41 protein-coding genes and 1 pseudogene are annotated in these 46,618 nt (G+C 71.3%); 22 read left to right on the top strand and 20 right to left on the bottom strand.

What is annotated here, in order from left to right:
• Positions 1-102: 102 nt before the first annotated feature.
• On the bottom strand, positions 103-573 hold the full coding sequence (locus tag B0E53_RS05845; protein ID WP_107075038.1) for a hypothetical protein: 471 nt from the start codon (positions 571-573) through the stop codon (positions 103-105).
• Between the two features lie 535 nt (positions 574-1,108).
• Here B0E53_RS05845 and B0E53_RS05840 point away from each other — a divergent pair.
• Complete coding sequence (locus B0E53_RS05840) at positions 1,109-1,546, top strand: ATP-binding protein (RefSeq protein WP_168215236.1); 438 nt, start codon at positions 1,109-1,111, stop codon at positions 1,544-1,546.
• A 19-nt stretch (positions 1,547-1,565) separates the two neighbouring features.
• On the opposite strand, the gene B0E53_RS05835 is transcribed toward B0E53_RS05840, so the two are convergent.
• The 5 genes from B0E53_RS05835 to iolC all read right to left on the bottom strand — a co-directional run bounded on the left by B0E53_RS05835 (position 1,566) and on the right by iolC (position 6,559).
• A complete protein-coding gene (locus B0E53_RS05835) occupies positions 1,566-1,877 on the bottom strand; it encodes an NIPSNAP family protein (RefSeq protein WP_107075036.1) in 312 nt (103 codons plus the stop codon).
• Positions 1,878-1,954: 77 nt separating this feature from the next.
• Positions 1,955-3,799, bottom strand: coding sequence for a 3D-(3,5/4)-trihydroxycyclohexane-1,2-dione acylhydrolase (decyclizing) (gene iolD / locus B0E53_RS05830; RefSeq protein ID WP_107075035.1), 1,845 nt, complete (start codon positions 3,797-3,799; stop codon positions 1,955-1,957).
• Positions 3,787-4,695: a 5-deoxy-glucuronate isomerase gene (iolB, locus tag B0E53_RS05825; RefSeq protein ID WP_107075034.1), complete on the bottom strand. Its 909-nt coding sequence runs from the start codon at positions 4,693-4,695 to the stop codon at positions 3,787-3,789. Before iolB ends, iolD begins: the two co-directional genes overlap by 13 nt.
• On the bottom strand, positions 4,692-5,579 hold the full coding sequence (locus B0E53_RS05820) for a deoxyribose-phosphate aldolase (protein WP_107075033.1): 888 nt from the start codon (positions 5,577-5,579) through the stop codon (positions 4,692-4,694). The genes iolB and B0E53_RS05820 overlap by 4 nt, the downstream gene beginning before the upstream one ends.
• Entirely contained in the window at positions 5,576-6,559 is a 984-nt protein-coding gene (iolC, locus tag B0E53_RS05815; RefSeq protein ID WP_107075032.1) for a 5-dehydro-2-deoxygluconokinase, read from the bottom strand. The genes B0E53_RS05820 and iolC overlap by 4 nt, the downstream gene beginning before the upstream one ends.
• A gap of 190 nt (positions 6,560-6,749) precedes the next feature.
• Between iolC and B0E53_RS05810 the strand changes: the two genes are divergently transcribed.
• The 9 genes from B0E53_RS05810 to B0E53_RS05770 all read left to right on the top strand — a co-directional run bounded on the left by B0E53_RS05810 (position 6,750) and on the right by B0E53_RS05770 (position 18,004).
• A complete protein-coding gene (locus tag B0E53_RS05810) occupies positions 6,750-7,487 on the top strand; it encodes a GntR family transcriptional regulator (protein ID WP_107075031.1) in 738 nt (245 codons plus the stop codon).
• A 154-nt stretch (positions 7,488-7,641) separates the two neighbouring features.
• The gene (locus tag B0E53_RS05805) at positions 7,642-9,039 is read left to right on the top strand and encodes an extracellular solute-binding protein (protein ID WP_107075030.1); all 1,398 of its coding nucleotides are present in this window, start codon (positions 7,642-7,644) and stop codon (positions 9,037-9,039) included.
• Complete coding sequence (locus B0E53_RS05800) at positions 9,014-9,961, top strand: sugar ABC transporter permease (protein ID WP_210405944.1); 948 nt, start codon at positions 9,014-9,016, stop codon at positions 9,959-9,961. Before B0E53_RS05805 ends, B0E53_RS05800 begins: the two co-directional genes overlap by 26 nt.
• Positions 9,958-10,827, top strand: a complete 870-nt coding sequence (locus B0E53_RS05795; protein WP_210405943.1) for a carbohydrate ABC transporter permease — start codon at positions 9,958-9,960, stop codon at positions 10,825-10,827. The genes B0E53_RS05800 and B0E53_RS05795 overlap by 4 nt, the downstream gene beginning before the upstream one ends.
• Complete coding sequence (locus B0E53_RS05790) at positions 10,827-12,002, top strand: ABC transporter ATP-binding protein (RefSeq protein WP_107075029.1); 1,176 nt, start codon at positions 10,827-10,829, stop codon at positions 12,000-12,002. The genes B0E53_RS05795 and B0E53_RS05790 overlap by 1 nt, the downstream gene beginning before the upstream one ends.
• A 2-nt stretch (positions 12,003-12,004) precedes the next feature.
• Complete coding sequence (locus B0E53_RS05785; protein WP_107075028.1) at positions 12,005-13,213, top strand: CehA/McbA family metallohydrolase; 1,209 nt, start codon at positions 12,005-12,007, stop codon at positions 13,211-13,213.
• Positions 13,204-14,115, top strand: coding sequence for a sugar phosphate isomerase/epimerase (locus tag B0E53_RS05780; protein WP_210405942.1), 912 nt, complete (start codon positions 13,204-13,206; stop codon positions 14,113-14,115). The genes B0E53_RS05785 and B0E53_RS05780 overlap by 10 nt, the downstream gene beginning before the upstream one ends.
• Positions 14,112-15,257, top strand: coding sequence for a Gfo/Idh/MocA family oxidoreductase (locus B0E53_RS05775; RefSeq protein ID WP_107075027.1), 1,146 nt, complete (start codon positions 14,112-14,114; stop codon positions 15,255-15,257). Before B0E53_RS05780 ends, B0E53_RS05775 begins: the two co-directional genes overlap by 4 nt.
• Positions 15,257-18,004, top strand: a complete 2,748-nt coding sequence (locus B0E53_RS05770; protein WP_107075026.1) for a glycoside hydrolase family 38 C-terminal domain-containing protein — start codon at positions 15,257-15,259, stop codon at positions 18,002-18,004. Before B0E53_RS05775 ends, B0E53_RS05770 begins: the two co-directional genes overlap by 1 nt.
• A gap of 129 nt (positions 18,005-18,133) precedes the next feature.
• Here the strand turns inward: B0E53_RS05770 and B0E53_RS05765 are convergent, their stop codons facing one another.
• Positions 18,134-19,045, bottom strand: a complete 912-nt coding sequence (locus B0E53_RS05765) for a hypothetical protein (RefSeq protein WP_246835259.1) — start codon at positions 19,043-19,045, stop codon at positions 18,134-18,136.
• A gap of 211 nt (positions 19,046-19,256) precedes the next feature.
• Between B0E53_RS05765 and B0E53_RS05760 the strand changes: the two genes are divergently transcribed.
• On the top strand, positions 19,257-20,222 hold the full coding sequence (locus tag B0E53_RS05760; RefSeq protein WP_107075025.1) for a zinc metalloprotease: 966 nt from the start codon (positions 19,257-19,259) through the stop codon (positions 20,220-20,222).
• 342 nt (positions 20,223-20,564) lie between these two features.
• Here the strand turns inward: B0E53_RS05760 and B0E53_RS05755 are convergent, their stop codons facing one another.
• Both B0E53_RS05755 and B0E53_RS05750 read right to left on the bottom strand, forming a co-directional pair.
• On the bottom strand, positions 20,565-21,560 hold the full coding sequence (locus tag B0E53_RS05755) for a glycoside hydrolase family 11 protein (RefSeq protein ID WP_107075024.1): 996 nt from the start codon (positions 21,558-21,560) through the stop codon (positions 20,565-20,567).
• A gap of 274 nt (positions 21,561-21,834) precedes the next feature.
• Positions 21,835-22,764 (bottom strand): acetylxylan esterase, encoded by a 930-nt coding sequence (locus B0E53_RS05750; RefSeq protein WP_246835258.1) that lies wholly within the window; start codon positions 22,762-22,764, stop codon positions 21,835-21,837.
• On the opposite strand from B0E53_RS05750, the pseudogene B0E53_RS40355 reads away from it, so the two are divergent.
• Positions 22,651-23,349: pseudogene (locus B0E53_RS40355) on the top strand (alpha-glucuronidase); the annotation flags it as partial. The gene B0E53_RS05750 and the pseudogene B0E53_RS40355 overlap by 114 nt on opposite strands.
• Before the next feature lie 593 nt (positions 23,350-23,942).
• Positions 23,943-24,104: a hypothetical protein gene (locus B0E53_RS40350; RefSeq protein ID WP_348639646.1), complete on the top strand. Its 162-nt coding sequence runs from the start codon at positions 23,943-23,945 to the stop codon at positions 24,102-24,104.
• Between the two features lie 16 nt (positions 24,105-24,120).
• Here B0E53_RS40350 and B0E53_RS05740 read toward each other — a convergent pair whose 3' ends face one another.
• From B0E53_RS05740 to B0E53_RS05720, 5 genes are all read right to left on the bottom strand, one after another.
• Complete coding sequence (locus B0E53_RS05740; RefSeq protein WP_107075023.1) at positions 24,121-25,143, bottom strand: LacI family DNA-binding transcriptional regulator; 1,023 nt, start codon at positions 25,141-25,143, stop codon at positions 24,121-24,123.
• A 177-nt stretch (positions 25,144-25,320) separates the two neighbouring features.
• Positions 25,321-26,337 (bottom strand): LacI family DNA-binding transcriptional regulator, encoded by a 1,017-nt coding sequence (locus tag B0E53_RS05735; RefSeq protein ID WP_107075022.1) that lies wholly within the window; start codon positions 26,335-26,337, stop codon positions 25,321-25,323.
• 39 nt (positions 26,338-26,376) lie between these two features.
• Positions 26,377-27,216: a carbohydrate ABC transporter permease gene (locus tag B0E53_RS05730; RefSeq protein WP_107075021.1), complete on the bottom strand. Its 840-nt coding sequence runs from the start codon at positions 27,214-27,216 to the stop codon at positions 26,377-26,379.
• The gene (locus B0E53_RS05725) at positions 27,213-28,211 is read right to left on the bottom strand and encodes a sugar ABC transporter permease (RefSeq protein ID WP_107075020.1); all 999 of its coding nucleotides are present in this window, start codon (positions 28,209-28,211) and stop codon (positions 27,213-27,215) included. Before B0E53_RS05725 ends, B0E53_RS05730 begins: the two co-directional genes overlap by 4 nt.
• A gap of 52 nt (positions 28,212-28,263) precedes the next feature.
• Entirely contained in the window at positions 28,264-29,556 is a 1,293-nt protein-coding gene (locus B0E53_RS05720; protein WP_107075019.1) for an extracellular solute-binding protein, read from the bottom strand.
• Between the two features lie 252 nt (positions 29,557-29,808).
• Here B0E53_RS05720 and B0E53_RS05715 point away from each other — a divergent pair, with 252 nt between their 5' ends.
• From B0E53_RS05715 to B0E53_RS05705, 3 genes are all read left to right on the top strand, one after another.
• Positions 29,809-31,434, top strand: coding sequence for a glycoside hydrolase family 43 protein (locus B0E53_RS05715; RefSeq protein ID WP_107075018.1), 1,626 nt, complete (start codon positions 29,809-29,811; stop codon positions 31,432-31,434).
• Between the two features lie 250 nt (positions 31,435-31,684).
• On the top strand, positions 31,685-32,878 hold the full coding sequence (locus B0E53_RS05710; protein WP_107075017.1) for an endo-1,4-beta-xylanase: 1,194 nt from the start codon (positions 31,685-31,687) through the stop codon (positions 32,876-32,878).
• A gap of 278 nt (positions 32,879-33,156) precedes the next feature.
• Positions 33,157-34,566: an endo-1,4-beta-xylanase gene (locus B0E53_RS05705; RefSeq protein WP_107075016.1), complete on the top strand. Its 1,410-nt coding sequence runs from the start codon at positions 33,157-33,159 to the stop codon at positions 34,564-34,566.
• Positions 34,567-34,676: 110 nt separating this feature from the next.
• On the opposite strand, the gene B0E53_RS05700 is transcribed toward B0E53_RS05705, so the two are convergent.
• From B0E53_RS05700 to B0E53_RS05690, 3 genes are all read right to left on the bottom strand, one after another.
• On the bottom strand, positions 34,677-35,561 hold the full coding sequence (locus B0E53_RS05700) for an aminoglycoside phosphotransferase family protein (RefSeq protein ID WP_107075015.1): 885 nt from the start codon (positions 35,559-35,561) through the stop codon (positions 34,677-34,679).
• Between the two features lie 254 nt (positions 35,562-35,815).
• A complete protein-coding gene (locus B0E53_RS05695; protein WP_210405940.1) occupies positions 35,816-36,904 on the bottom strand; it encodes a winged helix DNA-binding domain-containing protein in 1,089 nt (362 codons plus the stop codon).
• A gap of 214 nt (positions 36,905-37,118) precedes the next feature.
• Positions 37,119-37,643: a GNAT family N-acetyltransferase gene (locus tag B0E53_RS05690; protein WP_107075014.1), complete on the bottom strand. Its 525-nt coding sequence runs from the start codon at positions 37,641-37,643 to the stop codon at positions 37,119-37,121.
• A gap of 279 nt (positions 37,644-37,922) precedes the next feature.
• Here B0E53_RS05690 and B0E53_RS05685 point away from each other — a divergent pair, with 279 nt between their 5' ends.
• The 3 genes from B0E53_RS05685 to B0E53_RS05675 all read left to right on the top strand — a co-directional run bounded on the left by B0E53_RS05685 (position 37,923) and on the right by B0E53_RS05675 (position 41,343).
• On the top strand, positions 37,923-39,104 hold the full coding sequence (locus tag B0E53_RS05685) for a low temperature requirement protein A (RefSeq protein WP_107075013.1): 1,182 nt from the start codon (positions 37,923-37,925) through the stop codon (positions 39,102-39,104).
• A gap of 579 nt (positions 39,105-39,683) precedes the next feature.
• Positions 39,684-40,928 (top strand): IS256 family transposase, encoded by a 1,245-nt coding sequence (locus B0E53_RS05680; protein ID WP_107075040.1) that lies wholly within the window; start codon positions 39,684-39,686, stop codon positions 40,926-40,928.
• 19 nt (positions 40,929-40,947) lie between these two features.
• Positions 40,948-41,343, top strand: coding sequence for a hypothetical protein (locus tag B0E53_RS05675; protein ID WP_107075012.1), 396 nt, complete (start codon positions 40,948-40,950; stop codon positions 41,341-41,343).
• Positions 41,344-41,368: 25 nt separating this feature from the next.
• On the opposite strand, the gene B0E53_RS05670 is transcribed toward B0E53_RS05675, so the two are convergent.
• Complete coding sequence (locus tag B0E53_RS05670) at positions 41,369-41,710, bottom strand: hypothetical protein (RefSeq protein ID WP_146167597.1); 342 nt, start codon at positions 41,708-41,710, stop codon at positions 41,369-41,371.
• Between the two features lie 433 nt (positions 41,711-42,143).
• Between B0E53_RS05670 and B0E53_RS05665 the strand changes: the two genes are divergently transcribed.
• Positions 42,144-42,395: a tyrosine-type recombinase/integrase gene (locus B0E53_RS05665; protein ID WP_107075010.1), complete on the top strand. Its 252-nt coding sequence runs from the start codon at positions 42,144-42,146 to the stop codon at positions 42,393-42,395.
• A 215-nt stretch (positions 42,396-42,610) separates the two neighbouring features.
• On the opposite strand, the gene B0E53_RS37360 is transcribed toward B0E53_RS05665, so the two are convergent.
• Positions 42,611-42,781, bottom strand: coding sequence for a hypothetical protein (locus tag B0E53_RS37360; RefSeq protein ID WP_168215234.1), 171 nt, complete (start codon positions 42,779-42,781; stop codon positions 42,611-42,613).
• A complete protein-coding gene (locus tag B0E53_RS05660; RefSeq protein ID WP_107075009.1) occupies positions 42,778-42,996 on the bottom strand; it encodes a flavin reductase in 219 nt (72 codons plus the stop codon). Before B0E53_RS05660 ends, B0E53_RS37360 begins: the two co-directional genes overlap by 4 nt.
• Positions 42,997-43,401: 405 nt before the next feature.
• Here B0E53_RS05660 and B0E53_RS05655 point away from each other — a divergent pair, with 405 nt between their 5' ends.
• The gene (locus tag B0E53_RS05655; protein WP_107075039.1) at positions 43,402-44,151 is read left to right on the top strand and encodes a transcriptional regulator; all 750 of its coding nucleotides are present in this window, start codon (positions 43,402-43,404) and stop codon (positions 44,149-44,151) included.
• Between the two features lie 1,091 nt (positions 44,152-45,242).
• On the top strand, positions 45,243-45,764 hold the full coding sequence (locus tag B0E53_RS36905; protein WP_146167596.1) for a hypothetical protein: 522 nt from the start codon (positions 45,243-45,245) through the stop codon (positions 45,762-45,764).
• Positions 45,765-46,618: the final 854 nt, after the last annotated feature.

The following is a 46,618-nucleotide window of genomic DNA, read 5'->3' as shown; positions in this document are numbered from 1 at the left end:
CGCCGCGCGGTCACGTACGAGATACCAGTTGCCGCCGCCCACTCCTTCAAATTCACGGCAGCAACTATAGCGCGCTAGATGTCGCTGAAGACCGCCGAGGCGCTAGCAGTTGTTAACCCCACCCCAGTACGGGGCGAAGTCGTTCTGGCGGTCGAGCAGCGTCGGGCTCGACGCGGTGCTCACGCTGAGCGGCAGCCGCGCGGTACGCAGGACGTCCCGCTTCCCCGACGCCAGCGCCTTGCCGGTGACGGTCACCGCGAGCCCGCTGCCGTCGACCTTGGCGGCCACCGAGACCGCACGCGGGTCGGCGGCGAGCCGCTGCGCCTCGGCGACCATCTCGCGCTGGTGGAACCGGGCCGGCTTGAACGTCACCGGCACGGAGAGCTGCCTGGCCAGGTCGCGGACGGACCCGGGGACCCGCCCCTTCCAGTAGACGGTGAGCTTGCGGTCCTCCGGCGCGGCTACCACGCCGGCGAAGCCCGCACCGCAGGCGGCCGTGATCTCGCCGGCGGCCGCGTTGAGCCGATCCTGGACCGAGAACAGTTCACGCCAGCTGGCGAACCCGCCCGGCACGGCCTCGGCCGGCTGGGTCGACGGCGCGATGGGCTCCTGCAGGTGAGAGCCGCCGGGGCAACAGTTTCCTCGGTCGAATTCGAATTCTGCGGCGGTGAATCCCGTTCACCAGACTCCTGCCACCATGCGGACTCAGCCATTTACCGAACGGGTGCCGCCATGCGACCATTGCCGGTCCATCCAATCCGGCTGTGACCAGGGAGAACGCTTAACCGCGAGCGCTTTTCCACAATCCCTGACCGCTATCGGGAAATGGCCCTTAGGTTGACCGGAAGCTCGCCTTTTTCAGCTTGCCGCCAGCGGATTCCGCCGCTCTCCCACAAAGAGAGGCCTGCCGCCCGGCCCGATAGCCGGACGCCTTATGTGCAGGGCCTGGAGGAGACGAGGCGCGGCCTGGGCCTGGACGAGTTGGCGACCGCTGCCGGGCGTCCGGGCCAGCGTCACGCACGGTGACCACCGCGTCACCTCCGTGCCCGGCCGGGCCGCCGCGACACTGCCCGCAGCGGATATTCGGAATGCGGGTAGCCTCTTTTCCATGGGCGGTTCCACACCGCCGGCCGAGATCAACTCGACGGGGGCCGGGCACGCGCGACATGAGTCCTCGCTGCTGTCCCGGCGGTTCACCGCGGCCACCATCACCGAGCTGCGGCATGCCGTCGCCGCCCGCGTCGAGGCGGCCGGACTGACCGGCGAACCGGCCGAGGGCTTCGTCCTCGCCATCCACGAGCTCGCCACCAACGCGGTACGCCACGGCGGCGGGGCGGGCCACCTGCACCTTCGGCGACAGGGCGACGAACTGCGCTGCGACGTCGTCGACCACGGCCCGGGCGCCGACCCGCCGTCGATACAGCGGGCCGGCGGGACCGAGGCCGGCGGCCGGGGCCTCTGGCTGGCGGATCACCTGGCCGACTCACTGATCCTCCGTCGCCGCGCCGACGGCCTGACCGCCACCGTCACCATCGGGCTGCGCTGACCGCGCCGGCAGGGCGCGCTCAGTCGGTCGGCAGGAGCGGGCGCATGAAGGTTCGCTCGTACCGCAGGACACAACCCGACTCGTCACGGATGCGGTCGGCCGCGACGAACTCCGGGTCGTCGCCGAACCGTGCGCGGTAACGCTCGTACGCTGCCAGGCTCTCGAAGCTGAACAACGCCTCGGCCCGGTCGCTGGCCCCCTCCGCCGGCAGGAAATAGCCGTGGTGCACACCGCCGTGCTCGGCCACCAGCCGCATCCACTCGCGGGCGAAGCGTTCGAACGCCTCGATCTGCGCGGGGTCGATGGTGTAGTGCACGACACAGGTGATCATGGCACCACCTTACGGGCCGGTCGCCGCGGATCACGGCCAGGCGGCGCACTCCCGCCCGACGCCCGGCGGGACACCGGTCAGGCGGGACGCAGGTGGGTGTGCCGGCTCTTGCGCCCCGCCTCGTACGCGGCACGGGCGGCCCGCCCCGCAGCGGTGCTGGCGACCTCGGCGACCGGTACGTCCCACCAGGCGCCGGCGTCCGGACCGGCCTGGAACCGGTCGGTCCGGACATGCACCACGGTGGTCCGGGTGGCCGCCGTCGCCGTCGCCAGCGCCGCCCGGAGCTGCGCCATGGTCGACACCCGGATCAGGTCGGCGCCGAGGCTAGCCGCGTTGGCGCCGAGGTCGACCGGCAGCGGCGCCCCGGCCCGGTCCGTGTAGGCGGTGCCGAGCCGGTGCGCGCCGACGCTCTCCGACAGCCGGCCGATCGAGGCGAAGCCCGAGTTGTCGACCAGCACCACGACCAGCTTGACGCCCTCGGCGACCGCGGTGGCCAGCTCGCTCGGCAGCATCAGGTAGGACCCGTCGCCGACCAGCACGAAGACCTCGCGCTCGGGCGCGGCCAGCTTCACCCCGATCCCGCCGGCGATCTCGTAGCCCATGCAGGAGTAGCCGTACTCCACGTGGTAGCTCTTCGGGTCGCGGCTGCGCCACAGCCGGTGCAGGTCGCCGGGCATCGACCCGGCCGCGCACACCACCACGCCGCGCGGGCCGGCGGCGTCGTTGACGGCGCCGATCACCGCGGTCTGGGTGGGCGGCGCGTCCGGGTCGGCGTGCCGGGCGGCGTCCGCCACGGCCGTCCACCGCTCGCGCAGCCGGGCCACCGACTCCCGGTACGCCGGCTCGGTGCCCCAGCCGGCGCAGGCCTCGTCGAGGGCGGCGAGGCTCTCCCGCGCGTCGCCGACAACCTGCGTGCCGGACAGTTTCGCCGCGTCGAAGCCGGTGACGTTGAGGTTCACGAAGCGCGCCCCGTCGCCGAAGAGGGTCCCCGAGGCGGTGGTGAAGTCGCTGTAGCGGGTGCCCACCCCGATCACCACGTCCGCGCCGGCCGCGATCTCGTTGGCCGCGGTGGTCCCGGTGACGCCGACCGCGCCGACGGCGAGCGGATGGTCGTGCGGCAGCGCGCCGGTGCCGGCCTGGGATTCGGCCACCGGCACCCCGTGCTCCTCGGCGAACCGCCGCAGCGCCCCGGTGGCCCCGCTGTAGATGACCCCGCCGCCGGCCACCACGAGCGGCCGGCGGGCCGCCCGCACGATCCCGGCCGCCCGGGCCAGCGCCGCCTCGTCGGCGCGGGGGCGCGGCACGTGCCAGACCCGCTCGGCGAACAGCTCGTCGGGCCAGTCGTACGCCTCGGCCTGCACGTCCTGCGGCAGGGCGAGGGTGACCGCGCCGGTCTCGGCCGGGTCGGTGAGCACCCGCATGGCGGCCAGCAGCGCGGCCGGCAGCTGTTCCGGGCGGTTGATCCGGTCCCAGTAGCGGGAGACCGGCCGCAGCGCGTCGGTGACGCTGACGTCGTAGGAGCGGGGGTCCTCCAGTTCCTGGAGCACCGGGTTGGCCACCCGGGTGGCGAAGACGTCGCCGGGCAGCAGCAGCACCGGCAGCCGGTTGATGGTGGCACCGGCGGCGCCGGTGACCAGGTTGGTCGCGCCGGGGCCGATCGAGGTGGTGCAGGCCAGGGTGCTGAGCCGGTCCGTCATCCGGGCGTACGCCGCCGCCGTGTGCACCATGCCCTGCTCGGTGCGGCAGAGGTGGTACGGCAGGTCGGCGCCGGCGCCGGCCAGGGCCTCGCCGATCCCGGCGACGTTGCCGTGGCCGAAGATGCCGAAGCAGGCCGGGATGAGCCGTTGCCGCCGCCCGTCGCGTTCGGAGAACTGCCGGGTCAGGAACGCCACCAGCGCCTGCGCCACCGTCAACCTGGGCATGACGCCTCTTTCGTTCCGGGCCGGGTCAGCGGCAGCCGCGGGTCCACCGGCTGGCCGGCCCAGCTGCCCCGGATCCAGCCGTGCCGGGGATCGTCCACACAGGCCATGGTCCGGGCGGCGCCGGGTCCGGCCAGCACGTTCAGGTAGTACAGGTCGTAGCCCGGGGCGGCCATCGACGGCCCGTGGTAGCCGTACGGGACGAGCACCACGTCACCGGTGCGCACCTCGGCGAGCACATCGACGGGCCGGTCGGCGGTGCCGTAGACCCGCTGGTAGCCCACCGGACCGTCGCCCGGCGCGCCGCCGGCCACCTCGAAGTAGTAGACCTCCTCCAGCGCGGCCTCCACCCGCCCGTCGTCATACGTCCGGTCCTGCTCGTGCTTGTGCGGCGGGTACGACGACCAGTTCCCGCCGGGCGTGAGCACCTCCACGGCGACCAGCCGGTCGCAGTCGAAGGCGTCCGGCGCGCAGAAGTTGTTGACCTGCCGGCTGGCCGGCCCGGCGCCGCGCAGTTCCACCGGCACGTCCCGGGCCGCGCCGTAGCGGGGCGACAGCCGGCGGGCGGCCCGCGCGGACGGCAGCGCGAACCGCCCCGCGCCGCGGATCGTCACGCCGGCGTCCCGGGGCAGGTAGGCGAAGTCGGTGACCGCGCCGAACACCGACTCGCGTCCGGTCAGCGCGAGCCGCAGCCCGTCGCAGTGCACGGTGGCGGCGCCGGCCAGCGGCAGGACCAGCATCTCGTCGTCGCCGGTGGCGAAACTGACCTCGCCGCCGGCGGGCAGGGTGAGCACCCGCAGGCCGGCGTAGGTCCAACCGGCCCGCTCGGGCGTGACCTCCAGCCCCCACGGCGCCCGGGCCGTACCGCCCCAGGGCAGGTGCGCGTCGCCGGTCCTCACGCGTCCTGCCCGGTGGGCAGCAGCGAGCCGGCCAGGTCGACGGCGGCGGCCACGTCGTCGTCGGGCGGGTAGAGCAGCGCCCGGCCGACCACCAGGCCGCGCACGCCGGGTAGCCGCAGCGCCCGCGCCCACCGCGCGTAGACCACGTCGGGCGCCTCCACCGGGTCGCCGCCGAGCAGCAGGACCGGCAGCGTGGTCGCGGCCATGACCTGCTCCATCTCGTCGACGGCCGGCAGCTTCAGCCAGGTGTACGCGCTGGTCGAGCCGAGCGCCTGCCCGACGCTGACGCCCTTGATGACCGCCTCGGGGCGCAGGTCGGCGCTGACCCGGCGGCCGTCCCGGGCCACCCAGAGCGGCTCGACCAGGGCCACGGTGCGGTGCGCGGCGAGGGCGGTGACCGCCTGGGCGCAGGCCTGGAGGGTGGCGGCGGTGCCCGGGTCGTCCGGGTCGATCCGGCAGAGCATCTTGCCGCCGTCGTAGCGCATCGCGGCGATGCTGTCGGCGTCGTAGGCGGTGAACCGGTCGTCGAGTTCGAAGGTGGCGCCGGAGAGGCCGCCGCGGTTCATCGAGCCGATGGCCAGGCGGTTCTCCAGCGCCCCGAGCAGCAGCAGGTCCTCCAGGATGTCCGGGGTGCCGAGCACGCCGTCGACGCCGGGCCGGGACAGCGCCACGCGCAGCCGGTCGAGCAGGTCCACCCGACCGGCCATGGCCATCGGCCGGTCCCGCACCCCGAGGGCGCCGCGGGCCGGGTGGTCGGCGGCGATGACGAACAGCGGCCGGCCGGGTTCGGGCCAGGGTCGACGGGTACGGCGGGCGGCGGCTTCGGCGATCGCCTGCGGCCGGTGCGCGCGGGTGCGGGTCAGCGCCTCGTACTCGGTGCTCACCGGTCTTCTCCTGTCAGGACGGCGGTCGACGACGCCGTACGCGGCACGGCGTCCCCGGCCAGCGCCACGGTCTCGGCGTAGTCGGGCATGGCGGCGGAGCAGGCCAGGCGGGAGGCCACGATCGCCCCGGCGGCGTTGGCGAAGCGCAGGGTGCGCTCCAGCGGCCAGCCGCGCAGCAGCCCCAGGCAGAGCGCGCCGCCGAACGCGTCGCCGGAGCCGAGCCCGTTGACCACGTCGACCGGGACCGGCGGCACCCGTACGCTCTGCTCCGCGGTGCGGGCGAGCACGCCCGCCGGCCCGAGCTTGACCACGGCGAGCCGGGGCCCGCGTTCGAGCAGCAGGTCGGCGGCCCGGTCCGGGTCGCGGGTGCCGACGGCGATCTCCACCTCGTCGAGGTTGCCGACCGCGACGGTGACCCGGGGCAGCGCCTCGGCGACGGCCGCGGTCGCGGCCGCCGGGTCGGGCCAGAACATCGGCCGGTAGTCCAGGTCCAGCACGGTGTGCGGGCGGCCGGCTCGGGCGGCGAGCGCGGCCGTGTGCGCGTCCCGGCTGGGCTGCTGGCACAGGCCGGTGCCGGTGAGCCAGAACACGCGGGCCGAGACGATCGCGTCGAGGTCCAGTTCCTCGGAACGGATCTGCAGGTCCGGGGCGGTGGGGGTGCGATAGAACCAGAGCGGGAAGTGGTCCGGCGGGAAGATTTCGCAGAAGGTGATCGGGGTGGGCAGCCCGTCGACCGGGTGGACGTGGCGGTCGTCCACACCGAACTCGCGAAGCGCCCGGTGCACGTAGTCGGCGAACGCGTCGGCGCCGGTGCGGGTGATCACCCCGGCGCGCAGCCCCTGCCGGCTGGCCGCGACCGCCACGTTGGTGGGGCTGCCGCCGAGGAACCTGCCGAAGGTCTCGACCTCGGCCAGCGGCGTGGCGACCTGCAACGGATAGATGTCCACCCCGACCCGGCCGATGGTGAGCACATCGAGCATGCGGCGCCCTCCGTCCCGGCCGGCGTCGGCGTGCCCGCCAGCTCGATCCCGTCCCTGATTGGTAACAGTGCTCCATGAGTTGTGTCAATGTGTTGTCATGACATCTGCCCTCTGCGCTGGGTGATCGCTTCGGTACAGTGGCGCCCGTCAGCACGCCCCGATCCCGCACAGCCGCAGCGAGGAGGTTTCCGTGACCGGCCCCGAGATCGCGGTCGACCGCAGCAGCCCGGTCCCGCTCTACTTCCAGGTCGCCGAGCAGTTCGCCGCGGCGATCCAGCGCGGTGACCTGGCCCCGGGTGACCGCCTGGACAGCGAGTTGCAACTGGCCGACCGGCTCGGGTTGTCCCGGCCCACCGTGCGGCAGGCGATCCAGCACCTGGTCGACAAGGGACTGATCGTGCGCCGGCGCGGTGTGGGCACCCAGGTGGTCCGGGGTGAGGTACGCCGGGCTGTCGAGTTGACCAGCCTGCACGACGATTTGGTCCGGGCCGGCCAGCGACCGTCCACCTCGGTGCTGGAACTGGCGACGGTGGCCTGCCCGCCGGCGGTCGCCGCGGCGCTCGGCCTGCCGCCCGGCGGTGAGGTGCAGCACCTGCGCCGGCTGCGCTTCTCCGACGGGGAACCCCTCGCGCTCATGGAGAACTGGCTCCCGGTCGACCTGCCGCGGCTCACCATGGCGGCCCTGCAGGCCGACGGCCTCTACGCGATCCTGCGCGCCGGCGGCCGGCGGATCCGCGGCGCCCACCAGCGGATCGGGGCGCGGGCCGCCACCGCCGCCGAGGCGCAGATGCTCGGCGAGCGGCGCGGCGCGCCGCTGCTGACCATGACCCGCACCGCGTACGACGACCAGGGCCGCTACGTCGAGCACGGCGCGCACATCTACCGGGCCAGCCGCTACTCCCTCGAGGTCACCGTCGCCGAGCGGTGACGGTGGATGTTTCGCGCTCATTTCAGTGACAGGTATTTACGTCGTCAGGCTGTCATGACATTGTGGCCGCAAGCACCGCCGGCGGCGGACGTGCGGCCGGCGGGGCGACCCCGCGAGTCTCTTCGAAGTCACTCCTTGCGAAGGGAAACAGCCCATGTCAGCCAAGCCGAGACGCGCAGCGGGCGTGCTCGCCGCGCTCACCGCCGTCGCCCTCGCCGCCACGGCCTGCGGCGGCTCGGACGAGCCCGCCGGCAAAGACGCCAAGAACATCACCCTCACCATTTCCGCGAACTCCATCGTGGGCGGCAAGAACTCCGCCGGCGCGGAGTGGATCGAAAAGTGGGTCATCCCCAAGTTCGTCGAGGCGCAGAAGGCCAAGGGCGTCACCGCCAAGGTGACGTTCGTGCCCAGCGGCGTCGACGACGAGCAGTACAAGACCAAGCTGGCCCTGGACCTGCGCTCCAAGGGCGGCGCCGACGTGATCGCCGTGGACGGCATCTGGGTCGGCGAGTTCGTCCAGGCCGGCTACCTCAAGCCGCTGTCCGAGGTGGCCGGGAACCAGGTCGACTCCTGGGAGGGCTGGTCCCAGATCCCGGAGACCGTGCAGGGCCTCGGCTCGTTCGAGAACAAGCGTTACGGCATCCCGCTGGGCACCGACGGCCGGGTCCTCTACTACAACAAGAAGCTCTTCGCCCGGGCCGGCCTGCCCGCCGACTGGCAGCCGAAGAGCTGGCAGGAGATCCTCGACGCCGGCACGAAGCTCAAGGCGCTGCCCGGGGTGACCCCGATCCAGATCAACGCCGGCACCGCGATGGGCGAGGCCACCTCCATGCAGGGTGCGTTGCCGCTGCTGGCGGGCGCGGGCGGCGAGATCTACAAGGACGGCAAGTGGTCCGGCGCCACCCAGCCGGTCAAGGACATGCTCGAGTTCTACACCAAGGTCTACGGCGGCGGCCTGGGCGACCCGAAGCTCCAGCAGGAAGCCAAGGGGCGCGACAAGTCGTTCGCCGAGTTCGCCGCCGGCAAGATCGGCATCCTCGCCGAGGGTGACTACTTCTGGCGCAGCGTCGTCAACCCGACCACCGGCATCGCCAAGATGGCCGACCGGGACACCACCGTCGGGTACGCGATGATTCCCGCCAAGCAGCCCGGCGCCGGCATCCGCGGTCAGGACTTCGTCAGCATGTCCGGTGGCGGCGTCCGGGTGCTCAACCCCAACTCCAAGTTCCCCTCCCAGGCGTGGGAACTGCTGTCGTTCATGCACTCGGCGGAGGGCGTCAAGGCCGAACTGGCCGGCGACAAGCGGATCACCGCGCGGACCGACGTCAACAAGGAGGTCCTCGCGGGCGACCCGATGCTGAGCTTCATCACCGAGAAGGTGCTGCCGGTGACCGCGTACCGGCCGCCGCTGGCGGTGTACCCGCAGGTGTCGGTGGCGCTGCAGGAGGCGACCGCCGCGGCCGCGGCGGGCAAGAGCGCCGACGAGGCGGCCGCCGCGTACCAGAAGAAGGTCGAAGGGATCGTCGGTGGCCCAGGTAACGTCACCTCCTGATCAGGTGGTGGAGGGGAGGCGCCCGGTCACGGGCGCCTCCCCGGCCCCCGACGCCGCCGGCCTCGGCCGGGCCCGGGCCACCGGGTTCCTCGTCCCGGCCATGGTGCTCATCCTGGTCTTCCTGGTGGTGCCGGCCGCGTGGACGGTCTACCTGGGCGTGACCAACTACCGGCTGACCGGCCTGGCCGCCGCCCACCCCGAGGTCGTCGGCCTGGACAACTACACCCAGGCCCTCGGCGACGAGCGGTTCCGCACCTCGCTGCTGCTCACCCTCCAGTTCGTCCTCGGCTCGGCGGTCATCGGCCAGGCCGGGCTGGGCTTCGCCATCGCGTTCGCGCTGCGCGACCGCCGCGGCCCGCTGCGCCGGGTGGTCGAGGGGTTCGTCCTGCTCTCCTGGATCCTGCCCAGCTCGGTGGTCGCCTTCCTGTGGATCGCCCTGCTCGACCGGGACGCCGGCACGCTCAACGCGCTGCTCGGCATCCCCGGAACGGCCTGGCTGCTGGACCACCCGATGCTGTCGATCATCGTCTTCAACACGTGGCGCGGCACGGCGTTCTCGATGATGCTCTACGCCGCCGCGCTGGAGAACGTCCCCCGGTCGCACCTGGAGACCGCCCGGCTGGCCGGCGCCTCGACCTGGCAGCAACTGCGCGACGTGGTCTTCCCCCGCATCCGCGGGCACGTACTGACCAACCTGTTGCTGATCAGCCTCTGGACGTTCAACGACTTCGCGCCGTTCCTGATCACCGCCGGCGGGCCCGAGCAGCGCTCGGAGATCCTGCCGGTCTACGTCTACAAGGTGGCGCTCTCCGGCGGCGAACTCGGCTTCGGCGCCGCCATCTCGTTCATCATGCTGCTGATCAACCTGGTCATCGCGCTGGTCTACCTGCGCATGCTGGGCCGGCGGAAGGAGCCGGCGTGACCACCGATACGGCACCCGCACCCACCGAGTCGACCCGGCCCACCGTGGCGGTACGCCACCTGCTCGCCCAGGTCGGCCGCTACACGTTCCTCTGCGCCGTACTGGGCTTCTTCGCGCTGCCGCTGCTGTGGCTGGCCACCGCCCCGTTCGACGACACCCCGACCGTCACGGCCTCGCTGCCGCGGTTCACCCTGGACAACTTCCGTGCCCTGTTGGACAACCCGTACGCGCTGAGCTCGCTGCTCAACTCGGTCTACCTGGCCGCCGGCACCGCGGCGCTGGTGGTGACCTTCGCCGCGCTCGCCGCGTACGCGCTGAGCCGGGTCCGGGTGCCCGGCCGCGACGCGCTGCTCTACGGGCTGCTGCTGCTGTCGTCGATCGTCACCGGCACCGCCACCATGGTGCCGCTGTTCGAGCTGGCCTTCCGGCTGAACCTGATCGACTCCCGGCTCGGCGTCATCCTGATCCTCAGCGGCGGGCTGCTGCCGGCGGCCATCTTCATCCTCAAGGACTTCATGGACTCCACCCCGACGTCCTACGAGGAGTCGGCCCGGGTCTTCGGCGCCAGTCCGTTGCAGATCATGCGGCACATCGTGGTGCCGCTGGTCCGCCCCGGCCTGGCCACCGTCGGGGTCTGGGCGGTGGCCAACGTCTGGGGCAACTTCCTGGTGCCGTTCCTGCTGCTGCGCGGGCCCGACAAGGCCCCCGCCGCCGTGATCATGTACACCCTCTACACCGAGGGCGGGCAGGCCGACCTGCGGCTGCTCTCCACCTTCTCGCTGCTCTACTCGCTGCCGGTGGCGCTCATGTTCGTCTTCGTCAGCAGCCGGTACGGGTTCCGCTTCCACGGAGGGATCAAGCGCTGATGTCCGCCATCACCATGCGCGAGCTGACCAAGGTCTACCCCGGCGGGGTACGCGCCCTGGACGCCCTCGACCTGGAGATCGCCGACGGGGAGTTCTTCGCCCTGCTCGGCCCGTCCGGCTGCGGCAAGACCACCCTGCTGCGCACCATCGCCGGGCTGGAGGTCGCCTCCGGCGGCAGCGTGCGGATCGGCGAGCGCGATGTCACCGGCCTGCCGCCGGGCAAGCGGGACGTGGCCATGGTCTTCCAGGACTACGCCCTCTTCCCGCACATGACGGTGCGGGACAACATCGCCTACCCGCTGCGGATCAAGAAGGTCGACCGGCGCAGCCGCGGCAGCAAGGCCGCCGACACCGCCGAGGAACTCGGCCTCTCCGGGCTGCTGGAGCGCCGCCCGGGTCAGCTCTCCGGCGGCCAGCAGCAACGCGTCGCCCTGGCCCGGGCGATGGCCTGCCATCCGCAGGTGTTCCTGCTCGACGAGCCGCTGTCCAACCTGGACGCCCGGCTGCGGCTGGAGGCCCGGACCTTCCTCAAGCGCCTCCAGCGGGAACTCGGCGTCACCACCGTCTTCGTCACCCACGACCAGGCCGAGGCGCTCGCCCTGGCCGACCGGATCGCGGTGATGGAGGGCGGCCGGATCCGCCAGGTCGGCACCCCCACCGAGGTGTTCCGCCGCCCCGCCAACACCTTCGTGGCCGGCTTCATCGGCTCCACCCCGATGAACCTCGTCGACGCGCGGGTGCACGGCGACGAGCTGGCCGTGGGTCCGGCCCGGCTGCCGCTGCCCGACGACTCGCGCGGTCACGTCACCGACGGCGAGCGGTTGGTCTACGGCATCCGCCCCGAATACCTCGACTACTCCCCCACCGCGGTCCCGGGCGCGCTGACCGGCGAGGTCGTCGTCGTGGAGAACCTGGGCAGCGTCTCCCTCGTCTCCTTGGACGTACCGGCCGACGACACCGGTGCGGACGACTCCGGTGCGGGCGACGCTGCCGGCGCGGAGCGGACCAGCGTGCAGGTCGTCGTACCCGAGGGGGGCGAGCCCGAACCGGGCGACAACGGCTGGGTGGTGCCCCGCCCCGGCCGGTCGCTGCTCTACCGCGACGGGTCCCTGGTGACCGTCACCGCCACGGCCGAGGTGCCGGCCCCCCGCGCCGGCGCCGCCGTCCGGAGCTGACCATGGTCGTGCACCGCGGCAGGTGGACCCTGCAGGACCGCGTCGACGACGTGCTGCGCTCCCTGCCGGTCACCGTCGCACCCGGCACCGCGGCGCTCACCGTCCGGCTGGACTACCCCCGCGAGGCCGGGGTGCTCGACCTCGGCTGCGTCGGACCGGGCGGCTTCCGCGGCTGGTCCGGCGGGGCCCGCGACGGCTACACCATCGCCGCCGACTGGGCCACCCCGGGCTACCTGCCCGGCGAGCTGGAGCCCGGCGAATGGCAGGTGCTGCTGCGGTTGCACCGCATCCCACCCGAGGGGCTGGACTACGAGGTCACCGCCACCACCAGCACCACGCCGCAGCCCGCGCCGCCCGCACCGGCGGCGCCACCCCGTCCCGACCGCCCACCGCGCCGCGACCTGCCCGATGCCGACGGCCGGCACTGGCTCGCCGGTGACCTGCACGCGCACACCGTGCACAGCGACGGCGCGCACACCATCGACGAGCTGGCCGCGCTCGCCGCCGCACGTGGTCTGGACTTCCTCGCCGTCACCGACCACAACACCGTCAGCCACCACCCGTGGCTGCCGGCCGCCTCCGCCCGCTACGGCATCGCCCTGCTGCCCGGCCAGGAGGTCACCACCGACCGGGGGCACGCCAACGTGTTCGGCCCGGTGGGCTGGGTCGACTTCCGCCGCCCGCCGGACGAGTGGCTCGCCGCCGCCCGGCGCGACGGCGGGCTGATGTCGGTCAACCACCCCCTCGGCGGCGACTGCGCCTGGCGGCAGTCGCTGACCGAGCGGACCCGGCTGGTCGAGGTGTGGCACTCCGGCTGGTGGGACCGCACCTGGGGCGCCCCGCTGGCGTGGGCGCGCGCGTGGCGGGCCGACGTCGTGGCGGTGGGCGGCAGCGACTTCCACCGTCCCGGCGACGACGCGCTGCCCGGCTCGCCCACCACCTGGGTGCTCGCCGACCGCGACAGCGCACCCGGCGACGCCCTGCTGGACGCGCTGGGCGGTGGCCGTACCGCCGTCTCCGCCGACCCCGACGGGCCGCTCCTGCTGCGCCTCGGTGACGAACTGCTGGCGCTCGACGCCGACGGCGCGCTGCTGGCCTACCCGGACGGGCGGCACCGGCTGGTCCGTGGCGACCGGTGCCTGCTGCCGGCCGGCGACGGACTGCACGTCCTGGAGTCCCACCGCATGGAGGTGATCGCACTGTGCAGCTGACCGGACGCACCCGGGTGGCCGGCGCCCCCGTCAACTACGGCATCTACCGGACCACCGACGCACCCGTCGGCCCCGACGACCTGCTCGCGGCACTGGCCCGCGACGGCTACACCGGGGTGGACTCCGGCCCGATCGGCTATCTCGGCACCGGTGAGACCCTCGCGCGGCGGCTGGGCACGACCGGCATCGGGCTCGCCGGCGGCTGGGTCGACCTGCGTTTCGCCGACCCGGCCGGCTTCGCCGCCGACCTGGTGCAGCTCGACGCCGCGCTCGACGTGTTCACCGCCGCGCCGGCCGGCGACCCCCGGTTCGCGCCCCGACCGACGCTGGCCTGCCCCGGCAACCCGGGCCGGATGGCCCGGCCCGGGACGCCGACCGACCTGGCGTCGGCGCTGCCCGCCGCGGCCTGGCCGGACTTCGCCGCCCGGGTGCAGCAGGCCGCCGACCGGTGCCGCGACCGCGGCCTGGAACCGGTGTTCCACTACCACCTGGGCACCGACGTGGAGACCGAGGCGGAGGCCGACCGGCTGCTCGAACTGACCGACATCGCCATCTGCCTGGACACCGGGCACCTGGCGCTGGCCGGCGGCGACCCGGTGGCCGCGGTACACCGCTGGGCCGGCCGGATCGGCCAGGTGCACCTCAAGGACGCCGACCTCGCCGCCCACGCCCGGGTCCGGGCGGCCGGCGGCGGGCTGATGGACGTGGTCGCCGCCGGCGGCTTCTGCGCGCTGGGCCGCGGCGACGTCGACCTGGCCGGCGTGCTCGCCGGTCTCGACGACGTCGGCTACGCCGGCTGGCTGGTGGTCGAGCAGGACGCCCCGGAGGACGGCCGGGACCTCGACCGGATCCGCGCCGACCAGCACGCCAACCGGCGGTGGCTCGAGGAGGCGCTGCGATGACCGAGCCGGGCAAGCGGATCCGGATCGCGGTGGCCGGGCTGGGCATCATCGCCCGCGCCGTGCACCTGCCGTTGCTGCAACGCCGCGGCGACCTGTTCGAGATCGTCGCGCTGGCCGACCTGTCCCCGTCCCGGGTGACCGAACTGGGCGAGCGGTACGGCGTCGAGCCCGCCCGCCGCTACACCGACGCGACCCGGATGGTGTCCGACGGCGGCTGCGACGGGGTGCTGCTGGCCACCTCCGGCTCGCACGGCGAACTGGCCGCGCTGGCGCTGCGCGCCGGCCTGCCGGTGCTCTGCGAGAAGCCGCTGGCATACACGCTCGCCGAGACGGCCCGGTTGAGTGAGCTGGGCGCCGGCGGCGCGGGGCTGATGGTCGGCTACATGAAGCAGTACGACCCGGCGGTGGCGGAGGCCGCGCGGCTGCTGGCAGAACTCGGCGGCGCGGAACGGGTGCACGCCGTGGAGGTGACCGTGCTGCACGCCGGCGGCGACCGGCAGCTGCGCTTCGCCAACCTGCCCCCGGCCGCCGGCGACGTGCCGGCCGAGGAGGTGGCCCGGCTGTCCGCCGCCGACCGGCGGCTGCTCGACGCCGCCGTCGGCACCGACCCGGGCGCGCGCACCCTCTACCAGATCCTGATCAACAGCATCTCGCACGACCTGTCCCTGCTGCGGTTGTTCACCGGTGCACCGGCCACGGTGGAGCAGGTCGCCACCTGGCCGCTGGCTCCCGACGGCCCGGCCGAGCCGTCGGTGGAGATCAGCGGACGGCTGCCCGGCAGTGCCCGCTACGGCGTCCGGTGGCTCAACCTGCCGGACTATCCCGCCTACCGGGAGACGGTCACCCTGCACCACGCCCGCGGCTCGCTGGAGCTGGTGTTCCCCTCGCCGTACCTGCTCAACGCGCCGACCACGCTGACCGTGGTGGACGAGTACGGCGGCGGCGAGCGGCGGGCCGCGTACCGGTCGGTGACCGAGGCGTTCGAGCAGGAGCTGGTCGCGTTCCACGCGATGGTCACCGCGGGCACCGCCCCGCTGACGGGCATCGCCGAGGGCGCGGCAGACGTACGGACCAGCCAGCAGGTGGTACGCCGCTACGGTGAGCTGACCGGGGCGGCGATCGGCGGAGAGGCGGCGAGCTGATGACGCGACCGACCGAGATCATCGTGGTACCGCACACCCACTGGGACCGGGAGTGGTACGAGCCGTTCCAGCGGTTCCGGCTGCGGCTGGTGGCGCTGCTCGACGAGGTCTTCGACCGGATGGAGCACGACCCGCGGCAGCGGTTCACCCTGGACGGGCAGCTCGCGGCGGTCGACGACTACCTGGAGGTCCGCCCGGAGCGGCGGGAGCAGGTGATCGAGCTGGTCCGCGCCGGCCGCCTGTCGGTGGGCCCCTGGCAGATCCTGCTCGACGAGTTCCTCTGTTCCGGGGAGAACATCGTCCGCAACCTGGAACGAGGGCTGGCCCGCAGCGCCGACCTGGGCGGCGCCATGCCGGTCGGCTACCTGCCCGACATGTTCGGCCACATCGCCCAGATGCCGCAGATCCTGGCCGGCGCCGGGCTGGCCCACGCCTGCGTGTTCCGCGGTGTGCCCGAGCGGGTGCACCACCACGCCTTCGCCTGGCAGGCGCCCGACGGCACCACCGTCCGCACCCAGTACCTGCCCGGCGGCTACGGCAACGCCGCCGGCCTGATGGACGACGCCGCCCAGGTCACCCGCCGGGCCGGCGACCTCGCCGACCGGCTCGCCGGCTGGCGCCCGGCCGGCGACGACAGCCCGGTCCTGGCCATGTACGGCACCGACCACGCCGCTCCGGCGCCGGACGCCCCGGACCTGCTGGCCACCGCCGACCTCGCCGGCACCCGGCTGCGGCTGGGCACTCTCGCCGAGTACTTCGCCACCCAGCCGGCCACGGTCGACGGCCTGCGGGTGGTCCGCGGCGAGCTGCGCTCGCACGCCCGGGCCAACATCCTGCCGGGCGTGATCTCCGTCCGCGCCCACCTCAAGCAGGCGATGAACCGCGCCGAGCGGCGCGTCGAGCGGTACGCCGAACCGCTCGCCGCCCTGACCCACGACGGGTCGGTGCAGCGCTTCCTCGACATGGCCTGGACCCGGCTGATCGACGCGAGCTGCCACGACTCGGTGACCGGCTGCGGCTGCGACGAGACCGCCGAGCAGGTCGCGGCCCGCCTCGCCGAGGCCGACCAGCTGGGCCGGGCGGTCTGCGACCTGGTCGGGGCTCGGCTGGCCGCCACCGTGCCCCGGGACGGCTACCTGCTGTTCAACCCCACTCCGGCGGCCCGTACCGCCCTCGTGCGCCTGGACGTGGCGGTGCCGGCCGACGGCAGCGTGGCGCTCGCCGACGCCGCCGGCCGCAGCGTGGCCGCGCAGGTCCTCGACCGGAGCCGCACGGTGCTCGCCGACGACGTGGTGCCGGCGGCCGACCTGCCGGCCGTGCTCACCCGGGTCCACGGCCGGGAGCTCTACGGCCAGGAGGTCACCGCCTGGTCGGTGTCGCCCGACGACGCCAGCCTCACCTTCGAGGTGGCCCGGCACGGCGACCCGGCCTTCGACGTGGCGGACGTCCAGCTGGCGCTCGCCGCCGCCGGGCCGGCCGACCGGTGGCGGGTACGGATCCTCGCCGCTCCCCGGGCCACCGTCGCCGCGCTGGTCGACGTGCCGCCGCTCGGGCACGCCGCGGTCCGCCCGGTGCCGCTCCCGGCGACCGCGGCGCCCGGATCCGCCCCGGTCACGGTGGCCGGCCGCGGCCTCGACAACGGCCTGCTCCGGGTCGACGTCGCCGAGGACGGCACGCTGGCGCTGTCCACCCCGGACGGGGTGACCGTGGACGGGGTCGGCCGGCTCGTCGACGGCGGCGACGTGGGCGACAGCTACAACTACGCCCCGCCGGCCGCCGACGAACTGGTCGACAAGCCACGGGCGGTGCGGACCGTGGTGCGCCACGACGGGCCGCTGGTGGCCGTCCTGGACGTGGTGCGCGAGTACCGGTGGCCGGTGGCCGCGGACGTCGACGCCGGCTCCCGCGCCGTGGACCGCGAACCGGTCACCGTGACCAGCCGGGTCGAGCTGCGCCGCGGCGAGCGGTTCGTCCGGCTGCGCGTCGAGTTCGACAACCGCTGCGACGACCACCGGGTCCGGCTGCACCTGCCGCTGCCGTCACCGGCCGACGCCTCGTACGCCGAGGGCCAGTTCGCCGTCGTGGCGCGCGGCCTGACGGCGGAGGGCGGTGGCGGTGAGGTGCCGCTGCCCACCTTCCCGGCCAACGGGTTCGTCGCCGCCGGCGGTCCGGACGGGGCGCTCGCCGTGCTGCTGACCCAGCCCACCGAGTACGAGCTGACCGACTCCGGCCGCGAGCTGGCGGTCACCGTGCTGCGGTCGATCGGGATGCTGTCCCGCAACCGGCACGCCCTGCGGGACGAGCCCGCCGGTCCGCAGCTGCCGACGCCGGAGGCGCAGTGCCGCGGCGCCCGCACCGTCGAGCTGGCGGTGCTGCCGTACCGGGGGGCCTGGCACGAGGCCGGGGTGCTGGCGGCGGCCGAGGCGTACCGGCACGAGCTGCTGGCGTTCCCCGGCACCGCCGATCCGGACGCTGCGCTGCCCGCGCCTGCGGTCGGGCTCTCCGTCGACGGTGCCGGCGTCGCGCTGACCAGCGTCCGGGACCGGGCGGGCCGCACCGAGGTGCGGCTGGTGGCGCAGACCCCGGCGGACACCATGGCCGTGCTCGGCGGCGCGACCGTCCGCGGCGCGTGGCGGGCCGACCTGCTCGGCCGGGCCGGCGAGCCGCTCGCGGTCGACGGCGCCGGGCTGGTCCGGCTGCCGCTGCGGGCCTGGGAGATCGCCACGGTGCAACTCGACCTGTCCTGACTCACCGGACCTCGAACCGGCCGCGGGCGCCGCGCTCGGCGTCGACCATGACGTGGCTGACGAACGGTGGCGCGCTGCGGGCCGTGACCTGAGGACCGGCCGGTATCCCGCTCGCCGGAGCGCCGCCACCTACCGCGGGCGCGGTGCGGCGTTGTCGAGGTTGAGCAGTCCGGCGTCGACCACGGCCCGGCTCATCGGCCGGGTGAGCTCGGCGAGGCGGGCGCACCCGTCGGTGCCGAGCGCCGCGTACGCAGGCGTCGCGAGCCGGTCGGTGGCGGCCTCGAGCCACGCGCGCTGCGCCCGCCCACCGGCGGTCAGGGTCGGCTCCTCGCCCTCGATCAACCCGCGCCCGCGCAGCCGCTCGACCGCGTCCGCCCACTGCTCGCCGTTCCAGCCCCGCGTGCGGCGCAGGAAGCGGACCGACACCTCGCCGGACGCGGCGTGCAGCACCAGTGCCTCCAACCCGGTCAGGCCCGCCAGCACCAGGGCGGCGACGTGCCCGTCGCCGCGGAACTCCCGCAGCAGCGTCTGGGCCTGCCAGAGGACCAGGTGCGGCCGTTCCGGCCAGGGCAGCGCGGCGTGGGCGGCGAACAGCGGCCGCCCCTCGGGGTACGCGGTGGCGGACTCGGCGGCGCGGCGGGCCAGCTCGGCGGCCTGGGCCATCTCCGGGCCGTGCACCAGGTCGCCGAGCGCTCGGGTCAGGGCCGCGTCGGCGGCCGCCAGCCGGGCGGCCAGCACGGCGGCCGGCGTCGCCCGCTCCCAGGCGGCGGGCAGCACCCGGGCGACGAGGGCGGGGTTGAAGTTGAAGAAGCTGGCGACCACCGGGCCCGGGCCGACCGGTCCCAGGGCGGCCGCGCGGGAGGCGAAGTAGCCGGCCGGCTCCGCGAGGCCGAGGGCCGCGTACCGTTCGTGCGCCTCCGGCACGAAGTAGATCATCGCGTGCAGGGGTTCGGTCACCCGCCAGGCGCGGCGGACGACGGCCGGGTCGAGTGTCGCCGGCCGCTGCCAGTCGGGGTTCAGCTCGTCCGTCATGTCCGCCATGTCGCTGCCTTCCGCCGGGAACGTTACCGACGGGTAGGTTCCCATAACGGCGGCGGCCGTGTCACCTGCCGGGCAAAGGATGCCCTGTCGGGTCCTGTTGCTCAGGTCTACGGCGTGTTCTCATACCGGGACGACGATGTCACCGACCTGCGCACGGCGACCCCGTCCCAGCCGCTCGGTGACTCCATCCCCCGGCGTGAAAGGTGCAAGGATGCACAGAAGATCGACCTTCCAACTCGCGGTCCTGACCGCTACCGCGGCGACATTCCTGGCGGCCGGCGGAGCGTCGGCCGCGGCGGGTACGGCACCCTCCCTGAGCGCCTCCGCGGGTGCGGCGGCGTGTGAGCCGGGTGCCGCCGGGCACAGCGCGGCGCGGGTGGCCGAGGGCGGCACCGCACAGGAGCCGGAGCTGTACTCCAAGAACGAGGCGAACGCCTACGGCGTGATCAAGGACGCGCCGCGCCTGCCCAACGGCAGCGTCACCATCCCCACGGTCTTCCACATGATCTCCGACCACCCGCTCACCGCGGCGGAGACGACCAGGTGGAACACCCTGATCGCGGCGCAGATGACGGTGCTCAACGACTCGTACGCGGGCCGCACGGCGGCGGACGCCTCCGACACGCCGTTCCGGTTCTCGCTCGTGGACACCACGTGGACGGTGAACAGCGACTGGTACACCGTCGTGCCCGGCAAGAACGAGCGGGACATGAAGCGGGCGTTGTACACCGGCGACGCCCGCACCTTGAACGTGTACGCGGCCAACATCGGCGGCGGACTCCTCGGCTGGGCGTACTTCCCGAAGGGTTACAACAACGGCCGCGACTACATCGACGGCGTCGTGATGCTCGACGAGTCGATGCCGGGCGGGACGGCGGGCAAGTACGCCCTGGGTGACACCCTGACGCACGAGGTCGGGCACTGGCTCATGCTGGAGCACACCTTCGCGCACGGGTGCTCCGCTTCCGGCGACTACGTCGCGGACACTCCGCGCGAGGCGGCGCCGCAGTTCAACTGCCCGGTGGGTGCGGACACCTGCACGGCACCCGGGCTGGACCCGATCCACAACTTCATGGACTACACGCAGGACTCCTGCATGAACATGTTCACCGCCGGACAGGCGGACCGGATGAGTGACGCCTGGGTGGCCTTCCGGGCCGGCGGCGGCAAGCAGTAACCGCTTCCGGACGTACGTGTCGGGGTTGGTGGGCCGCGCCAGCGGCCCGCCAACCCCGACGGCTTTCGCGGCTCCGCGGCGTCAGCCGGTGAAGGACTCCGGGCCGAAGCGGCCGAAGGAGAGACGCTGGTGCCGGTCACCGGAGCGGCACGGACCGCCGTGGCGGGCGCGGCGGGGCGCGTCCCGACCAGCATCAAGGCGTACCTCTCCCGGTGACCCCCCGGCCGGCGGCCCTCACGGTCCGGGAATGCTTCCCACGGCCGGTCGGCGAGGGCGCGGTAGGAGACGGCAGGAGGCGGGTGGGGTGCCGGCCCACCGACGGCACCCCACCCACGCATCAGGTCAGCCGGTCGCGCAGCTCGCGGTGGGTGTGGTGTTGTTGCCGTTCTTGTAGAGCGTGATACCGAAATTGTTGCCGTTGCCGTTGGGGCGGGCCGTGAGCGTGCCGCTGGTGCCGCTGATCGAGGCGTTCCAGCTGTTCTGCAGGGTCTGGCCGCCATTCGTGCGGATGGTGACGACCCAACTGCTGGTGCCGCTGACCGAGAAGCTCACGTTGAACCGGTCGCTCCACTCCTCGGCACGACTGACGCTGACCGTGCAGCCGCCGCCGGGCGGCGGCGTGGTGGGGCCGGGTGCGGTGCCACCCACCGTGATGTCGGAGCTTCCGCTGCTCTGGTAGCCCTCCGTCGCCAGGATCTGGTAGTCGTGGGCGCCCAGGTTCATCCCGTACCGGGCCCACGCGTCGAAGTGGTTGCCGGCGGTGATGGTGCCGCCCACCCGCTTCGACTGCCGGACGCTCCAGTACTGGTAGAAGGTCCGGGTGCCCTCGATGGAGGGTGCGTTCACCCGCTGGGTCCGGTAGATGTCGTACGTGCCGCCGTCGCTGGTGACAGTGCCCATGAACCCCTGCCCGCCCGGCGGCCGGTAGGTGCCCCAGCTGTCGACGATGTAGTACTCGACGAGCGGGTTCCTCGTCCACCCGTAGAGGGTCAGGTACGCGTTGCCGGACGGGTTGAAGCTGCCGGAGTAAGTCACGGTCCGGCGCGCACCGGGATTCCAGCCCTTACCGGCGACGAAGTTGTTGACGTTGCTCCACTGGGTGCTGTACTGGCCACCGCTACCCATGTTCATGGAGACGTTGCCACTGTCCTTCCAGAAGGAATAGAAGTAGCCGTTGTTGGTTCCGGTGGAGTTCGTCGTCACGGTCTCGGCGTGGGCCGGGCTGGACAGGAGGGCCGTGGTGCCGGCCGTGACCAGGGCGACGGCGCAGGCACCGCCGATGAGCATCCTGAGGCGTCCGCGTCTGGGGGTCCTCGAGCGGACGGGGGCGTCGTTCATCTACGTGCTTCCTCCTCGTGCGGGCTGGCGGAGGCCAGCAGCGGTACGAGCCGGCGCGGTTCGTATCGACGAAAGTAGATAGGTTCCGCCAGCGCCAGCATCGGTTGCACCGCGCCGAATTGTCAACAACTTCCGGAAGTCCTGTGGAAGCCCCATCGCCGCGAACGGACCGGTCAGCACACGCACCAGTACTGCTCAAGCAGCATGGTCGGTCGCCAGCGATCAGGGGCTTCTGAGCGGACGCCCCGAAGAGGGAACCAGCCTCCCACCCTGGTTACGGCGGGGATTCCGGAAAATTCCGAGAGGGTACGCCAGCAGCAACAGTCAGCCGTCGAGGGCGGTACGGAGGAAGTCGAGCGCCGCCGCGTCGTCGTCGATACCGCCCGCCTCGTGGCCGTTGTACCGCCACACCGCCAGCTCGACCGGCCCCCCGGTAGGCGTTGACCGCCGCGAAGACGGTGGACGGAGGCACGATCTCGTCCATCAGCGCGACGGAGAGGCGCGCCGGCACGCCCGCCCGACGGGCGAAGGCGACCCCGTCGACGTAGCCGAGGGTGCGCAGGGCCGCCTCCTCCCGGTCCCGGTGCACCGCCAGGTAGTCCCGGATCTCCCGGTACGGGTGTGCGTCGGTGACCGTCACCGCGCGCGGGATGTCGCACAGGAACGGCACGTACGCCACGGCGGCCCGCAGGTCCGGCACCAGGGCGGCGGCGGCCAGCGCGGCCCCGCCGCCCTGGCTGTGCCCGAGCACCGCCACCCGGCCCGGGTCGACGGCGGGCAGCCGGCGGGCCGCGTCGACGGCCCGGACCGCGTCGGTGAGGAACCGCCGGTAGTAGTACCGGCGCGGGTCCTCGATTCCCCGGGTGGCCATGCCGGGCGCCTGCGGACCGGCCCCGGCCAGGTCGGGGGTGTCGCCCCGGCTCCACCCGGAGCCCTGGCCGCGAGTGTCCATCTGCAGGTGCGCGAAGCCGGCGGCGGCCCAGAGCAGGTTCTCCAGCGGATGGCCCCGCCGCGCGGCGGCTCCCCGCGCGGCGACCTGACGCGGGTGCGGGACTACGGGCGGCTGCTGGCGGCGTGCGGCGTCAACGCGGTGTCGGTCAACAACGTCAACGTCCACGCCACGGAGGCCCGGCTGCTGACCGACCGGCTCGGCGACGTCGCGGCGATCGCGGACGTCCTGCGGCCGTACGGAATCCGGGTCCACCTGTCGGTCACCTTCGCCGCGCCCGTCGTGCTCGGTGGCCTGCCGACCGCCGATCCGCTCGACGCGGACGTGCGGGCCTGGTGGGCCGGGACCACCCGGCAGGTGTACGACCGCATCCCGGACTTCGGCGGCTACGTGGTGAAGGCGGACTCCGAGGGGCAGCCGGGCCCGTTCACGTACGGGCGGAGCCATGCCGAGGGCGCGAACCTGCTCGCCGAGGCGCTGGCGCCGTTCCGGGGGGTGGTGCACTGGCGGGCCTTCGTCTACGACCACCGGCAGGACTGGCGGGACCGGTCGACGGATCGGGCGCGGGCCGCCTTCGACCACTTCGCCCCGCTCGACGGCCGGTTCCGGTCCAACGTGGTCCTGCAGGTGAAGCACGGCCCGATGGACTTCCAGGCGCGGGAACCGGTCTCCCCGGTGCTCGCGGCCATGCCGGCCACCAGGTTGGCGGTGGAGTTGCAGGTGACCCAGGAGTACACGGGCCAGCAGCGGCACGTGTGCTACCTGGCCCCGTGGTGGAGCGAGGTGCTCGGGTTCGCCCCGTGGGGCGATCACCGCACCGTCGCCACCCTGGCCGCCGGTGATTCGGGCGGCGGCGGTGGGCTGGTCGCCGTCGCCAACGTCGGCGACGACCCCTTCTGGACCGGGCACCCGCTGGCCCAGGCCAACCTGTACGCCTTCGGCCGGCTGGCCTGGGATCCCCGGCTGGACCCGGCGGCGGTGCTCGACGAGTGGATCGGGTTGACCTTCCCGCCGGCACCGGCCGGCGGCCACGACCTGGTGCGGCGGACCCTGCACGAGATGATGGACGACTCGTGCCGCACCTACGAGCGGTACACCGCGCCGCTGGGCGTCGGCTTCATGGTCCGTCCCGGCCACCACTACGGTCCCGACGTGGACGGGTACGAGTACACGCCGTGGGGCACCTACCACTTCGCCGATCGGGACGGCGTGGGCGTCGACCGGACCCGGGCCTCGGGCACCGGGTTCACCGGGCAGTACCCGCAGCCGTGGTGCGACGTGTACGAGTCCCCCGACCGGTGCCCCGATGAAGTGCTGCTCTTCTTCCACCACGTGCCGTACGGGCACGTGCTGCACGACGGCTCGACCGTCATCCAGCACATCTACGACACCCACTTCGCCGGGGCCGAGCAGGTGGCCGCCCTGCGGCGACGGTGGGACCGGCTCGCCGGGCTGCTCGACCCGGGGTGCACGCCCGGGTACGCCAACTGCTGGACGAGCAGGTGCGCTGCGCCGAGGAGTGGCGGGACCAGGTCAACGCGTACTTCTTCCGCAAGTCCGGGGTGCCGGACGGGCACGGCCGCCGCATCCCCTGACGCGGAGCCGCGGTGCCTACCGTTCCCGGGGTGGCGTGGCGCTGTCCCGGACGACGAGTTCGGTGGCCAGTTCGACCCGCCGGCTCTCCACGTCCTCACCCTTGGCCAGCCGCAGCACGGTGCGGGCCGCGAGCATGCCCATCTCCGCCAGCGGCTGCCGCACGGTGGTGAGCGGCGGCGAGCACCAGCGGACCTCGGGCAGGTCGTCGAAGCCGACGACGCTGATGTCGTCGGGCACCCGCAGGCCCCGTTGCCGGACCGCCTCGTACACACCGAGCGCCATCTGGTCGCACGCCGCGAAGATCGCGGTGGGCGGCTCGGGCAGCGCGAGCAGCCGGGTACCGCAGGCGAACCCGGACTCGTGGTAGAAATCGCCCTGCTGGACGAGGCTGTCGTCGACGGGCAGGCCGGCCGACTCCAGGGCGGCACGGTAGCCGTCCATCCGGGCCCGGCTGCACATCAGCCGCGGCGGGCCGGAGATGAAGCCGATCCGCCGGTGGCCGAGGCCGATCAGGTATTCGGTGGCGCTGAGCCCGCCCGCCCAGTTGGTGGCGCCGATGGTGCACGCGTCCTGCTGGGGGATGCCGTCGGCGTCGACGAGGACCAGGGGGATGTTGAGGCGTCGCAGCCCGCCCTGCAACGACGGCTCCACCATCGAGTTGACGAAGATGACGCCCTCGGTGGAGCGCCCGCGCAGGCTGTCGAGCCACTGCCGGGCCGAGGAGGCACGCCGGTGGATGGCGGAGACGACGGTGCCGATCCCGGCCTCGTGGGCGACGTCCTCGACACCACGGATGATCTCGACGGCCCAGGGGCTGTCGAGATCGTTGAAGACCAGGTCGACCAGCCCCGAGGTGGGGCGGGCGGCGACCATCCGGCGGCGGTAGCCGTGCCGGTTGAGCAGTTCCTCGACCCGTTCCCGGGTCTGCACGGCGACGTCGGAGCGGCCGTTGATGACCCGCGACACCGTCGGCACCGAGACGCCCGCCAGGTCGGCGATCGCGGCGATGGTGACCCGGCGGGTGTTGTTCACCGTCACAGTCAGCTCCCTGGAGATCCGGTCGCGACGAGAGGCGCGTCGCCCGCGCGCAGCCGTGCCGGTGAGGGCTTCCGGCGGCCTGACCTCAGTCTAGCTCCGAAAGTTTCGGCCGCGCGCCGGCGGTGTTACCGGGCAGGTCCCGGTCGTCTTTCCGTGCGGCGGGGGACGCGCCGCGGGTCAGGCGGCCGGGGCGGCGCTGTCGCGGACGACCAGTTCGGTGGCGAGTTCGATGCGCGGGCTCTCGATCCGCTCGCCGTGGGCCAGCCTCAGCACCGTCCGGGCGGCGAGCAGGCCCATCTCCGCCAGCGGCTGCCGCACCGTGGTCAGCGGCGGGGAACACCAGCGGACCTCGGGCAGGTCGTCGAAGCCGACGACGCTGATGTCGTCGGGCACCCGCAGGCCCCGTCGCCGGACCGCCTCGTACACACCGAGCGCCATCTGGTCGCTGGAGGCGAAGATCGCGGTCGGCGGCTCGGGCAACCGCAGCAGGTGGCTGCCGCCGGCGAAGCCGGCCTCGTGGTAGAAGTTGCCGGGGTAGATCAGCCGGTCGTCGACGGGCACGCCGGCCGACTCCAGCGCCGTCCGGTAGCCGTCGAGGCGGGCCCGGCTGCACATCAGTTGCGGCAGGCCGGCGATGAAGCCGATCCGCCGGTGACCGAGGCCGAGCAGGTACTCGGTGGCGCGCAGGCTGCCCGCCCAGTTCGTCGCGCCGATCGTCGGCGCCTCCTGCGGCGGCACCCCGGCCGGGTCGACGATGACGACGGGGATGTTGAGCCGGCGCAGCTCGGCCTGCAGCGGTGGTTCCAGGGTGGAGGTCACGAAGATGACCCCCTCGGTCGAGCGGGTACGCAGGTTGTCCAGCCACTGCTTGGCCGCCGAGGTGCGCCGGTGGATGGCGGAGACGACCGTGCCGATGCCGGCGGCGTGGGCCACGTCCTCGACCCCGCGGATGATCTCCACGGCCCACGGGCTGTCGAGGTCGTTGAAGACCAGGTCGATCAGACCGGAACTGGCCCGCATGCTGGGCGGGCGACGGCGGTAGCCGTGCCGGGCGAGCAGTTCCTCGACGCGCTCCCGGGTCTGCGCGGACACGTCGGAGCGACCGTTGACGACCCGCGACACCGTCGGCACGGACACCCCGGCCAGGCGCGCGATCGTCGCGATGGTGACTTTCCGGCTGTCGTCGGAGACCACGGCCCGCCCTTTCGTCGTCGCCCGGGCACCCGGGCCGGCTCAGCCCTTGACGCTGCCCGCCAGGCCGCCGATGAGCTGACGTTCGGCCACCGCGTAGAAGCCCAGCGCCGGCACCATGGAGAGCACCACGTACGCGAGCACCCGCGCGGTGTCGTCGGAGTACTGCCCCTGGAAGGCCTGCACCCCCACGGGCAACGTCCACCAGCTCTGGTCGGTGAAGACCACCAGCGGGAGCATGAAGTTGTTCCAGCTCGCCACGATCGCCAGCACCGAGACGGTGGCCAGCGCGGGGCGGGCCATCGGCAGCAACACCCGCCAGAAGAACCCGAACGGGCTGCAGCCGTCCAGCGTCGCGGCCTCCTCCACCTCGGCGGGGATGGTGCGGAAGAACTGCCGCAGGATGATGATGGTGACCGGCAGTCCGAACGCGGCCTGCGGCAGGATGACGCCGAGCGGGTTGTCCAGCAGGCCCATGGTGCGCAGCAGGATGAACAGCGGCAGGATGGCCACCGCGAACGGGAACATCAGTCCGACCGCGAACAGGGTGAACAGGAACTCCCGGCCCCGGAAGGAGAACCGGGCGAACACGAAGGCGGCCATCGCCGCCGCGCCGACCACGACGAGCGTGGTGGCCAGGGCGATCAGCGTGCTGTTGCCGAGCTGTCGCCAGAACACGCCGGAGGCCAGGATGCCGGTGTAGTTCTCCGGCACCCACGGATCGGGCCAGCCGAGCGGGTTGCTCGACAGCTGGCCGTTGTCCTTGAACCCGCCGAGCACCCCGAACCCGATGGGCACCACGATGAGCGCGCCCACCGCGACGGAGATCAGGTGCAGGACGAGGGAACGCGTCCGCTCCCCGGGCTTCTGCCTGGTGGTCATCCCTGGACTCCCCTGGTGGTGATCGCGCCCTCGGTGTCCCGCCGCAGCACGTACCGCTGGTAGAACAGCGCGAAGACGAGGCTCAGGATGAACATGACCATGCTGATCGCGCTGGCGTAGCCGACCTCGAACCGGCGGAAGCCGTACTGGTACATGGTCACGGCCATGGTCTCGGACGAGTGGATCGGCCCGCCGCCGGTGAGCACCCAGACCATGTCGAAGAGCTGGATGGTGCCGATCACGGACAGGAAGATGCTGATCCGGATCGTGGGCCCCAGCAGGGGCAGCGTGACGTGCCGGAACACCTGCCAGGTGCCGGCCCCGTCGGTGGCGGCGGCCTCGGTCAGCTCCCGGGGGATGCCCTGCCGGCCGGCCAGGTACAGGACCATGTGGAAGCCGAAGTACTTCCACGAGATCACCAGGAACAGGGCGAACAGCACCGTGTCGGGATCCGCGAAGATGGCGCCGGCGTCCGCGCCGAGCCACCGGGCCAGCCCTTCGCCGAGGCCCCGGCTCGGGGAGAACACCAGCGTGAACAGCACGCCGGTGGTGACCTCGGAGAGCACGTACGGCGCGAAGAAGACCAGCCGGTACGCGCGGCGGCCCGACAACCGCTGGTTGAGCAGCATGGCCAGGCCGAGCGACACCGGCAGCTGGATGAGCAGCGACAGCGCGATCAGCAGGAAGGCCCGCCAGAGGTCCCCCCGGAAGGTGGGATCGCCGAAGGCGCGGGTGAAGTTCTCCAGCCCGACGTTGTTCTCCGGCAGGCCGAAGCCGTTCCACTTGAACACGCTGGCGTAGCTGGCGACCAGGATCGGCGCGACGACCAGCAGCAGGAACAGCACCAGGGCCGGGGCCAGGAAGACGGCGATGGTGCCCAGGCGGCCGACCCGGGGCCGGGCCCGGCGACCACGCGGGGGCGTGGTCGCCGAGCCCGCCGGGAGCTCGGTCGCCGGATCGGCGCGTCGCAGGCCGGGCATCGTCGACGGAGTCATCGTGCCTGCTCCACTCGGTTGTCGGCGGCGGCTTCGGGGTGGTGGGACATGGCTACTGGCTCTTCGCCACCGTGGTGATGTCCTTGACGATCTGCTCCGGCGTCTTCGACCCGGCGATCACCTCGGCCACGCTGTCGTTGACCTGCTGGCCGACCGCCGGCGGGTACGCCTGGTCCAGGTAGAGCTGGAATCCGGTCGCGCTCGCCAGGGTCTCCGCCACGGTCTTGTTGTTCGGGTCCTTGATCGCGTCGACCGCGTCCTTGACCGTGGGCAGCACGGCGCCGGTCGCGGCGGCCTTGCGCTGGTTGCCGACCTTCAGCAGCGTCTTCAGGAAGTCGACGGTCGCCGCGGGGGCGTTCTTGCCCACCGTGAAGCCGTTGCCGCCGCCGAACGCCTCGGCCACCGAACCCTTGCCGCCGTCGACGGCCGGGAACGGGAAGAAGCCGAGCTTGTCGCCCAATCCCTTCTTGCTGGTGGAGGAGGAGGCCTGCACGGCCGGGGCCCACTGGCCCATCAGCTCCATGGCCGCGCCGCCGTTGCCCATCGTGGCGGCCTGCCCGTCCGGCGTGCCGTATCCGGCGCCGAGGAAGCCCTTCTGGAACGGCTTCAGGTCGACCAGTTCCTTCAGGTGCTGGCCGGCGGCGATGAAGTCCGGGGTGTCGAAGTTGTGGTCCTTCGCGGCCTGCTGCAGCGCGCCGAGGCCACCGATGCGCATGGCCAGGTACGCCCAGTAGTAGTGACCGGGCCACTTCTCCTTGCCGGCCAGCGCGATCGGGACGACACCGGCGGCCTTGATCCGGCCGACCGCCGTCAGCAGCTCGGCCCAGGTCTTCGGCGCGGCGGTGACACCCGCCTTGGCGAACAGGTCCTTGTTGTACCAGAAACCGACCATGCCGATGTCGAACGGAACGCCGTAGATCTTCCCGTCGATGGTGAACGGCTGCACCGACGCCGGCAGCAGGTCGCCGATCCACGGCTTCACGTCGTCGGTGAGGTCCTTGACCAGGCCCGCGTCGACCTGCTGCTTGAGCACGCCACCGCCCCAGGACTGGAACAGGTCCGGCGGCGAGCCCGCCTGCGTGGCGGTGGTGAGCTTCGCCTTGAACGCCTCGTTCTCCAGCGGCTGGATGGTGACCTTGACGTTGCTGTGCGCGGCCTCGTACTCCTTGGCCATGGCCGCCCAGACCGGCAGCATCGGCTCGGTGTTCTGGATGTGCCACCAGTTGATGGTCTGCGGCGCGTTCGGATCGTCGGCCTTGTCATCGCCACAGGCGCCGAGCAGGAGCGCGCCGGCGCCGGCGCCGGCCAGACCCAGCAGCGATCTGCGGGAGAGGTGCGCTGTCATGTGCCATCCCTTCGAGGACTCAACGAGGTGCTCGGACGCGGAACCGATCAGCGGACCGCGGAAGCGCGGCCCGGAAGTTTCGGGGAAGCTGCCGGTATTTTCAGGTGATGGCGGGCACGTTACGACGCGCCATGTTCGCGGTCAAGGCCCTGTCGCAACTCGACTTCAACCGTTACGGTGGGCGGGATTTCTGAAAGTTTCGGGCGAGTGCTTCCGGAAATTTGACGGAGCGCCGATCAAAAGGAGCCGTACATGTCGACCGAGATCGCAGACGTGGCCACCGCCGCCCGGTCGATCCGCAACCCGGTCCTCACCGGGTTCCACCCGGATCCCTCGATCCTGCGGGTAGGGGACGACTACTACCTGGCCACGTCGACCTTCGAGTGGTACCCGGGGGTGCGCGTGCACCACTCCCGCGACCTCGTGCACTGGCGCGCGCTGGGCGGGATCATCACCGACCGCCGCCTGCTGGACCTGCGCGGCTGCGGGGACTCCAACGGGGTGTGGGCCCCGGACCTGTCCTACCACGACGGGCTCTTCCACCTGGTGTACAGCGACGTGGCCAGCTTCGCCAGCGGCTACTGGGACCCGCAGAACTACCTCACCACCGCCCCGGACATCACCGGGCCCTGGTCGGATCCCGTGCCGCTGCACGCGCACGGCTTCGACGCCTCGCTCTTCCACGACTCCGACGGCACCAGCTGGCTGCTGAGCATGAGCGCGGACTGGCGGCCGGGGCGGGACCGTTTCGGCGGCATCGAGATCCAGCGCTACGACCGGGACCGGCGACAGCTGGTCGGCAAGGCCGAGATCATCTTCCGGGGCACCTCGGTGGGCCTGACCGAGGGACCGCACCTGTACCGCCGCGACGGCTGGTACTGGCTGGTCACGGCCGAGGGCGGCACCAGCTGGGAGCACCAGGTGACGGTGGCCCGCTCGCGCCACCTGCACGGTCCCTACCTGGCCGACCCGGCCGGGCCGCTGCTGACCTCCGTCGGCCACCCGGACCTGCGGCTGCAGAAGGCGGGTCACGGCAGCCTGGTCCAGACCCAGCACGGCGACTGGTACCTCGCCCACCTCGTCGCCCGGCCGTACACGACCCGGGGCAACTGCGTGCTCGGCCGGGAGACCGCGATCCAGAAGGTCGACTGGCCCGCCGCCGGCTGGCCCCGGATCCCCGGCGGGGTGCCCGCCGAGGAGATCCCCGCGCCCGGCCTGCCCGCACATCCCTGGCCGGACGAGCCCGCCACCGACGACTTCGACGGCCCCGAGCTCGGCACCTGCTGGTCGACGCTGCGCCGCCCGGCCAGCGCGGACTGGCTCGACCTGCGCGCCCGCCCGTCGTACCTGCGGGTGCACGGCGGGCAGTCCCCGGTCGGCCGGCAGCGGCCCAGCCTGCTCGCCCGCCGGGTCGGCGCCGAGCGCTGCTCCCTGGAGACCGTCGTCGAGTTCGACCCCGTCGACCACCGGCACCTGGCCGGCGTCACCGCCTACTACAACACCCTCAACTGGCACTACCTCTACCTCACCCGGGACGACGACGGCCGGGTGGTGCTGGAGTTGCTCAGCTCCGACCAGGGCCGGCGGAAGACCTACCCGGAACTCACCGTCGACGTCGGCGCCGCATCGCGGGTCGGCCTGCGGGCCGTGTTCGACGGGCCCCTGGTGCGCTTCGGCTACGACGTCGGCGACGGTTGGCGTCAACTGCCGGTCGGGCTCGACGCGACGATCCTCTCCGACGAGCACGCCGCGCTGATCATCGACGGCGAGCCCGCGGCCTGGGGCTTCACCGGCGCGTTCCTCGGCCTGTGGGTGCAGGACCTCGGCAACGACGGCTTGTACGCCGACTTCGACCGGGCCACCTACCTCGAACACTGACCGTCCGCGCGTCGTCCGTGGCCGGACCGGTCTCCGGAAGTTCCGGAGGTTGACGGGGCCAGATCGACGACCGTAACGTTCCGGCTCGGTACCGGAAATTGTCTCGGAACTATCGGCGCCGGCTCGCGTCCGGTCCGTCGTCCCGCCGCCCGCCCGGGGACCGACCCGCCGCCCAGGGACGCCGGATCACCACACCGCACGATCCGTGCCTCGTCGACCCTGTCGACCCTTCGTTCGGGAAGGAACGCAGATGAAACTCAGACGGTGGATAACCGCCGGGGCGGTCGCCATCGCGACCGTCGGGGCGCTCAACGTCGCGCCGGCCACGGCCGGCCGCCCGTACAACCCCGCCGACCAGAGCCTGCGCAACCTCGCGCTGCGCCACGGCCTGGCCATCGGCACGGCCGTCGACCTGGCCGCCCTCGACGATCCCGCCGACCCCCGGTACCGCCAGCTCGCGGCGTCGGAGTTCTCCACGGTCACCGCCGAGAACGCGATGAAGTGGGAGAGCCTGGAGCCGACCCGCGGCAGCTACAACTGGGGGCCGGCCGACCAGCTCGTCGCCTTCGCCAAGCAGAACAACCAGCGCGTACGCGGGCACGTCCTGGTCTGGCACAACCAGCTGCCCGGCTGGCTGACCAGCGGCGTGGCCGACGGCTCCATCAGCGACGCCGAGCTGCGCGACATCCTCCGCGACCACATCACCGCCGTGGTCACCCACTTCAAGGGCCGGATCTGGCAGTGGGACGTGGTCAACGAGGCGGTCAGCGACCCCTGGGACACCCCGTCGACCCTGCACTACAAGGGATTCTGGGCCCAGCACCTCGGTCCCGGCTACATCGCCGACGCCTTCCGCTGGGCCCGCGCGGCCGACCCGCACGCCCTGCTGTTCTACAACGACTACAACATCGAGGCGTTCGGCTCCGGCGACCCGGCGAACGACAAGACCCAGTTCGTGTACGACATGGCCAAGGACCTGCTGGCCCAGGGCGTGCCGATCGACGGCATCGGCAGCCAGGGCCACCTCGGCACCCAGTACGGCAACTTCGACACCCTCCAGGTCGCCGGGGCGCTGCGGAAGTTCGCCGGGCTGGGGCTGGCCACGGCGTTCACCGAGGTCGACGTGCGCAGCCAACTGACCGCGGGGGTCCAGGCGGGCGACTCGAACGAGATCAACCCGCGGTTGCAGGCCTCGGCGGCGAACTTCAGCGTGCTGCTGCAGGCCTGCCTGGCCGAGCGGCACTGCCTGTCGTTCACCGTCTGGGGGTTCACCGACAAGCACTCCTGGGTGACCGGCTGGTTCTCCGACCCGCCGGAGGGCCTCGCCACCGTCTACGACGAGAACTACCAGCCCAAGCGGGCGTACCAGCTGATGAAGGCCGACCTGATCTACAGCGGCCCGCCGTACGTCCTGCCGCGCGTGCCGCAGCGGCCGCGCCGCTAGACGCAGTTCGATCCGAGCGGGGCCGGTCCGTCGACCGGCCCCGCTTCGGCGCGTCCGGAGCCGCCACGCCGTCGGGCGACCGAGCCCTTCGGCGGCATTGATAGTTCGAAATTGTTCCGGTACTTTTTCGAGAGATGCACTTCGATCGACTCACGGTGGGCCCGGGACATGATCCCGATCCGCGTGGCCTCCGGGCGGCCGCGCACCGAGCCGACCACCGTGGCGGGCAGTCGTCGAGGTAGCCGTCCTCATCGGTACAGACATCGAAAGGCTCCCTCATGGACAAGGTGCTCGCCCGCGGCAGCGGGAGTTCGACTGGTCGACTGCGATCCCGGGTCGCGCTGGTGTCGGCAGCGGCCGGGGTGGCGCTGGTCGCCGCGTCGGTGGCGGTGGCGACCAGCGCCAGCGCCGGGACGACGCTCGGGGCGTCGGCGGCGGAGAAGGGCCGGTACTTCGGCACCGCGGTGGCCGCGAACAAGCTGTCGGACGCCACCTACGTCGGCATCCTGAACCGCGAGTTCAACATGGTCACCCCCGAGAACGAAATGAAGTGGGACGCCACCGAGCCGTCCCAGGGCCAGTTCAACTACACCAGCGCCGACCGGATCGTCAGCCACGCCCAGGCCAACGGCATGCGGGTCCGCGGCCACGCGCTGGCCTGGCATTCGCAGCAACCGGGCTGGGCGCAGAACCTGTCCGGCACCGCCCTGCGGCAGGCCATGGTCAACCACATCACCCAGGTCGCCACCCACTACAAGGGCAAGATCTACGCCTGGGACGTGGTGAACGAGGCGTTCGCCGACAGCGGTGGGGGCCGCCGCGACTCCAACCTCCAGCGCACCGGCGACGACTGGATCGAGGTGGCGTTCCGCACCGCGCGGGCCGCCGACCCGGGCGCCAAGCTCTGCTACAACGACTACAACACCGACAACTGGACCTGGGCGAAGACGCAGGCCGTGTACAACATGGTCAAGGACTTTAAGGCACGTGGCGTGCCGATCGACTGTGTCGGCCTGCAGTCGCACTTCAACAGCGGCTCGCCGTACCCGAGCAACTACCGCACCACCCTGGAGAACTTCGCCGCCCTGGGCGTCGACGTGCAGATCACCGAGCTCGACATCGAGGGTTCCGGCACCACCCAGGCCACCACCTACGGCAACGTCGTCAAGGACTGCCTGGCCGTGTCCCGCTGCACCGGCATAACCGTCTGGGGCATCCGCGACAGCGACTCCTGGCGGGCCAGCGGCACCCCGCTGCTCTTCGACGGCAACGGCAACAAGAAGCCGGCGTACACGGCGGTGCTCGACGCGCTGAACGCCGGCGGCACCACCCCGCCGCCGCCCACGACGACCCCGCCGCCCACCAGCACCCCGCCGACCACCCCGCCGCCGTCCGGCAACGGCTGCACCGCGTCGCTCATCACCAACCAGTGGCAGGGCGGCTTCGTCACCACCGTGCGGGTCACCGCCGGCGCCAGCGCGCTCAACGGGTGGGCCGTCGCGCTGACCCTGCCGGCGGGCGCGAGCCTGGTCAACACGTGGAACGCCCAGCCCAGCGGCACCAGCGGCGCACTGACCTTCCGCAACGTCGCCTACAACGGCCAGGTCGGAGCCGGCACCAGCACCGAGTTCGGCTTCCAGGGGAACGGCACCGCCCCCGCCGGCACCCCCACCTGCACCGCCGGCTGACCGACCACGGCCCTGACCTGATACCCCTGTCGTCCGCGAACGCGCCGGTCGGGTTCCGAGCCCGGTCGGCGCGTCCGTGGAGCCTTTTCCCTGCGAACACGGCTCCGCGGTCAGGGATGGTCGGACAGGACCGCTCCCACCGCCCGCTGGGCGACGGCGTACATCGTGGGGTTGGTCTCCCGGTAGTAGGTCAGCGCGCTGATGAAGGTCAGCGCCCAGCCCTTGCCGCGCGCCCAGGTGGCGTCATCGAACCCGGCCTTCTCGCGGAACACGTCGCGCGCGTCGGAGTCGAGGAGCGTCCACGCCGCCATCGCGTCGCAGGCCGGGTCGCCGACGCCCGCCGCGCCGAAGTCGATCAGACCGCACAGCCGGCCGTCCTTGACGAGCACGTTGCCCGTCAGCAGGTCACCGTGGCTCCAGACGGGCGGGCCGTCCCAGGCCGGCGCGGCCAGCGCCGCCTCCCAGACGGAGATGACCGCGTCCACGTCGACCAGGCCACGGGCGGCCTCAGTCCACTCCCGCAGGTACTCGTCGCGGCCGCTCAGCGCCCCGCTGCGGTACCCGACAGGGGCGCCCGAGGTGTCCGCCCGTCGCAGGCCGGCCACCAACTCCCCGAGGTCGGCGGCGAACCGTCGCGGATCGGTGTTGCCCTCCGCCGGGTGTTCGCCGTCGACCCAGCGAGAGATCGCCCAGGGCCACGGATACGACTCGGCCGGACGGCCGACGGCACACGGCTCCGGCACCGCCACCGGCAGGTGCCTTGCGAGGACCGGCAGCCACTCGTGCTCGAACTCGACCTGGTCGACCGCGGATTCGATGCGTGGCAGCCGGACCGCGAGGTCGTCGCCGAGCCGGTAGATCGCGTTGCTCGTACCGCCGGAGGCCACGGGCGTGACCGGCCGGTCCGCCCACTGCGGGAACTGCCCGGCGACCAGCCGTCGAACCAGGGCGCTGTCCGTGCGTACCTCGTCCTTGTGCATCTGCCCAGCCGGCATTCCGGCCCTCCTCGGATCGCGGTCGTCCGTGCACGCTAGCCGGGCCTGTCGCCGATGTCCCGAGAGTTATCTGTCACGGACGTCCGACACCCCTGGCAGACCCGCGGTGGGGCCGAGTTCGTCACCGCCGTTGGGCAAGCTGGCCGCTACCGACCTGGGCCGGTGCGGCATCGGCTCGGCGGCCTGTTCTCAAGTGAGGGATGGTTCGGCCGGTGAAGCGGAGGCCCGCCCGCCGAAATGAGCCTGATCATCCACTAAGCGAATTCGACGCCGGTGAGGGGAACGGCGCGGTACGCGGCGAGGCGTTCAGCTTGTTCGATGATGTCATTGCGGGTGGTCGCGGACAGTGCCTGCCACGGCTGGACGGCGACCTTGAACGTCTTGCCGGACTTGCGGGGACGCCAGGTGCCGACCAGTTCACCGTCGACCAGGACGGCGCCGGGGCGACCCAGCACCGGCCACAACTCCTTGGCGTGGGCCGCCCCCGGCACCAGGGTTGCTCGGTCCTTGGCCTGTAGGAAGAGGTCGTACGGGCCGAGCAGACGGGTTGCCGTGGCATCGGCCGATTCCAACGCCTCTTCGTCGGCGGCCAGCAGCGACCGCACCTCGCCGCCGACCACCACCTCGACCACATCTTCGGGCCAGCGCGCCTTCACGTCCTTGACCGGGGCATCGAGATAGTCGGCGACATGCTTGGGAGTGGCCGGGCCGAGCAGACGGAGATACGCGCGGATGAGGTCGAACCTGTCGTCCGGGGCGGCAGCCTTCTTGAACTGTGCGGTGCGTTGCAGGACCGGGGGCGATGTGTCGAGTTGCAACTCCAGTCCGGCGCGCACGGCGGCCAACCGGAAAGGCATTTCGTAGAGGTGGGTGGCGTCGCATGGTCGGCAGAATCGCAGGTACGGCGCCGGCATCACTTCAGCCAAGCGGCGGGAGACGTCCCCCTTGACCGTCGGCTCGGTGACGATGGCTCGCATGTGAGCGGCTAGCTCGTCGAGGGCAGCCAGGATGCCGATGCCAGCCGCCTTCAACGGCTTTGCCGCGTCGTAGATGCGCCTACCCGCGTCTGCGTCGGAGAACGGCTCGACGGCGGCCGCCACCTTCCCCACGTCAGCACGGCGGTAGAGGTGCGGAGCGCCCCGCACAGTCCACAGCAGGATCAGATCATCCGCGGACATCGCCGCCACGTCGACCCCGCGGACGGCCAGCGCCCACCGACCGCCGTCCGGGCCGGTGTCCTGCACCCCGATATCGAGCACGGCGGTGTTGCCGAGCGCGCCTTCGGCTCGGTCAAGCTGCTGAGCCCGGACGCGGAAGTTCATCACCTGGCGCCGACCAACCACGCCTACACCCTAGCCAGCGGGCCGACAGAGGCGCCGCAGCCTGCCGTGACGCCCAGTGGGACAAGCCCGTACTCGTCGCCGCCCTCGCGGACGCCGCCATGTGGGGTGGCGGCAGCGCCGCGGAGGCGCTCACGATCCGCGACAGGGTCGCGCTCATCGCAGCCGTCGAGGATGCACGGGGGGAGGCCAACCGTCGGCGGCACCTGACGACACGTCAAGAAACCTCGCCGTTGCTTTTGATCATCGCGCAGCGACGGGAGGCATCTATCCCGGGCAGCGACGCCTCGTGTCGCATCACGGCTGCCAGCTCGGGTCCGATCTCCGCGTCGGGTAGCTCTCGGTACCCGAGTGTCCGGTAGTAGGGGCCGTTCCAGGGCACGTCGCGAAATGTCGTCAGGGTCGTCGCCGGTCGATCGTTGCGCCTGCCCCATGTCTCGATGTGCGAGATGAGCCGGCGGCCGATGCCTCGCCGAGCGTGAGCGGGAGCTACCGACACCTGTTCGATGTGGGCATTACCGTCCAGCACCCTTGCCACGATATAGCCGGCGATCTTTCCGTCTTCCTCGGCAACCCAGATCAGCCCTTGCTGCTGGCTTCGACTCAGGGCCTGCTGATCGGGGACATGGTCGGCCACCTCTGACATGCCGACCGAGTGGAAGAGCTCGCCAGCTTGGACCTCGAGCAGGGCCAAGTCATCGAGCTCAGATTGTCTTGCCGAGCGGATCAGCGGGGAAGCCACGTCCTCACCTTTACACAGCGGCAAGACGGCCTGTCATCCGCAATCCCGTTGGGCCAGCGAAAACGGCAGGTCCGCAAGCCGACCAGCGCGATTGGCTGGGCCTACGGGGGCGAGACGCAGAACGCGGATGCCCTGTTTGTCGCTGGCGCTCGACCGTCGCCCGTCCGTGTAACGCGGGTCGCTCGATCCAATCCGCAGCGGCACGTCCGCGGTCACAGCCGCTGCTGCATGTCAGAATGCCCCCAAACCTGGAGCAGAGCTGGCAGAACGGGCGAGCCGATGACGACGAGCAGGGCGGTCGAGCTGCTGCGCAGACCAGGGGAACCAGAGCGGGCCACGTTCCTGGAACTCTTCTTCGACCTGGTGTTCGTCCTCGCGCTCGCTCAGCTCTCGCGCGGCCTTGCCGAGGATCTCGGGTGGAGCGGCGCCTTCCGGGCGCTGGTGCTGTTGGGGGCCATGTGGTGGGTCTGGGCCAGCACCGCGTGGCTGACCGACCGGACGGACCCGCAACGACCGGTAATCCAGGCGCTGGTCATCGCGACCATGGTCGGCAGCCTGGTGATGGCGGCCGCGGTACCCGAGGCATTCGGCGACACGGGCCTGATCTTCGCGGGCGCGTACGTCGCCGTCCAGCTCAGCCGCGGGCTCGTCCTCATGGCCGTTCTGCGTGGCCACGAACTACAGCGCAACGCCGTGCGCGGGCTGTTCTGGTACGGCCTGTCGGCGCTGCCGTGGATCGCGGGGGCGCTCGTGCACGGCACGGCGCGGGGCGCGTTGTGGGCACTCGCGGTGGTCCTTGACCACACGGCAGGCAGAATCGGCTTCCCCACCCCCGGGGCGGGCCGTGCGCCCGGCCAAGACCTGGTGATCTCGGGCGAGCACCTGTCCGAGCGCTACCGGCAGTTCTTCATCATCGCGCTCGGCGAGCTGATCCTGGTTACCGGACTGGCGCTGAGCAGCAGCGGCTTCGCGCCTGACGCGGCTGTCGCGTTCGCAGTGTCGATCGCGACCACCGTGCTGCTGTGGCGGATCTACATATACCGCGCCGGGGAAGTCCTTGCGGAAGCGATCGCCGCGTCTGCCGACCCGGTCCGCCTCGCCCGATCGGCGTCATACGCCCACCTGGCCATGGTGGGCGGCGTGGTCGTTGCCGCCGTCGGCGACGAACTTGTCATCGCCCATCCACTCGGACACACCCCACCGGCCTGGATCGCCGTCATCCTCGGCGGACCCGCGCTGTACGTGGCCGGGCGCGCCCGCTTCGAGCACGCGGTATTCGGCCGCGTGTCCCGGTCCCGGCCGATCAGCGTCCTTGCGCTGGCCGCCCTGACACCGGCGATGCTCCTCCTGCCGCCAGTCGTGGTCGCCGCCGCTGCTGCCTTCGTTCTGACCGGGATCGCCATATCCGACGCAGCCCGCGCCCGCGGAGGCCCGCCCGAGCCGCCGTCACCACCCGGCTAGCCGGAAGTGTCACCCAGGTCTTGAGACAGTTCTGTCACGCAGGTCCTGAGACTCGACACGCCGGCAGCCGGCCCGAGGTGACGGCCGAGCCGAACCCCGCGCTGCCTCATCGGCCCTCTTCCTGACCTGGTGCGCCAGGATCGGTCGATCGCCGTCAGGGATGGCCGCGCGGATGCTCCGGGGGCGTTAGCTCGTCCGGTGGTGGCGATGGTGGTTGCTTCCAGCCGGACCCGTAAACCAGAACCCAGTACACGAGGAACGCCCCGAGGATGACGGCCAGAAAGACGCATGCGATTCCCCCGGTGATGCCCATATCGCCAAATTATCGTGTTGGCACAGCGGGCGACTCGGTTTCGAGACCTGCCCGATCAGGCGGGCGACTACCTGTCTCCGAGTCACCGAACGGATGATCACAGGTCACCGACCTCCCGGGCGAGCCAGACTTCACGCCGGGTCAGCCGCCCCGGTTGCGTCCACGGGAGTGGTGTACGACTTGCCCGTGATGGGCGTGTTGCGTAGATAGGAGACGGCCATCGCGTGATCCTTCGAGACGACCAAGTCATGAAGGAGAGGAACGCGATGGCCGCATCTGAGAGTGTGAACGCTGTTGACCTGCTGCGCGAGCAGATCGCGGGCGCGTCGCCGGACGTGTTGCAGGCGATGGTGAAGACGTTCGCGCAGGCGTTGATGTCCGCCGAGGCGGACGCGGTCTGCGGCGCCGCCTGGGGGCAGCGCAGCGACGAGCGGGTCAACTCCCGCAATGGTTATCGGCATCGGGAGTGGGACACCCGGGCCGGGACGATCGACCTGGCGATCCCGAAGCTGCGGCAGGGCTCGTACTTCCCGGACTGGCTTCTGACGCATCGCCGGCGGGCTGAGCAGGCCCTGGTCTCCGTGGTGGCCACGAGTTACCTGCTCGGGGTGTCTACCCGGCGGGTGGAGAAGCTGGTCGAGCAGCTCGGGATCCGGCAGCTGTCGAAGTCGCAGGTCTCGGAAATGGCCGCTCACCTGGACGCGCAGGTGGAGGCGTTCCGCAACCGGCCTCTGGACTCAGGGCATTACACGTTCGTGTGGATGGACGCGCTGACGATGAAGGTCCGCGAGGCCGGTCGCACCGTCAACGTCCACGCCCTGATCGCGGTCGGCGTCAACGCCGACGGTCAACGAGAAGTCCTGGGCCTCGACGTGGCCTCGGATGAGGACGGCGCCGGCTGGCTGGCGTTCCTGCGGTCGCTGACCGCCCGCGGCCTGACCGGGGTGCGTCTGGTCATCTCCGACGCCCACGCCGGCCTGGTGCAGGCGATCGGGGCCGCTCTGCCGGGGGCCTCGTGGCAGCGGTGCAGGACCCATTACCTGCGGAATCTGCTGACGAAGGTGCCGAAGTCAGCGCAGCCGTGGATCGCGACTCTCGTCCGCACGGTCTTCGACCAGCCCGACGCCGACGCCGTCCGAGCCCAGTTCGACCGGGTCGTGGCCACGATCGAGGCGAAGTTCCCCGCGGGGGCCGAGCACCTCGACGCAGCCCGCGACGACCTGCTCGCCTTCACCAACTTCCCCCGCGAGATCTGGCGTCAGATCTGGTCGAATAACCCACAGGAACGGTTGAACAAGGAGATCCGCCGGCGCACCGACGTCGTCGGGATCTTCCCCAATCGCCCGTCGATCATCCGCCTCGTCGGCGCCGTCCTCGCCGAGCAGACCGACGAGTGGACCGAAGGCCGCCGCTACATGGGCCTGGAACTACTCACCAAAGCCCGCACCATCACCATCGAGACCAGCCAACAACACACCGACCAAGCCGACCCAGCCCCGATCGCCGCATAACATCAGACCGGATCCCGCGATGGCCGTCTCTTACACCAGCAGCGCGGACGTGACCGCCGCCCCCAAGTGCGAGCTCCAGCGATGCGTCCGGTCCGACCTGTGGCATCACGACCAAGGTGCCTACCGCCTCGCACGTTTGTTCGACCAGATTGTTGACGGTGGAGGTACGGGGACGCTGGCGGAACGGGTCGTGGGCCGCATGGCTCGGCGCGACATCTGGCTGCTCTCTGACGGCCGGCTGTGGCGAGTGCGAGGCCGCCTCGGCGGTGACAACGGGCAGGAAGTCTCGTACGACTTCCCGGACGAACGCGCCGCCCGCTCAATGGTCGACCGGATGAAGAAGACCTCGGCCGGCACCTGGCGGGATCTCACGGAGGCGATCCGGCAGGAGTCCAACCGCCGGCGGACTCACTAGCCGGACAGGTCGCGCCCGACAGCGCTCAACGGCAGGCGTCTGCCCGGACATGCACGCCGCACCACGGCGGCAGCTCGGCCGCCCACACCCGCCAGCCGCCGGCGTCTCGCCGAGTCTCGAACCGCCACGGATGAGCTGTGCCGCTAAGGTTGACCTGTTCGTTCCACCAGACCGCATGGACCTGCGCGGTCACTGTCGCACGGTCATCGACCTGGTCCTCGACGTCGATCGGTCCGACCACTTCAAGCTTCGACGGAACATTGCCGCGTTCCATCTCCCCGCGGTACTCCCGCCACTGCCGCAGCAGCTCGTCATGACGCCTGCCGGCCAGCACCCGCGACAGGCCGATCTGCTCCCCGCTGCTCATCCGAAGTACGTACACGTTCACCGCCGCGTCCGGTGTTGCCTCACCTCGCTCTGCTTCCGCCTGCCGCAGAACGGCCCACGACACAGGCACTGCTACGACCCCGGTACACAGCACGGCTACGATCGAGAGAACAACTCACGGCCAATGGCGCGACGACCGCACCAACGGTTTGCCTGCCGCCGCCCGGCGACCCGGCAGGACTGGCGCCTCCCCTGGTCCCATAGAAGGCAAAATGTGCCTCCGGTGAGTTTCCCAGCCAGTGCCGATCGTCGGCCTCGACCGTCACACGGCCGTTGGTGCCAGAATGAAGCCGTGGAAGCTGGCCCCGACACGACTGCGGAGTGGTGGACAACCTCCGACGTAGCTGCGTACCTCGGCGTGAAGGTTGCGACGGTTACGAACTACCGGAAGCGGGGTCAGATGCCAGAGCCGGATGCCACCGTGGGTCTGGAAGCCATCCCTGCAACGCGCCGGCCTGCCGGCGGCACTGCGCTTCCATGACCTGCGGCACTCCTACGCAAGCTGGCTGGTCTCAGACGGCGTGCCGATCAACGACGTGGCAAAGGTAATGGGGCACGAGCAAACATCAACGACGCTGAATCGATACACCCACTCGACGTCTGAGCGCGATCGCCGGGTGTTGAAGTCCTTTCCTGCCTTCTCGCTGCCTCCGGGCAACGACTGATCCTCAGATACGAGTCAAGGCCCCTCGTTTGAGGGGCCTTGAACTTGCTTTATTCATGGTGGGCGATACTGGGATCGAACCAGTGACCTCTTCGGTGTGAACTCTCGGCGAGCCGGTCGGATCTGGCTCGATACGAGGTCAAACGGCCTGCTGACGCGCTTCTCGGCTCGGTTCGGCTGGCACGGTTGCTGTACTTCACTGCTGTACTGCTGGCATCACACCAGGCGCTGGATTACCTTCGGGCGCTCGTTCCTCAGGTGGCCCAGCTTGTGCTGGCGGACCTGCTCGTCCCAGACCTCCTGGTCGTAGTCGGGGTCCGGCGGGATCCACTTGTGGGAGCCGTCGCTGTAGTGGAACTTCTCGTCACCGGGCCGAAGGATGCTCATCGGGTCCAGCCGAGGAACCGGTAATGCAGGTGGCCGGCGGGAACGTGGGCCAGGTCCTGAGCAGCGTCGACGAGCTGGGCGGCCAGGTAGAGGGCCAGGGAGACCGGAGCGCGGTCATACTCGGCTCGCAGCTCCCGCCGCCGGGTCTGGCAGGGCCACTCCCCCGCGCAACCGCCGCACGTCCAAGCCGGCTTGATCGGGTGGTGAGTGCTCATCGCGAGCCGTCCTGGCTGGGCCATTGGCCGCGCTTGATCGGACGGCCCCGCCAGGACGCCACCCGCCGCCCGACCGGCAACAGCTCAACGCCGCCCACGAAGCCACCGCCGATCCGGCACCGCCCGCGTGGTCTCCTCCACCGGTAGTCGATCCGCCTCCGCCTCGGCAAGAAGCCGCCGCTTGGCCGCTTCACGCTCGGCCGCCTGGATCTGCTCGCCCCGGCCTGCCGCTGGCTCGCCACCCTTACCCGGCATTGCCACCTCCGTCAGCGGAACGCGGCGGCGCCCTCCGCCATCGCAGGTTCACAATGACGTCGGAGCGTCACGGTCTGCGACGGCACAAGATGCGACAAGCAGGCCACATTGGCGACGACATTTAGGCGACATAGCGCTATCGTGGCGGTCATGGCCGCCCCCAACACCGCCCTGCGCGCTGTCCGTACTGGAATGCGCATGAGCCAAGACGACTTCGCTCGAGCGCTCCAGGCTGCCGGCCACCGCGTCGGCGAACCCAACGACGCCAACAAGAGACTCGTCCAGCGATGGGAGTCGGGCGCGATCGCCGCGCCGCGCCCCGTCTACGCTCGCGCGCTGGAGGTCGTCACCGGCCTACCCATCTCGCTGCTGGGCTTCGCCGCGGTGCCCGGCGAGCACGTCAGCGACGACGAACACGGTGGCCACGACCTGACCTCTCCCCTGTCCAGCCTGGCCACGCCGACGCCAACGGCCAAGCCCACCACGGTCCACGGGTCGTACGAAGGTGTCTGGCTCAGCCGCTACCAGTACTACTCCAGCGGCCGGGGGGATTCCTTCGCCGGGCAACACTTCGTCGTGATGCTTCAGCATGGCGACAGGCTGACCGCGCGCAGCCTGCCCGGATCGGCGGCCTCGTCGCTCTCACTGGACCTGACCGTGGACGGTGCCGTTGTCACCGGCACGTGGGTGGAGCAGACCGACCCCGCCGGCTACTACCGGGGCGCCCGGTATCACGGTGCAATCCAGCTCCTGGCCGAGCCCACGGGTCGCCGGATGGCCGGAAAGTGGGTTGGGTTCGGCAAGGACATGGACGTGAACACCGGCCCGTGGGAGCTTGTCTTCCAAGACGCCTCAACGTCCAAGGCAACGCTCGATCGCTACAACACGTCGGCGACGTGACGCACTGCTACCCCGGGGCCATCGACCCCTCGCTTGTAAGTTCTGGGCGCTGTGTCCGGCGCGGTTCGTGCTCGTCTCTGACGTCGGACGGTAGTCCGGAGCCCGCCGTACACGACCCTCAAGGTCCGACCCCGTTGCTGTCACCGTAGCTGTCTGACAGCGAAATACTCGGCTACGTCGGCCGGTTCCGATTGCGGTGGTCCTGTAGCCATGCAACGGCGCTCCCTGTAGCGACCACCGTGCAGGCACCAAAGGTCACCGGCACCCACCACGCGCCACCCGGGTCTAGCGCTGTGGCCACCGTCAGCCAGAGGCAGACCAGCGCAAGCAGGGACCACGCGATCGGGAACCACGGCACACCTCGTCGAGCTGCCAACGCACGCCCCTCATCCGGCCAACCGTCTTGCATCGATCCGAGCAAGTCTATAGAAGCTGGCGGGCCACTATCAGCTTGGGAATCGGGTTGATCCACACTGCGAGCGGCCACGCTGGCAGGTCAATCCGCACTAGTCGTTCCGCCGCCGGGTTGCCGGGATGCTGCTGTAGCCCGATGTTGACCGCTGCGTCGGGCACGGGTCGGGCACGCTGACCGCTCAGCGACGGGTGCGGCTTCGCCGCACCGCCCAGACTCCACCAACGATCGCCGCCGCCGTCGGCAGGAGACAGCACAGGGTTAGGACGATCAGGTGCCATGGTTTGAGTGCTCCCATGGCCGCGACGGTAGTCGCTGTTGACCACCAATACTGTCCCAGCAGAGCCACAGAGTCCGGTTCCCGACGGGCGCAGTTTTGGTGCCCTTGTCCGGGTCAAAGCCCTCAGCCGTTGTCGCGCTGAGGGCTTGACGCCTTCGTCCCGAAGGAACGATCGGCCGCCGACGAGCTGCGCCGGCAGGAGGGCTTAGTAGCTGCTCGAACGGTCCACCGAAGTCCATGGATGTCCGCCGTTGCTCGCGCCCGTCGTCGCCCAGTTGGTCACCCATCCCGAGTGTCAAACGTTGAAGCGGAGCTTGCGCGGCCCTCCGGTGGACTGCGGCAACCTGCCCGCCGTTCCGCCTCGCGACCTTGCTTGCTATCTCATGGCAGGGTGGGGACATGGCCGAGTGGACCGATGTTGTGGGCGCTGTCGCAGACGTTGGCACCGTGAGTATTGCCGTAGTAGCTGCAACCGTCGCATGGCATCAAGTCAAGGAGGCGCGACGCCTACGCATCGAGCAGGCAGCTCCCTACGTCGTCGTCGACCTACAGAGCAACCCGGCAGATCCGAAATTCGTCGACTTGGTTATCCTAAACACAGGAACGACAACAGCCCGCAATATTAGGTTCACTTTCTCTCCAGAATTGCGCAGCACCCTGTACCCACACGCAGCAGAACCAAGACAACTCTCCGAGTATCCCGTCCTCAAGGACGGGATACCAAATCTGCCGCCGGGCGGAGAATTTCGATTCCTATTCGAATTCGTTGTCGAGCATTGCCGGAAGCGCGATGAGTTTCCTACCAAGTACGATGTGATCGTGAATTTCGACGACTCTCGCGGTCGACCTTGCGACTCGCTTACATATTCTCTGGATCTCTCCTTGCGCTGGAGCCTGCTACGACTGGGCAGGGACCGTTGATCTTTCGCCCCGCACGGACACGACTGCCGAAGAAAGCTACAGCGCATACTGCCGAGATCGATCAACAACTCGCCTAATCTCTGGCTCAGCAATAGCGGATACAGCAGCGTTTAATCGTTTGAACCGCCTCGCGAACCTCAGTTGCCGGAAAATCCGTCCAGACCAGGACACGTCAGCTAGAAGTCTTGCGGCTTCCCTGACGAGGTCAGCGAATTTACTTTCAATACCGCCCCCGCCTTCGTCCTCGTCCGGGTAGTCGTTCCAACTAGAATAGCTGAGAGAATGCGCAGCATCGGCGAGAGACAAGTAGAATCGCACATAGCCGCGCGGTATCCGGGCAAGCAATGCGGCAGTTTCCAACGCTCGTGCTGATTCCGTGAAAGCTGGCTTCTCGCCGTGGGGTGCCCAGCGGGAGTGCTCCATTTTTCCTAGCGCTTCGAGCACCCTGGCCTGAGCTTCGTGCCGATCTTTTCCGCCCGCGACCCATTGCCCCAGAATAGACCCAATTCCGAGTGTCCCCAATGCGCCAACTATCGATAGCAAAGCGTTAAGGCCCAGTGTCATACTCAAAAGTATGCATCTGGTGGACAACCTGCCATCCCGTCTGCCGTCGACCCGCCCTGCTGGGGAGCGGGCCGCCGCCCGGCCCGCCACGTCAAGCGGACCTTGACGCACATACGGACGCTGGCGGGTCGGGCGGTGGTCTGCTCGGCTTGCCCGGGTCGACGGCTGGCGGGATGGCCATGCGCAACCACCCACGACCGTGACCCGCCGACGGAGCCCCGGCCATCCTAGAGCCGGAGCGCCCCCGCCGGAGGCGCACTAACCGCAACCCCGCGACCACCGCCAGCTCG

The organism is Micromonospora sp. MH33 (assembly GCF_003013775.1).
Lineage (GTDB): Bacteria > Actinomycetota > Actinomycetes > Mycobacteriales > Micromonosporaceae > Micromonospora > Micromonospora fulviviridis.
Note: the sequence above shows the minus strand (reverse complement) of the source record. Positions and strands in the feature narration are given on the sequence as shown.

Coding starts and splice junctions, on each gene's coding strand:
- B0E53_RS05840 (WP_168215236.1), top strand. CDS start 1,109: ATGGGCGGTTCCACACCGCCGGCCGAGATCAACTCGACGGGGGCCGGG.
- B0E53_RS05835 (WP_107075036.1), bottom strand. CDS start 1,877: ATGATCACCTGTGTCGTGCACTACACCATCGACCCCGCGCAGATCGAG.
- iolD (WP_107075035.1), bottom strand. CDS start 3,799: ATGCCCAGGTTGACGGTGGCGCAGGCGCTGGTGGCGTTCCTGACCCGG.
- iolC (WP_107075032.1), bottom strand. CDS start 6,559: ATGCTCGATGTGCTCACCATCGGCCGGGTCGGGGTGGACATCTATCCG.
- B0E53_RS05805 (WP_107075030.1), top strand. CDS start 7,642: ATGTCAGCCAAGCCGAGACGCGCAGCGGGCGTGCTCGCCGCGCTCACC.
- B0E53_RS05790 (WP_107075029.1), top strand. CDS start 10,827: ATGTCCGCCATCACCATGCGCGAGCTGACCAAGGTCTACCCCGGCGGG.
- B0E53_RS05785 (WP_107075028.1), top strand. CDS start 12,005: ATGGTCGTGCACCGCGGCAGGTGGACCCTGCAGGACCGCGTCGACGAC.
- B0E53_RS05775 (WP_107075027.1), top strand. CDS start 14,112: ATGACCGAGCCGGGCAAGCGGATCCGGATCGCGGTGGCCGGGCTGGGC.
- B0E53_RS05770 (WP_107075026.1), top strand. CDS start 15,257: ATGACGCGACCGACCGAGATCATCGTGGTACCGCACACCCACTGGGAC.
- B0E53_RS05765 (WP_246835259.1), bottom strand. CDS start 19,045: ATGGCGGACATGACGGACGAGCTGAACCCCGACTGGCAGCGGCCGGCG.
- B0E53_RS05760 (WP_107075025.1), top strand. CDS start 19,257: ATGCACAGAAGATCGACCTTCCAACTCGCGGTCCTGACCGCTACCGCG.
- B0E53_RS05755 (WP_107075024.1), bottom strand. CDS start 21,560: ATGAACGACGCCCCCGTCCGCTCGAGGACCCCCAGACGCGGACGCCTC.
- B0E53_RS05730 (WP_107075021.1), bottom strand. CDS start 27,216: ATGACCACCAGGCAGAAGCCCGGGGAGCGGACGCGTTCCCTCGTCCTG.
- B0E53_RS05725 (WP_107075020.1), bottom strand. CDS start 28,211: ATGACTCCGTCGACGATGCCCGGCCTGCGACGCGCCGATCCGGCGACC.
- B0E53_RS05720 (WP_107075019.1), bottom strand. CDS start 29,556: ATGACAGCGCACCTCTCCCGCAGATCGCTGCTGGGTCTGGCCGGCGCC.
- B0E53_RS05715 (WP_107075018.1), top strand. CDS start 29,809: ATGTCGACCGAGATCGCAGACGTGGCCACCGCCGCCCGGTCGATCCGC.
- B0E53_RS05710 (WP_107075017.1), top strand. CDS start 31,685: ATGAAACTCAGACGGTGGATAACCGCCGGGGCGGTCGCCATCGCGACC.
- B0E53_RS05705 (WP_107075016.1), top strand. CDS start 33,157: ATGGACAAGGTGCTCGCCCGCGGCAGCGGGAGTTCGACTGGTCGACTG.
- B0E53_RS05700 (WP_107075015.1), bottom strand. CDS start 35,561: ATGCCGGCTGGGCAGATGCACAAGGACGAGGTACGCACGGACAGCGCC.
- B0E53_RS05685 (WP_107075013.1), top strand. CDS start 37,923: ATGACGACGAGCAGGGCGGTCGAGCTGCTGCGCAGACCAGGGGAACCA.
- B0E53_RS05680 (WP_107075040.1), top strand. CDS start 39,684: ATGGCCGCATCTGAGAGTGTGAACGCTGTTGACCTGCTGCGCGAGCAG.
- B0E53_RS05675 (WP_107075012.1), top strand. CDS start 40,948: ATGGCCGTCTCTTACACCAGCAGCGCGGACGTGACCGCCGCCCCCAAG.
- B0E53_RS05670 (WP_146167597.1), bottom strand. CDS start 41,710: ATGAGCAGCGGGGAGCAGATCGGCCTGTCGCGGGTGCTGGCCGGCAGG.
- B0E53_RS05665 (WP_107075010.1), top strand. CDS start 42,144: ATGCCACCGTGGGTCTGGAAGCCATCCCTGCAACGCGCCGGCCTGCCG.
- B0E53_RS37360 (WP_168215234.1), bottom strand. CDS start 42,781: ATGAGCATCCTTCGGCCCGGTGACGAGAAGTTCCACTACAGCGACGGC.
- B0E53_RS05660 (WP_107075009.1), bottom strand. CDS start 42,996: ATGAGCACTCACCACCCGATCAAGCCGGCTTGGACGTGCGGCGGTTGC.
- B0E53_RS05655 (WP_107075039.1), top strand. CDS start 43,402: ATGGCCGCCCCCAACACCGCCCTGCGCGCTGTCCGTACTGGAATGCGC.
- B0E53_RS36905 (WP_146167596.1), top strand. CDS start 45,243: ATGGCCGAGTGGACCGATGTTGTGGGCGCTGTCGCAGACGTTGGCACC.